General features: G+C 61.2%; 40 protein-coding genes (1 of these 40 running past the window's edge). 10 read left to right on the top strand and 30 right to left on the bottom strand.

The features are described from left to right. Positions 1-12 precede the first annotated feature (12 nt). The gene (locus C8D04_RS18510; protein WP_116005913.1) at positions 13-1641 is read right to left on the bottom strand and encodes an iron ABC transporter permease; all 1629 of its coding nucleotides are present in this window, start codon (positions 1639-1641) and stop codon (positions 13-15) included. A 119-nt stretch (positions 1642-1760) separates the two neighbouring features. On the opposite strand from C8D04_RS18510, the gene C8D04_RS18505 reads away from it, so the two are divergent. Next, complete coding sequence (locus C8D04_RS18505; RefSeq protein WP_116003025.1) at positions 1761-2834, top strand: ABC transporter ATP-binding protein; 1074 nt, start codon at positions 1761-1763, stop codon at positions 2832-2834. A gap of 77 nt (positions 2835-2911) precedes the next feature. On the opposite strand, the gene C8D04_RS18500 is transcribed toward C8D04_RS18505, so the two are convergent. The 7 genes from C8D04_RS18500 to C8D04_RS18470 all read right to left on the bottom strand — a co-directional run bounded on the left by C8D04_RS18500 (position 2912) and on the right by C8D04_RS18470 (position 9090). Beyond that, a complete protein-coding gene (locus tag C8D04_RS18500; RefSeq protein ID WP_116003024.1) occupies positions 2912-4144 on the bottom strand; it encodes a Yip1 family protein in 1233 nt (410 codons plus the stop codon). A gap of 180 nt (positions 4145-4324) precedes the next feature. Beyond that, positions 4325-5062, bottom strand: coding sequence for a lysophospholipid acyltransferase family protein (locus C8D04_RS18495; RefSeq protein WP_116003023.1), 738 nt, complete (start codon positions 5060-5062; stop codon positions 4325-4327). Between the two features lie 35 nt (positions 5063-5097). Further along, on the bottom strand, positions 5098-6393 hold the full coding sequence (locus C8D04_RS18490; RefSeq protein WP_116003022.1) for a dihydroorotase: 1296 nt from the start codon (positions 6391-6393) through the stop codon (positions 5098-5100). A gap of 188 nt (positions 6394-6581) precedes the next feature. Continuing rightward, on the bottom strand, positions 6582-7544 hold the full coding sequence (locus C8D04_RS18485) for an aspartate carbamoyltransferase catalytic subunit (RefSeq protein ID WP_116003021.1): 963 nt from the start codon (positions 7542-7544) through the stop codon (positions 6582-6584). Between the two features lie 3 nt (positions 7545-7547). Continuing rightward, the gene (gene pyrR, locus C8D04_RS18480) at positions 7548-8069 is read right to left on the bottom strand and encodes a bifunctional pyr operon transcriptional regulator/uracil phosphoribosyltransferase PyrR (protein ID WP_116003020.1); all 522 of its coding nucleotides are present in this window, start codon (positions 8067-8069) and stop codon (positions 7548-7550) included. Then, the gene (gene ruvX / locus C8D04_RS18475; RefSeq protein WP_116003019.1) at positions 8066-8494 is read right to left on the bottom strand and encodes a Holliday junction resolvase RuvX; all 429 of its coding nucleotides are present in this window, start codon (positions 8492-8494) and stop codon (positions 8066-8068) included. Before ruvX ends, pyrR begins: the two co-directional genes overlap by 4 nt. Continuing rightward, a complete protein-coding gene (locus C8D04_RS18470; RefSeq protein ID WP_116003018.1) occupies positions 8491-9090 on the bottom strand; it encodes a YqgE/AlgH family protein in 600 nt (199 codons plus the stop codon). The genes ruvX and C8D04_RS18470 overlap by 4 nt, the downstream gene beginning before the upstream one ends. A 20-nt stretch (positions 9091-9110) precedes the next feature. Here C8D04_RS18470 and C8D04_RS18465 point away from each other — a divergent pair, with 20 nt between their 5' ends. Then, the gene (locus C8D04_RS18465; protein ID WP_116003017.1) at positions 9111-10577 is read left to right on the top strand and encodes a deoxyribodipyrimidine photo-lyase; all 1467 of its coding nucleotides are present in this window, start codon (positions 9111-9113) and stop codon (positions 10575-10577) included. On the opposite strand, the gene C8D04_RS18460 is transcribed toward C8D04_RS18465, so the two are convergent. From C8D04_RS18460 to C8D04_RS18430, 7 genes are read right to left on the bottom strand one after another with little or no spacing between them, the layout of a single operon-like run. After that, entirely contained in the window at positions 10564-11730 is a 1167-nt protein-coding gene (locus tag C8D04_RS18460) for a PilT/PilU family type 4a pilus ATPase (RefSeq protein WP_233521062.1), read from the bottom strand. The two genes, C8D04_RS18465 and C8D04_RS18460, sit on opposite strands and share 14 nt — an antisense overlap. A gap of 50 nt (positions 11731-11780) precedes the next feature. Then, positions 11781-17753, bottom strand: a complete 5973-nt coding sequence (locus C8D04_RS18455) for an Hpt domain-containing protein (RefSeq protein ID WP_116003015.1) — start codon at positions 17751-17753, stop codon at positions 11781-11783. 44 nt (positions 17754-17797) lie between these two features. Beyond that, positions 17798-20068 (bottom strand): methyl-accepting chemotaxis protein, encoded by a 2271-nt coding sequence (locus tag C8D04_RS18450; protein WP_116003014.1) that lies wholly within the window; start codon positions 20066-20068, stop codon positions 17798-17800. A gap of 21 nt (positions 20069-20089) precedes the next feature. Then, positions 20090-20617, bottom strand: a complete 528-nt coding sequence (locus tag C8D04_RS18445; RefSeq protein ID WP_116003013.1) for a chemotaxis protein CheW — start codon at positions 20615-20617, stop codon at positions 20090-20092. A 16-nt stretch (positions 20618-20633) separates the two neighbouring features. Then, positions 20634-20999, bottom strand: coding sequence for a response regulator (locus C8D04_RS18440; protein ID WP_116003012.1), 366 nt, complete (start codon positions 20997-20999; stop codon positions 20634-20636). After that, positions 20999-21397, bottom strand: coding sequence for a response regulator (locus tag C8D04_RS18435; protein ID WP_116003011.1), 399 nt, complete (start codon positions 21395-21397; stop codon positions 20999-21001). The genes C8D04_RS18440 and C8D04_RS18435 overlap by 1 nt, the downstream gene beginning before the upstream one ends. 51 nt (positions 21398-21448) lie before the next feature. Then, on the bottom strand, positions 21449-21601 hold the full coding sequence (locus C8D04_RS18430; RefSeq protein WP_116003010.1) for a rubredoxin: 153 nt from the start codon (positions 21599-21601) through the stop codon (positions 21449-21451). A 115-nt stretch (positions 21602-21716) separates the two neighbouring features. On the opposite strand from C8D04_RS18430, the gene C8D04_RS18425 reads away from it, so the two are divergent. From C8D04_RS18425 to C8D04_RS18415, 3 genes are all read left to right on the top strand, one after another. After that, a complete protein-coding gene (locus C8D04_RS18425; protein ID WP_116003009.1) occupies positions 21717-22661 on the top strand; it encodes a bifunctional hydroxymethylpyrimidine kinase/phosphomethylpyrimidine kinase in 945 nt (314 codons plus the stop codon). Continuing rightward, a complete protein-coding gene (gene hemL, locus C8D04_RS18420; protein ID WP_116003008.1) occupies positions 22645-23958 on the top strand; it encodes a glutamate-1-semialdehyde 2,1-aminomutase in 1314 nt (437 codons plus the stop codon). Before C8D04_RS18425 ends, hemL begins: the two co-directional genes overlap by 17 nt. A gap of 85 nt (positions 23959-24043) precedes the next feature. Next, positions 24044-24916 (top strand): acyltransferase, encoded by an 873-nt coding sequence (locus C8D04_RS18415; protein WP_116003007.1) that lies wholly within the window; start codon positions 24044-24046, stop codon positions 24914-24916. 62 nt (positions 24917-24978) lie between these two features. On the opposite strand, the gene purH is transcribed toward C8D04_RS18415, so the two are convergent. The 4 genes from purH to C8D04_RS18395 form a co-directional block, all read right to left on the bottom strand. Next, a complete protein-coding gene (gene purH / locus C8D04_RS18410; RefSeq protein WP_116003006.1) occupies positions 24979-26580 on the bottom strand; it encodes a bifunctional phosphoribosylaminoimidazolecarboxamide formyltransferase/IMP cyclohydrolase in 1602 nt (533 codons plus the stop codon). Positions 26581-26671: 91 nt separating this feature from the next. Beyond that, positions 26672-26905, bottom strand: coding sequence for a Fis family transcriptional regulator (locus tag C8D04_RS18405; RefSeq protein ID WP_116003005.1), 234 nt, complete (start codon positions 26903-26905; stop codon positions 26672-26674). Continuing rightward, the gene (dusB, locus tag C8D04_RS18400; protein ID WP_116003004.1) at positions 26902-27948 is read right to left on the bottom strand and encodes a tRNA dihydrouridine synthase DusB; all 1047 of its coding nucleotides are present in this window, start codon (positions 27946-27948) and stop codon (positions 26902-26904) included. The genes C8D04_RS18405 and dusB overlap by 4 nt, the downstream gene beginning before the upstream one ends. A 121-nt stretch (positions 27949-28069) precedes the next feature. Then, positions 28070-28624, bottom strand: coding sequence for a D-Ala-D-Ala dipeptidase (locus C8D04_RS18395; RefSeq protein ID WP_116003003.1), 555 nt, complete (start codon positions 28622-28624; stop codon positions 28070-28072). 163 nt (positions 28625-28787) lie between these two features. Here C8D04_RS18395 and C8D04_RS18390 point away from each other — a divergent pair, with 163 nt between their 5' ends. Continuing rightward, positions 28788-29258: a YqaA family protein gene (locus C8D04_RS18390; RefSeq protein WP_199563029.1), complete on the top strand. Its 471-nt coding sequence runs from the start codon at positions 28788-28790 to the stop codon at positions 29256-29258. Here C8D04_RS18390 and C8D04_RS18385 read toward each other — a convergent pair. The 5 genes from C8D04_RS18385 to C8D04_RS18365 all read right to left on the bottom strand — a co-directional run bounded on the left by C8D04_RS18385 (position 29209) and on the right by C8D04_RS18365 (position 35990). Continuing rightward, positions 29209-30837 (bottom strand): bifunctional aminoglycoside phosphotransferase/ATP-binding protein, encoded by a 1629-nt coding sequence (locus tag C8D04_RS18385; protein WP_116003001.1) that lies wholly within the window; start codon positions 30835-30837, stop codon positions 29209-29211. The genes C8D04_RS18390 and C8D04_RS18385 overlap by 50 nt on opposite strands. 301 nt (positions 30838-31138) lie before the next feature. After that, positions 31139-32377: a diguanylate cyclase gene (locus C8D04_RS18380; protein WP_243405770.1), complete on the bottom strand. Its 1239-nt coding sequence runs from the start codon at positions 32375-32377 to the stop codon at positions 31139-31141. A gap of 411 nt (positions 32378-32788) precedes the next feature. After that, complete coding sequence (gene rarD, locus C8D04_RS18375; RefSeq protein ID WP_116002999.1) at positions 32789-33664, bottom strand: EamA family transporter RarD; 876 nt, start codon at positions 33662-33664, stop codon at positions 32789-32791. Between the two features lie 289 nt (positions 33665-33953). Continuing rightward, positions 33954-34949, bottom strand: a complete 996-nt coding sequence (locus C8D04_RS18370; RefSeq protein WP_133243660.1) for a hypothetical protein — start codon at positions 34947-34949, stop codon at positions 33954-33956. A 129-nt stretch (positions 34950-35078) separates the two neighbouring features. Next, a complete protein-coding gene (locus C8D04_RS18365; RefSeq protein ID WP_347708428.1) occupies positions 35079-35990 on the bottom strand; it encodes a hypothetical protein in 912 nt (303 codons plus the stop codon). 283 nt (positions 35991-36273) lie between these two features. On the opposite strand from C8D04_RS18365, the gene C8D04_RS18360 reads away from it, so the two are divergent. After that, on the top strand, positions 36274-37428 hold the full coding sequence (locus tag C8D04_RS18360) for a hypothetical protein (protein WP_133243659.1): 1155 nt from the start codon (positions 36274-36276) through the stop codon (positions 37426-37428). A gap of 58 nt (positions 37429-37486) precedes the next feature. Here C8D04_RS18360 and C8D04_RS18355 read toward each other — a convergent pair whose 3' ends face one another. The 6 genes from C8D04_RS18355 to C8D04_RS18325 form a co-directional block, all read right to left on the bottom strand. Further along, on the bottom strand, positions 37487-37732 hold the full coding sequence (locus C8D04_RS18355) for a hypothetical protein (protein ID WP_133243658.1): 246 nt from the start codon (positions 37730-37732) through the stop codon (positions 37487-37489). A gap of 465 nt (positions 37733-38197) precedes the next feature. Next, on the bottom strand, positions 38198-38731 hold the full coding sequence (locus C8D04_RS18345; RefSeq protein ID WP_133243657.1) for a hypothetical protein: 534 nt from the start codon (positions 38729-38731) through the stop codon (positions 38198-38200). Beyond that, positions 38728-39003: a helix-turn-helix transcriptional regulator gene (locus C8D04_RS18340; RefSeq protein WP_116002993.1), complete on the bottom strand. Its 276-nt coding sequence runs from the start codon at positions 39001-39003 to the stop codon at positions 38728-38730. The genes C8D04_RS18345 and C8D04_RS18340 overlap by 4 nt, the downstream gene beginning before the upstream one ends. Before the next feature lie 76 nt (positions 39004-39079). Then, positions 39080-40351 (bottom strand): tyrosine-type recombinase/integrase, encoded by a 1272-nt coding sequence (locus C8D04_RS18335; RefSeq protein WP_233521058.1) that lies wholly within the window; start codon positions 40349-40351, stop codon positions 39080-39082. A gap of 170 nt (positions 40352-40521) precedes the next feature. Next, on the bottom strand, positions 40522-41616 hold the full coding sequence (gene ychF, locus C8D04_RS18330) for a redox-regulated ATPase YchF (protein WP_116002991.1): 1095 nt from the start codon (positions 41614-41616) through the stop codon (positions 40522-40524). A gap of 89 nt (positions 41617-41705) precedes the next feature. Next, positions 41706-42587, bottom strand: coding sequence for an MOSC N-terminal beta barrel domain-containing protein (locus C8D04_RS18325; RefSeq protein WP_116002990.1), 882 nt, complete (start codon positions 42585-42587; stop codon positions 41706-41708). Between the two features lie 77 nt (positions 42588-42664). On the opposite strand from C8D04_RS18325, the gene C8D04_RS18320 reads away from it, so the two are divergent. The 3 genes from C8D04_RS18320 to C8D04_RS18310 form a co-directional block, all read left to right on the top strand. Continuing rightward, positions 42665-43792 carry an FAD-dependent monooxygenase gene (locus C8D04_RS18320; protein WP_116002989.1) on the top strand — a complete coding sequence of 376 codons (1128 nt, stop codon included), beginning with the start codon at positions 42665-42667 and terminating at the stop codon, positions 43790-43792. A gap of 61 nt (positions 43793-43853) precedes the next feature. Continuing rightward, positions 43854-44570, top strand: a complete 717-nt coding sequence (locus C8D04_RS18315) for a DsbC family protein (protein WP_116002988.1) — start codon at positions 43854-43856, stop codon at positions 44568-44570. Between the two features lie 21 nt (positions 44571-44591). After that, positions 44592-44947, top strand: partial view of a M61 family metallopeptidase gene (locus tag C8D04_RS18310; protein ID WP_116002987.1) — the beginning only. Its footprint extends 1462 nt past the window's final position; 356 of the gene's 1818 nt are visible here — the first part of the coding sequence; it begins with the start codon at positions 44592-44594; the stop codon falls past the right edge of the window.

Here is a 44947-nt window from a genome sequence, read left to right as displayed (position 1 = left end):
TTCAGGACCCATTCAATCCCGGCCGCGCAGCGTCCGGCTGAGCAGAATGACCGGAACCAAGCCCACCAGCACCAGCGCCAGCGAGGGCAAGGCCGCCTCGCCCAAGCGTTCGTCACGGGCCAATTGATAGGCCACCACAGCCAGCGTGTCGCTGTTGAAGGGGCGCAGCACCATGGTGGCAGGCAACTCTTTCATCACATCCACAAAAACCAGCAGGGCCGCTGCGGCAGTCGAGCGACGCAACAGGGGCCAGTGGACACCGACCAGAAGGCGGCCACTGCGCGCGCCCAGCATGCGCGCCGAATCATCCAGACTGCCCGGGATACGGGCATAGCCGCTTTGCACCGACTGCAGCGCCACTGCGCAAAACCGCACCAGGTAGGCCCAGACAATGCCCACCGCGGTGGTGGTCACCAGCGCCCCCACCCCCCAGCCCGGAACCAACTCTTGCAACCAACCCACAGGCAGTAACAGGCCCACCACAATGACGGCACCCGGCACCGCATAACCCACACTGGCAAGCCGCACCACACCGCGCGTCAATACATCAGGACGGCGGCGTACCGCAAAGGCCAGCGCCAGCGCCACCAGCACAGCCAGCCCGGCGGTCATTCCCCCCAGGCGGACACTGTTCCAGGCCCATTCCAGAAAACGCTCCCAGGGCAACACCGACCAATCGGATGCCAAAGGGCGCAGCATAAAACCCACGGGCGCCACAAAGCCCATGAGCACCGGCACCGTGCATACCGCCCAGGCCAACCAGCGGCGCACGCCGTGCAGGGGCACTGGCAAAGCTTCGGTCGCGGCCGCATGACCCGGACCCGCCGCCGAAAAGCGCATGCGCCGCTGGGCTCGGTGCTCCAGCCACAAAAGCCCCATGACCAACGCCAGCAGCATGGTGGACAGTTGTGCTGCCGCCGTGCGGTTGTCCATGGACAACCATGCCTTGAGGATGCCGGTCGTAAAGGTCTGTATGCCGAAGTAGCTGGTGACGCCAAAATCGGCCAGTGTTTCCATCAGCACGAGCGCCACACCGGCTGCAACGGCCGGGCGGGCCAGGGGCAGCGCAATAGTGGCAATGCGGCGTGAGAGCGGCGCACCGAGCAGTCGCGCGGCTTCCATCAGGTGGGCAGCGCGTTCACCCAGCGCCGTGCGTGCGAGCAGGTACACGTAAGGGTAGAGCGCAAAAATAAACACCCAGATAGCGCCCCACAGACTGCGGACCTCCGGCAGCAGGCGGCCTTCCAACCCAAACGCCGCACGCAGTCCCACCTGGAGCGGGCCGCTGAACTGCAGGAAATCGGTATACGCATAGGCCGTGACATAAGCCGGCATGGCCAGGGGCAGCAGCAGCAGCCATTCGAGCATGCGCCGCCCTGGAAAATCAAACAGGGTCACGACTGCCGCTGCGGCCGTTCCCACGAACGCAGCCCCCAGCCCCACCCACAGGGCGAGCCAGAGCGTGGTCCAAACATAGCCCGGCAGCACTGTGGCCGCCATCTCGCGCAAGATAGCCCCTGCGGGAGCCTGCGCCACCCCCCAGGGCAACCATGCCCCCAACAGCGCCAGCACGGGAAGCGACAGCAGACCGACAAGCAACAGCAGCGGAAGGGTGCGCAGGACAGCGAGGAAACGTGGCAAGGTGAGCGACTCGGAGAGCAAGGATGGAAATACAGTAGCCACTGGCCCCGCTATCGGGCGCCACTAATACAAATGCGAATTCTAAGCATTTCGCCAACGCCCCCGCCTACAATGAATCCATGTTTCTAGAGGTCTCCCAACTTGAAGTGCGCTACGCCGGCCAGCCGCAGGCCGCAGTGCAAGACGTTTCACTGGGGCTGAGCACGGGCCAGATCGGCGTGCTGATTGGCCCTTCGGGCTGCGGAAAAACCACGCTGCTTCGCGCCGTGGCCGGCCTGGAGCCCGTGGCGGCGGGAAGAATCCGCCTGGGCGAGCAGATTGTCGGAAGCCCTGGACGCAGCTTGCCCCCTGAGCAACGCCGCATTGGCATGGTGTTCCAGGACTATGCCCTGTTCCCGCACTTGAACGTAGGGCAAAACGTGGCTTTTGGCATCCACAGCCTGCCGCGCGGCGCACAGACTGCGCGGGTGACCGAGGTGCTGCAGCTCGTCGGGCTGGAGGGCAGCGAAAAGCGCTTTCCGCACGAACTCTCGGGTGGCCAGCAGCAGCGCGTGGCACTGGCCCGTGCGCTGGCGCCGCGCCCTCAGCTCATGCTGCTGGACGAACCTTTTTCCAATCTCGATGTGGATTTGCGCGAGCGCCTGGCCCATGAAGTGCGCGGCATCCTGAAAGCCGCAGGCGCCACGGCGCTGTTCGTCACGCACGACCAGCTTGAAGCCTTTGCCATTGGTGACGTGATTGGTGTCATGCACCAGGGCCACCTGCACCAGTGGGACGATGCCTACACCCTCTATCACCGCCCAGCCACGCGCTTTGTGGCTGACTTCATTGGCCACGGCGTGTTTGCACCCGCCACCTTGGTGCAGCAAGGCAGTGCCGTCGTGGTGCGCACGCCACTGGGCGATCTGGCCAACCTGACCGAATGTCCCCTGCCTTCCAGCTACCCGGCGGGCGAATGCGACGTGCTGCTGCGCGCCGATGACATCGTGCACGACGACGCGGCGCCAGTGCAGGCCCAGATCGTGCGCAAGTCATTCCGAGGATCCGAGTTCCTGTACACCCTGCGCCTGCACAACGGCCAGGCTCTGCTGGCCCATGTGCCCAGCCACCATGACCATGCCCTGGGCGAATGGATCGGCATTCGCGCCCAAGTGGACCATGTGGTGACTTTTGAGCGGACGCCTGCGATTTAGGTAAAAAAGGCCTCTAGCGCTTTACCATCAAGCGCTGATAGCTCAGTTTATTATAGCAATCCTCGTCCATGCCTCGATCAGGGCTTGGCCTTGCGCTGCAGCCCCTCCAGGGCTGCAACGTTCACCTCGGACAGCAGGGAGCGCACCGCGCGCATGTCCATGTTGTCACCCTCGATGCTGACCAGGATGCCGTTCTTCAGCACCATCTTGAACTCTGCCTGGCTGCCGTCCTTGCGGTAGCTCTGGTGCAGGGTACGGCCACCTTCCTGCCAGGTCTTCTCGGCATGCTCGCGGTCTTCTTTTTCGCCCTGTGCCATGCCCATGGCCAGGATAGCCATCTGGCCCATACCGCCCAGGTCGGTGATTTCCAGGCGCGCCTCCTTGTCGCCATTGCTGAATTGCGCGCTGGCCTGGCTGGTAGGCAAGCCCAAGGCAGCACCATCCTGCACGTCAAAGCCTGTTCGGGCCATGTCCCCCAGTTGTTCAGGCAGCGCCGCCTTGAGGGATTGCGCGGCCACCGCCTGCCCGCCGCCCATCATGCCAGCGGCAGCCGCCACCGCCTGGCCCGTGGCTGTAGCAATGGCGTTGGGGTCATTGCTTTTCTGTGCCTTTTCCATCTGGCGAGCGGCCTCTTCCATCTTCTTGCTCGCCGCCTCCAGCCCGGCGGTGTTGATGCTGACCTTGCCGCCCGGTGTGGTCACCGAGATCGCAGAATCGTCTGCGCTGCCCATGAGCATGCCGCCCCGGGGCATGAACATGTTGCTGACAAGCCCCATGACCACCCCCATCACGATGGCAGCCACCAGCACCACGGCGGTGTACGCCAGTGACTTCTCTGGCGGATTTTTCATCAGAATAGGCAGCCCGCAATAGATCAGGTAGATCGAATACAGCGCGGCCAGCAAACTGAGCATGGCCAGCGCCGGCAGCAGACTGAAGAGGCCTCCCAGCATGGCAGCCGTGCTGGCGTAAACGGCCAGTTTGAGCGCCTGCATCTGGTCTTTCTGACCACCAAAGGTCGGAGCCAGGGCATTGACAATGAGCGCCAGCACAAACACGCCCACCAGGCTCAGCACGTAAGACACCACCATGCTGGCCAGGCCCGATAGGAATGGAACACGGATGGAAACCCCAAAGGCCCCCATGCCGATGATGGACATGCCAATGAAACCGCAGACCGCCGGAATGGCCGCCAGCACCATGAGGTAGCGGGTGTACAGGCCTGCTACATCCGCCTGCTCGCCCTCGATGGTGGCCCAGGTGTCCTTGGGTTGAAGAAGAATGCTTTTGACGCGCTGTACCAGATCCATGGTGTCCTCCCTGCAGTGTGAAGGGCCAGGCTGCATAGGCACCGGCCCGAAAGATCCGGACGATACGGGAATTGCGTGTCCAAAAGACCAACATTCCATACCAAAAGCGCCCGATACGTGGAATATGCACGCTTTTCAAGACAGATGCCAGCTCGAAAGGCATTTTTGACACACTAACGGTCAACCGCGCCGCAGGCTGTCCACGGTGTGGTGCAAGTGCAGCGCCCAGGTACGCCGATCACGCTCCAGTGCATATTCAAGGACCCCAAAATGCACGATGGCCTCGATCGGCGGCGCGCACAGCGTGCGCCAGATGGAGCCCACCAGGGTTTCATCACCAACAAAGCTGGGCGCAAAACTGGTGGAGCCCGTGGCCTTGTCGACAAACCGCAGGCCTACGGGTTGCACCGGCGCCTGGGCTGCCACGGCAGCCTGCAGCAAGTTGGCATGAAAGGGCAGCATGGTGCGCCCATCGCCGGTCGTGCCTTCAGGAAACACCGCCAACACTTCACCCTGCGCCAGCGCCTGCTGCATGGACTGCACCACGCGCAAGGCATCGCGGGGAGAACTGCGCTCAATGTAGAGCGTGCCCGCTGCCGTGGCCAGCGTACCAACCAGCGGCCAGTCCTGCACGTCCGACTTGGAGACAAACCTGCAATAGCGTGCCGCATGCAACACCGGAATATCCAGCCACGACAGGTGGTTGGACACCAGCAAAACCGGGCCGACCAGCGCAGGAGCCCCGCGAATCGAGAGCGAAACGCCCGCATGGGCTAGCAGCGCCAGCGACCAGGCCTGCACCCGGGCCTGCTGCTGCGCGGGTGACAGCGCCGGAAAGCGCAGCGCTACGACCCACAGACCCTGGGCGACATGGAACAGCAGACGCAGCAAACGCCCGCAGGCCTTGAAGTGCTTCACAAAAACCTGGCCTGGCTTAAAGCGCGCTCACTGTCTCAGCTTCGTTCAAACGCAATCTGCCCAGCCACCAACGTGCAGCGCACCCGCCCCGGCAGCTCGTAGCCCGAAAACGGCGTGTGTTTGCCCTGGCTGCGCAGGGCCTCGGCCTGCACAATCCAATGGTCCTTCGGATCGAAGATGCAGACATCCCCCACCCCCCCCTCCACCAACTGGCCCACGCTGGCCTGCAGGGTTCCCAGGGCACTGCCCAACACGCGGGCGGGCTCGCTGGTCACTACGGCCAGAGCACGCGCCAGGGGCGCGCCACTGTCCTGCGACCATTTGAGTGCCAGGCTCAGCAGCAGCTCCAGTCCGGTAGCGCCGGGTTCGGCTTCGGCAAAAGGCAGTGTCTTGGCGTCTTCGTCGACCGGGTTATGGTCTGAGACCAGTGCGTCGATGGTGCCGTCGCGCAGGCCCGCCTGCAGGGCATCGCGATCGCGCTGCTGGCGCAGCGGCGGCGTCAGCCGCGCCCGGCTGTCAAAAAAGCCGATGTCCGTGTCCGTCAGATAGAGCGAGTTGATGCTGACGTCGCACGTCACATTCAAACCCTCGGCGCGGGCCTGGCGTACCAGCGCCACCCCTTCAGCGCTGGACAGACGGCACAAATGCACATGCGCCTGGGTCGCCCGGAGCAGCTCAAAAATGGTATGCAGCGCAATTGTCTCGGCCGCCACTGGCACGCCCGACAGGCCCAACCGCGTGGCCAGCGAGCCACTGGCCGCTACGCCCTTGCCCAGATGCAGCTCCTGTGGGCGCAGCCAGACGGTGTAGCCAAAGGTGGCCGCATACTGCAATGCGCGCTGCAGGACCTGCGTGCTGGCCAAGGGCACCTCGGCCTGGCCAAAACCCACACAGCCGGACTCAGTGAGCTCGGCCATTTCCGTCAGCACCTCGCCCGCCAGCCCGCGCGTAAGGGCGCCCAGCGGAAACAGGCGCGTCTGGTGCAGTTTTTCGGCGCGGAACTTGAGCATCTCCACCAGCCCCGGCTCGTCGAGCACGGGGTCGGTATCGGGCGGGCACACCAGGCTGGTCACACCGCCGGCCACTGCAGCCGCCATTTCGGATTCGAGCATGCCTTCGTGCTCATACCCTGGCTCGCGCAGACGGGCCGCCAGGTCCACCAGCCCGGGCAGCACGATGCAACCTGTGGCGTCAATGCTGCGCTGGGGCGCAAAATCGGGCGGCACGCGGTTCACGCCCACGATACGGCCTGCCGCGATGGCGATGTCACAGGTCTGGTCAAGGCCCGAGGCGGGGTCGATCACACGGCCGTTCTGGATCAGTATCTTCATGATTTCAAGCCAAATTGCTGCTAGCGCTTACTGGACAAGCGCAAACAGCTATCAAATAAATAGCAGTCTGCATTACATCAACAGACACCCGCGCCGCAGCAGACCCACGCCAGTGCCCCCGTGGAACCGGCTTTGCCGGGCCACTGGGGGCGTCCCCCTTGGGGGAAGACGCGAAGCGATTCAGGGGGTTAAGCCTCATTCCCGGCCACGATCGACATGACCGCCATGCGCACCGCAATGCCAAAGGTGACCTGCGGCAGGATCACGGCCTGCGGGCCATCCACCACGGCAGAGTCAATCTCTACGCCCCGGTTGATGGGACCGGGATGCATGACGATGGCGTCCGGCTTGGCCAGCCGCAGTTTCTCGGGCGTGAGGCCAAAGCTCTTGAAATACTCCTGGCTCGACGGCAGCAGTGCGCCGCTCATGCGCTCGTTCTGCAGGCGCAGCGTGATGACCACGTCGGCATCCTTGATGCCTTCTTCGAGCGTATGGCACACACGCACTCCCATCTCGGCCATATTGGACGGCACCAGGGTACGCGGCCCCACCACGCGCACCTCGGCGCAGCCCAGCGTGGTCAGGCCGTGGATGTCGGACCGCGCCACGCGCGAGTGCAGCACATCGCCCACGATGGCGACGGTCAGGCTGGAGAAATCCTTCTTGTAGTGCCGGATGGTGTACATGTCCAGCAGCCCCTGCGTGGGGTGGGCGTGGCGCCCGTCGCCCGCGTTGATGACGTGCACATGGGGCGCGACATGCTGCGCAATCAGGTAGGGTGCGCCCGATTCGCTGTGCCGCACGACGAACAGGTCGGCCGCCATGGCCGACAAGTTGGCGATGGTGTCGAGCAGCGACTCGCCCTTGCTGGCCGAGCTGCGCGCGATATCGAGGTTGAACACGTCAGCCGACAGGCGTTTGGCCGCGATCTCGAACGTGGTGCGCGTGCGTGTGCTGTTCTCGAAAAACAGGTTGAACACGCTCTTGCCACGCAAGAGCGGCACCTTCTTGACCTCACGGTCGTTCACGCTCACGAAGTTGGCGGCGGTATCGAGGATGTGCGTGACGATGTCGCGCGGCAGGCCCTCGATAGACAGCAGGTGGATCAGCTCGCCATTGCGATTGAGTTGGGGGTTGCGCTGGTGCAGCACGGCTCAGGCCTCTTTGATCTGGAAGTGAAATTGACCACCCTCGTTGCGGGCCAGCGCCAGCGATTGGGTGCCAGGCAAAGCGACGCGGGCGGCGGCAAAATCGGCCTGCACGGGCAGTTCGCGCCCACCCCGGTCCACCAGTACGGCCAGGCGCACGCGGGCCGGGCGACCGTAGTCGTACAGCTCGTTGAGTACGGCGCGCACGGTGCGGCCGGTGTAGAGCACATCATCGAGCACCAAAATATCTGCGCCATTGACATCGAAAGGCAGCGTCGTCTGGGCGCTGGCGGCCAACCCACGCTGCGCAAAATCATCGCGGTGCATGGAGGACGACAGCACACCGGCCTCCCCATCGAGGCCCAGGTCCTTCTGCAACCGCTCGGCCAGCCAGGCGCCGCCCGAGGCAATACCCGCCAGACGGGTGGTCGGCTCGCGCAGCGTACGCACGCCGCGCAACAACTCGCGGTACAGGGCCTCGGCGTCAAGCACCAGGCTACCCGGGGTGCCAGAGGGAGATGGGGTCATGGAAGGCTCCTCAGGAACTGTTCAAGAATGATGCAGGCCGACGCCGCATCGGCATCGCGCGCACCGTCCGCCAAGGCCTCGGTGGTGCTGTAACGCTCATCCACCTCATAGACCGGCAACCGGAAGCGGCCATGCAGTTGCCGGGCAAAACGCTGTGCACGGCGCGTGTTTTCGTGGCTGGCACCATCGGGGTGGTAGGGCACGCCCACCACCAGCGCGTCGGGCTGCCATTCGGCAATGCGCTCGGCCGCGCCCACAAAGCGCGCGTCGCCCTCGGCACGGATGGTGGTCTGCGGGCTGGCGGTGCGCAACATCCGATTGCCAACCGCCACGCCCGTGCGCTTGAGGCCAAAGTCAAAGGCGAGAAAGGTCTGCAGATGGATGGGAACCTCTGGTGTTGCAACCGGCGGCGCAGCGTCGCTCATGCGTGGCCCGCCCCGGGCGACAGGCGCCACGCCTCCAGCCCCAGCAGTCCCAGGGCGCTGTCGTAGCGTTGCTCTACCGGAGTATCGAAAATCACCGACAAATCGGCACCCACCGTCAGCCAGCTGTTCTCAGCCAGTTCGGATTCGAGTTGCCCCTCACCCCAGGCCGAGTAGCCCAGTGTGACCAAAACCCGCCGCGGCCCCGCCCCGGTGGACAGTGCTTCCAGCACATCTTTGGAGGTCGTCATCTCCAGCCCCCCCGGAATCACCATGGTCGATGCGTACGCTGATTCTTCGGGAATGTCGCCGGTGCCATGCAAGGATTCGTGCAGCACAAAGCCGCGCTCGGTCTGCACCGGACCGCCCAGAAACACGGGCGCATTGGTCAGGTCGTTGCGGCCCAGAGACAGGTCGACTTTGTCGAACAGGCCTTTAAGGTTGATATCGGTAGGTTTGTTGATGATGAGCCCCAGGGCTCCGCGCTCGCTGTGCTCGCACAGGTAGACCACGCTGCGTGCGAAAGACGCATCCTCCATCCCGGGCATTGCGATGAGGAAATGGTGCGTCAGGTTCATGGGCGCAGAATGGGCAGACATAGACTGATTTTACGGTGAACATGCCCGCCAGATACCGCACAGGGCTGGTTTGGTTCCGGCGCGACCTGCGCACTGCAGACCAAGCCGCTCTCTACCATGCCTTGCGCCAATGCGCCCAGGTGCATTGCGTTTTCGTCTTTGACCGTTCCATTCTCGACGCCCTGCCCCGCATTGATCTTCGGGTGGACTTCATTCGCAGCGCTGTTGAAGGGCTTGATGAAGATCTGCGGGCACTGAACGGGCGCCCGGACGGCGGCTTGATCGTGCGCCACGGGAGCGCAGAAGACGAAATTCCGTCGCTGGCCGCTGCGCTGGACGTGCAGGCCGTTTTTGCCAACCACGATGACGAACCCCAGGCACTGGCGAGAGATAGCCAGGTGCGCACGGCGCTGGCGGCTTCGCGCAAGGCTTTTCACACCAGCAAGGACCACACGGTTTTCGAACGCAGCGAAGTGCTGACCCAGGGCGGTACACCCTACAGCGTGTTTACGCCTTACAAAAACGCTTGGCTGCGCAAGATCAATGCGTTTTATCTGAGCGCCTACCCGGTCGAACGCCATGCGCAGGCCCTGGCACCCCGCCCGCCATGGGCCTGCAGCCCTGTCCCATCGTTGCAGGAACTGGGGTTTTCATGCGCGCCGCGCCTGCCCATCCGGCTGGCCACCGGTAGCCGAGGTGCGCAGCTTCTGCTCGATGAGTTCCTCGCCCGCATAGAGCACTATGACAGCACGCGCGACTTTCCCGCGATCAAGGGTCCCAGCTACCTCGGGCCCCACCTGCGTTTTGGCACCATTTCCATCCGCACACTGGCGCGCACCGCCCATGCGCTGGCACAGTCGGGCAGCCCGGGCGCCAGCACCTGGCTCAACGAACTGATCTGGCGGGATTTTTACTTCCAGGTCCTGCACCACCACCCGCACGTAGCGCAGCGCAGCTTCAAGCCCGCGTACGACGCGATCGCCTGGGAGAATGGCCCGCACGCTGCCGACTTATTCGACGCGTGGTGTACGGGGCGCACAGGCTATCCGCTGGTCGATGCAGCAATGGCGCAGATCAACCAGACTGGCTACATGCACAACCGCCTGCGCATGGTGACGGCCAGTTTTTTGTGTAAACACCTGGGGCTGGACTGGCGCTGGGGAGAGCGTTACTTTGCAGAAAAGCTCAACGACTTCGATCTCGCCGCCAACAACGGTGGCTGGCAGTGGGCCAGTTCCAGCGGATGTGATGCGCAACCTTATTTTCGGATCTTCAACCCGGTGCTCCAGAGCCGCAAGTTCGATCCGCAAGGCCGCTTCATCCGCCGCTACCTTCCGGCATTGTCAGATCTGCCCACTGCGGCGCTGCACGCGCCTTGGCTTGCACCTATCGGCACCTTGCAGGCTGCGGGTATCGAGCTGGGGCGCGACTACCCAGCCCCGATCGTGGACCACGATGCGGCGCGCCAACGGACCCTGCTTCGCTATGGAGTCGTCAAGGAAGGATAGGCAGTGGCGGGGCCGCATCATCGTCGGCATTGGGAGCCATGTGCATGCCTTCCACACTCAGGGAAGCACCGGCGGCCAGCCGCATGCGCAAGGCCATGTCCGTCTTGTTGTCTGCATGGGCCACAGCCTCTGCCTGTGCAATTTCCCCACGCTCGAATAATTGGAAAATGGACTGGTCAAAAGTGCACATACCCACTTCCCCGGTGCGCTCGATGGCTCCCCGCAACCCTTCGATTTGCCCTTTCTGGATCAGCTCCGAAACATAGTGCGTCAGCAGCATCACCTCGACCGCAGGAACTTGGCGCTTGTGCGTTCCCACAATAAGGCGCTGGGCAACCACCGCTTTGAGATTGAGTGACAAATCCATGCGCAGTTGGCCATGTGCTTCTTCAGGGAAGAAATTCAAAATCCGCTGCACCGCCTGGCTGGCATTGTTGGCGTGCAGAGTGGAGATGCACAGGTGACCTGATTCGGCGTAATGCAGGGCATGCTGCATGCTGGTGCGATCGCGGATTTCGCCAATCATGATGACATCCGGCGCCTCGCGCATGGCATGGCGCAGTGCCTCGTCATAAGACAGGGTGTCGATTCCAACTTCACGCTGGGTCATCAGAGACTTCTTGTGGGCGTGCAAGTATTCGATGGGGTCTTCAATGGTCAGGATGTGGCCTGCCGTGTGCGCGTTGCGGTAATCCAGCAACGATGCCAGGGTGGTCGTCTTCCCCGAACCGGCGGCGCCCACCGCCAACACCAACCCGCCTTTGAGAAATGCCAACTGCTTGAGCACCGCTGGCAACCCGAGGGCGTCGAGTGACAGGATCGTAGGGGACACATAGCGCACCACCATTCCCACCTGCCCGCGCTGACGGTGCACATTGATCCGGAATCGATCTGCGTTGCCCGTTTGGTACGCCAGATCACATTCCATGCACGACTCAAAAGCAGTGACCTGGGCTGCATCCATGACCGAATAGGCCATGTCGCGCACATCATGGGCCTCCACAGCAGTGGAACCCAAGGTGACAAAGCCCCCTTGCCGCTTGAGGGTGGGAGGAGCCCCTGCTATCAGAAAGAGATCGGATGCGCCTGCACGCACCATTTGCTGCAAACACGAAAGCAGCCGGGGGTCGCCGGAATGTTTCAGATCATCCACTTTCGGCGTCTCCCGGTTGCATTTCCGGCCCTGCTGTCAGCGCTGGGCGGTCAGGCAGTCACCGCATCGGCAGCCAACTTGGCGTAATGCTGTATGAGACTCAGCAACTCGTCATCCGAATATGGCTTGCCCAGGTAATGGTTCACGCCCAACTCCATGGCATGTTCACGGTGCTTCTGTGCGATACGCGACGTGATCATGATGATGGGAAGGTCGCGCAGCGCAGCATCGGCCCGGATGTTGCGCGCGAGGTCGAAACCATCCATGCGTGGCATTTCGATATCCGACAGAACCACCGTGGGTCGCTCTTCCTGCAGCCGCTCCAGTGCCTGCAGACCGTCTGCCGCCAAGGACACACGGTAGCCTTCGCGCTGCAACAGGCGCTGCGTGACGCGCCGTACCGTGATCGAATCGTCCACTACCAGCACCAATGGCACCTGCCCCGATGCAGGAGGCACGGCCGCGACTGGTATCCCCGCGCCAACATCCGACGATATTGTCACAGGTGCCTGCGAAGCACTGCTTGCGCGCACCTGCTCGCCATACACCGTGGACAGCGCCACCGGGTTGTAGATCAGCACGACAGCCCCCGAAGCGAGCACGGACATGCCCGCCAAGCCAGGGAGCCTGGACAACTGCGGCCCCAGGTTCTTCACCACGACTTCACGGTTGCCGAGCACTTCGTCCACATGCATGGCGATGCGTTGCGATGCACTGCGCAGCACCACTACAGGCCGGGTCTTGCCCGCAGCTGCGTCATGGCTGCGCGGCGAAGCCTGCAGCAAGGCGCCAGACCAATAGAAAGGCAGGCTCTCGCCAGCCACCTCGAAGGTTCCGGTCCGGTACGCTGCTTCCAATTCAGTCACTGGCACCCGGCGCACAATTTCCACAATGTTCGCGGGCACGCCCACAGCCAAATCGCCGGCACGCAACATCACCACCTGCGTTACCGCCGTGGTCAACGGAAGCACCATGCGGAATGCCGCACCCTTACCGGCCTCGGTCGTGGTTTCGATCCGTCCACCCAGGGCGTTCACTTCGGCCCGCACCACGTCCATGCCAATGCCCCGGCCGGAAAGCCCAGTCACTTCGGATGCGGTGGAGAAGCCCGGCGTGAAGATCAGATTGGCAGCATCGGTGTCGCTCAGTTCTGTGTCCGCGCTGATCAGCCCTTGAGACAATGCTTTTGCCCGGATTCCCGACAAATTCAGCCCGGCACCGTCGTCTCGGAACGCAACCGAAACGTCGTTCCCTTCGTGGCGCAAATCGACCGAGATCGTCCCGGAAGCGGGCTTGCCTTGGGCAAGCCGCTGCTCCGGTGTTTCGATGCCATGGGCCACACAGTTGCGCAACAGGTGCTCAAACGCTGGCGTCATACGGTCAAGAACGCCCCGGTCCATTTCAATCGACCCCCCCGTGATGTCGAGCTTGATCTGCTTGCCGGTTTCCTTGGACGACTGCCGCACCACGGCATAGAGCCGCTCTGCAATACCTTCGAACTCGACCATGCGGGTACGCAGCAGGTCGCGCTGCAATTCACGCGCTTGCCGTCCCTGTGCAATCAGGTCGTCCTCGGTGCCTTCCACTGTACGCTGCAGATTGCGCTGGATCGTGGCCACGTCGTTGACCGATTCCGCCATCATGCGGGTCAGCTCCTGCACCCGCGTGAAACGGTCGAACTCCAGCGGATCGAAACCGGCCGCAGATTCCTTGGACAACGCCAGTCGCGACTGCATCTGGGATTCAGACTGAACCTCGATATCGCGCAATTGCTGGCGCAAACGCTCCAGGTTGCCCGTGAGATCGGCCATCGAACCCTTGAGCTGACCCAGCCGCGCTTCCATGCGGGAGCGGGTGATCATGACCTCGCCGGCCTGGTTGACCAGTCGATCCAGCAGCTGTGCACGCACCCGCACCGAATGTCCGGCCGTGGCGCGCACGGGGGCCAGTTCGAGCGGTCCCTGGGGCCGCGCCACCACCGGACGCCGCGGCTGCTCGGCCTGCGGTGCCTCGCTTGCCGGTACCGCCTCGGGTTTGACCGGCGTGACCGCTACTGCTTCGGCAGGAGCCTGGTCACTGATGGCTCGCAGCGCATTGAAGTTCGCCTGCAAACCGTCAAAGCTACCCAGCAAGGGATCGATATCCGCAGACTGCACCGTTTCCACATCCAGCTGCTCAATAGCGGATTCGAGGCGGTGGGAGAGTTCTCCCAAACGCATGGCGCCCGCCAACCGCGCACTGCCCTTGAGGGTATGCAAGGCACGCAGCACCTCGGTACGCGCACCCAGGTTGTCTGGCCGCGAGGCCCATTGGCGCAAGGCACCGCCCAAAACCGGCAACAGTTCTGCGGCTTCTTCTTCGAAGATCGGGAAGAGGTCCGGATCAATGACGTCGATCGCATCGATATCGTCGTCGATATCCGCGGGCGCAACAAAAACGGGGTCTGCTGCTTCAGCGGCGCCACCAGCCTGTTCGCGCAAGGGAACGGAGAGGGCCGGCGCCACATAACCACGTATCACCTCGGGCTCGACAGTCTCGGCGGATGGCGACACCAATGTCTCGGACTCCGGTGCCGGGACGGATGGCTCCAAGAGTGCGGCGCGCGCATTTTCTTCCCGCCATGCTTCCATCGCCTGCTCGGCATCTTCGATGGGGGGCGACTGCGTACTCACAACCTCGGTTTGGAGGATCCGCTGCAATTCATCCAATATTTGCGGATTGGTCTCCTTGAGGAAACCGGCCGCAAACTGGTGCAAAAGGCGTCGCATGTCTTCCGCTGCATCCAGGAATGCGCGGGCATCTTCGGGTTCGCCTTTGGACTGCAACTGCACATGCTCCAAGGCATGCTCGAGCAATCGGGCGGTATCGGACAATGCAGAAAAACCCACCGTGGCGGAACTACCGGCGAGCGAGTGCGCAAGCGCCACCGCCATGTCGGGCAGTCGCTCGTGCAACTCCATCGACCATTCCTGGAGCGATGTCACAAGTCTGCGCGACCACTCATCTGCCTCGTTCAGGTAGACGTTGTAGAGCGGAATGCTGATGCGCAAATCGCCAATGACTTTAACGTTGTCATCCTGGGCCGGCTCGGAAACTACTGCTACGGGCTCTGGAACGACCTCAGGCTCCAGAGACGGCTCGTCGTGCGCCGCTTCAGCGGGAAGCAAGGCGCTTTCAAGGTCTGTCGCCAGGGCTGGCGCAGCTTCCAGCATGGGAAGCTCCAGACTGTCGTCTGCCAGACGCACCTCTTGCACGACTGGAGCGGTCAGATCAAGCGGAAAATCGACATCCGTCTGCGGTGCGGCCTCTGGCACCACAGGCTCTTGCGTGGCCATGGCGGAAGAAAACTCGGAAAAATCGATGTCTTCTGCCAGAGGAATCTCTGTGGTGGGCTCCGGGGACACCGCTTCTTGCGCCAACCCTACAGACTGGGTTGCGGAGAACTCGAAGGAAGGGAAATCATCCGCCAAAATCTGCTCATCTGGCGCTGCTTCGGACACCGCCTCCTGGACCATCGGCACCGCTGCTGCAGTGTGCGATTCACCAGGAAGCTGCAGAGGCAGTTCGGTACCCTCCAAGCGCATGGCGTCTGCGACGCTGGCAAACATCTGGACCTGCCATGCACCAGCGGTACCCGCAGCGATATCATCGGCCCAGCGACCAAAACCGTTCAAGGCCTGGTTGGCCAAATTCAGCAGCGACGGCTGCATGGGTTTTTGCTCAGCCAGCCAGGCATTGAGCAGCTGCTCCATGGACCAGGCTGCTTCACCAAAATCATTCAAACCTACCATGCGCGAGCTGCCCTTGAGCGTATGGAACGCCCTGCGCAGCGTCGTCTGCTCGCTGAGATTGCCGGGTTCTGCCTCTAGAAGCTGCACCGCAGCCAAGCCGTTCCCGACCACTTCGCGCGCTTCTTCCAGGAAGATGTCCAGGAGCTCATCTTCCACCTCGGTGACCACGGAGATCACCGGCAAAGGTGGCATGACAGGCGCAGTTTCAGCTGCAGGCGCTGAGATTTCTTGTGCTACCAGGGAGTCAGACTCCAGGGACACGGATTCTTCTTCAATCAGCGGCGCAGGCTCAAGCTGTACAGCCTCCACGGCCTCCGGCACCGCTGGCAGCGCCACAGCGGGAGGAACATGGGCGTAGTGTGATTCGCGCGGTACGACCTCGGGCAACGGCACAGGGGCGCGTTCCTCGATTTTGTGCTCCACGTCCTCTGGGCTGTCCGCCTGGTCGGTCACTCGGGCGCGGGTACGTCCCATCAAAATGCGCAACTCACCCAGTTCTTCGTCATACACAAAGAGCTTGCGTGCCATGGCACGCTGGTAGCTCAGCATATCGATGAGGAACCCCAAGGCTCCCAGGCTATTGCCCAGTTTCTCGAAAGTTTGTTTGCGTTCCTCTTCCGAACCGACATCATTCACCAGCAAACGCTCGACGGATTCGCGCATGCGCAGCACGGCCAACGAAGCCTGGTCCAGGCCAAGCACCGAAAGTACGCCGCGCATCTGAGCCAAGCGCCCCGGCACGGAGGTCAAAGGCGTCACATCTTCCGGGTTGCGGAAAAACTGATCCATGGCACGCTCGGCCTCGCCCAGCGTTGTGCGCAGTTCGCCCACCACACTGCCCATGGTCTGGTTGTCACTGACGCGCCGGTACAGCTCCTCCATCCAGGGCTCCAGCGGATCCGGTTCACCGCCCGCCGTGACATGGTCCAGCCGGTCTGCGAGCCGCGTGGCACGGGCTACCATTTGCTCTTCTGCGGTATCCGTTTCCTCCAGAGCGGCCTGGAGATACAACACGGATGTCGCCACTTCCATGGCCAACGCGGCCGAAGGAGGCTCGCCAGCCCGGGTGGTCGATTCCACCGCCCGGGTCAGCGCTTGTGCCAGGCTTTCGCTGTTGCGGTGCAGTTTGCGCAGGGAGTCACACACCAAGCTGAATTGGTCTGCCGCGGGCTTGAGCTTGTTGCGATCGCCGCCTGCCAGTGCGGACCAGGTTTCTGCGACGGCCGAAATGCGCTTGCGCGCCTGCGCCAGAACAGCAGGATCGAACCGACCAAATCGGCGCGATTCGTAGTCCACTGGCGGAGCACGGTCTAAGTCGAATGCCTTGCGCACCGCACGCAGATAGGGAACCTTATCGTTCTCGGACGGCTGCGCTTGCGAACAAAAAAACAGCAGATCCTGCACCAGCCTGTCCGCAATACCCGAGTCGCCTCGGGCCAGCGTGGCGTACTGCATGAGAATGCGCGAGGCCACCCGTTTGGCATAGACATCGGCCGCGAACAAACCACGGCCAAAGGCCTCGAAATACCCTGCGCAAATTTTCCAGAAAGCACGGGACTGGCGATCAGTCTGGGTTGCGACAAATCCGAGCGCGATATCACGCAAGTCATGGGCCGCATCAAAGTCGGCATCCTTCACGATGCGCAGAACGGCCTGGTCAAGACGCGCGCGCGCCGCCGGCCCATAGGCCAGCGGTTCAGCCGTAACTTCGACATCGGGTTCGCGGAAGCGCCGCTCGACGGGCCATAGATCGGCCGGATGAACGCGGTCAGCGCCCGTCAATGCCTGCACATCACGGTACTGGGGGAACAAGGCCACTGACGAGACAAGCTTGCCTGCCAGCACGCTTTCCAAATATTCGCTCAATGCAAAACTGGCCCGCTCCAGCGCGCCTGCAGCGTCGTCGGTGCACAGCTCAGGGCGTTGCACGAACTTCTGAACCGCGGTTTCCATGGCCCGGAGCACCAGCGCCGGTGATGCCATACCAACCATTTCAAGTGCGCCGCTGGCTTGGTGCAATTGTTGGCGCGCAATGCGCAAGGTGGCTACGTCCAGCGTAGCAAGATCCGATTCACGCGCCAGATCGGCATCGTGCACGAAGCGGCGCAGCGCCTTGACGGCACCGTCCAGGGACTTGCGCAATTCCTCGAGCACCCATGCCAATGGTCCAAGGTCCTGTTCGCCAGAACCTCCCTCGGCATGTGGTGCGTTGACGGCATCAGTAGATGACATGGATTCGTTCCCGGCTGCACAGAGCCCGTTTGTTGTTCGGTACGTCAGGCAATCTTGAACCGGGCCACAGACTGGCGAAGTTCCTCGGCCATCGTGGAGAGTTCGCGCACCTGCTGCGCCGTAGCACGCGTACCTTCACCGGTCTGCTCGGTCACCGCAAAAATGTGCTGGATGTTTTCTGCCACCTCGTTAGCCAACGTGGCTTCACGCGACGTGGAAGACGAGATCTGCTCGATCAGCTCCGCAAGGCGACGCGACACGCGGTCAATTTCCGTCAGTGCGGTACCTGCGCTGTCCGACAGACGCGCCCCCTCCACCACACCTTGCGTGGAGCGTTCCATAGCGGCCACGGCATCTTGTGTGTCGGTCTGAATGGCCTTCACCAGCGCCGAAATCTGGCGCGTGGCGTCTGCGGAGCGCTCAGCCAGTCGCTGCACTTCTTCGGCCACCACAGAGAAGCCCCGGCCAGCTTCACCAGCGGAAGCCGCCTGAATGGCGGCGTTCAGCGCCAGCACGTTCGTCTGCTCCGTAATGTCGGAAATCAGTTCGGTGATTTCACCAATCTCTTGCGAAGATTCGCCCAGGCGCTTGATGCGCTTGGATGTGTCCTGGATCTGGTCGCGGATGGAGTTCATACCGCCGATGGCGTTTTGCACAGCTTGCAAACCCGAATCTGCAGCCTGCAGCGACTGGCGCGCCACCGTGGCAGACTCTTCCGCCTGGGTAGACACCTCGTTGATTCGGGAAGCCATGTCGAGCACGGAGCGACCCGTTTCACGAATTTCCCGCAGCTGTTCGGTCGATGCGGCCAGCAGCTCAGTGGAGGTGTTGTCCACCATGGCGGTGGTTTGAGCCACCCGGGTTACCGTGTTCTGCACGCTGCCTACCAGTTGGCGCAATTCTTCCACCGTGTAGTTCACCGAGTCAGCGATAGCACCCGTAATGTCTTCGGTCACCGTGGCTTCCTGCGTCAGATCGCCTTCAGCAACCGATTGCAGTTCGTTCATCAAACGCAAAATGGCGGCCTGGTTGGCGTCGTTGACGCGCTTGGCTTCCTGTTCCTGGCGCTGTGCGTCCTTTTGCTGGGCCTCGGCTTCGAGCTGGCGGCTGCGGCTGTCAAGCAGTTGCACACGCGAAATACCGACACCGCACAACAGCACGAAAATACCGGCCAACACCAGCGCCGCCAATTGGCCTGCACCGATACCCGTCTGCGCCGAGAGTTTGTTTTGCAGCCCTTCGAGCTGGCGGCGCAGCGGCTCGCTGTCGCCCAGAATGGCCGTCTGTGCCTCACGCGCCGAAACCAAACCCTGCAGGTTGCCCAGAATTGCGCTCGCCTGGTTACGGGTGTCTTCGTAGACCTTGATCAAAGCAGCGAGCTGCTCCCGGGTTTGGGCATCCTTGGTGGCGGTCAGGCGCAACTCAGGGCTGCCATCCAGCAGACCTTGTGCAATTTCCTTGAACGAGTTCAAGTCCTTGCCCAGCAGGAACACCGCCTCAGGGCTCACACCTTCTGCGGTCTGGAACTCGTTGGCCGACTTACCGATACGCTGTGTCAACATCACCAACTGGCCTGCAGCGGAAATCTCTGCGGCGGGAGCGTTTTGCTGCAGCTTGAGCGAAGACACGGTTTCTGCGATTTCCAACAGATCCGAGGACTGGCGGTTGATCGTGCGCAGGGCATCGCCCACTTGCGTCAGGATTTTTTGCTGCCCCATCACGACGCTTGCATTTTTCTCTGCGCGCTCCATCAATGGCGTCACTGCGTCCAGGTCTGTCTTGAACGACTCGCCCAGGGCCTGCACGTTCAGCTCTGAATCACCCGCATTCAGTGCCCGCACGTTACGCGCCAGCACGCCCGAACTCTCGACCACGTCCGGGAAAGCCTGCGGGCTCCCGACCAAGGCCTGCGACACCGACTTGGCCAGGCGCTGCGACTGCATGAGCGATTGACCAGTGGCGGTCAGCTGCTGGGCAGAGCGGTCTGCCTGCTGCAGCACCCAGGTAGCAATCAAAGCCAACACCGCCACGCCCACGGCAAGAAGAATCAGCAACCGCCGCTGGTGCGCAGCGGCACTGGCTTCGCCCAGCAGAGGCAGCGAGATCAGGTCAGCATCATCTTCCGACCGCACCGGACTGGCTGCTGCAGAAGCATAACCATCCGGATCACCCTGCACACTATTCAAACCATCCGCCGAATAGTTTTGCAGCTCATCGAGGGACAGCGCGTCCTGATCCGCGGCCAGGCCATTGCCAGCTTCCTGGCTGACAGGCTTGCGATTGAACAGATTACCAACTTGTTTGACGACAGACATGGGGCAGCCTTACAGAAGAACTCAAGCACTGATGCTCAAAAATGCGGTGTGTTGAGACAGGGCCTGCAAATTGAGCTCCTGCCAGCGCTTACCGTCGGAATCGATATAGGTCGTACCAAAAAAAACTGGAGCATCCTCGGCCGGCGACTCGGAAGAAACAAAGGCGTCCGTGCCGCGCAGCCCCGCCAGTCGATCGACCAGCAAAGCGGCATTCACCTCCAGTGCGGCATTGAATGCCAGCAGACTGGTCTCGGACAGCGCCTGATCGGTGCGCATCGGCGCATCGCCCATCAAGCCAGCCAGATCCACCACGCCCGTGAGGCCACCGCGCAGGTTGGCTACCCCCATAAACCATTTCTGGGTGTATGGCACATGCTGCACCACAGTCCACGGAAAAATTTCGCCTGCATGCCCGAGAGGCAAAAGGTAATATTTCCCGGCGGACTCTACGGCCAGCCAGGAAGAAACCGACAAACCCTCCGTCCTTGCCGCTTGCAGACGGCTGGCGAGACGTACCTGGAGCTCTCTAAGTGCTTCGCGATTGGCCATAGAAGATGCCGGACCTTCAGTTCAAAGCATCAATCTTGGCTTGCAGCTCCGCTGCATCGACCGGCTTGGTGATGTAGCCACGCGCGCCCTGGCGCATGCCCCATACACGATCGGTCTCCTGGTTCTTGCTGGTGCACATGATGATCGGCACGTCGGCATAGAGCGGGTCACGCGAAATGGCGCGGGTCAGCTGAAAGCCATTCTGGCCTGGCATCACCACATCCATGAGAATCAGATCGGGTTTTTCTTCCGCCAAGCGGCGAAAGGCTTCTTCGGCATTTTCAGCCGTTCGCACCTGCATGCCTTTTTTCTGCAGCAGGTCCGTCAGGAACATCAATTCAGTCTTGGAATCATCCACGACCAGTACTTTCTGAATAGCCATTACATCGCTCCTTGATCAGGATTGCCAAATTGCTGCACAGCCTGCAACAGTTGGTCTTTGGTAAAAGGTTTGGTGAGATATTCCTGGCACCCCACCATGCGCCCACGCGCCTTGTCAAAAACGCCGTCCTTGGAGGAAAGCATCACCACCGGCGTATCGGCGAAACGGGCATTGCGCTTGATGATAGCTACCGTCTGATAGCCATCGAGCTTGGGCATGAGGATGTCACAGAAGATCAGCTGCGGATGGTAATCGTTGACCTTGGCCAGCGCATCAAATCCATCGTCCGCCAATAAAACCTCATGTCCGCCCTGTTTTAGGAAAATTTCCGCGCTGCGTCGGATGGTGTTGCTGTCATCCACGACGAGAACTTTGAAAGATGCGCCGGTTGTAGTCAATTGTCACTGCTCCCGATGGGAAAAATAAACAACGCAGTCATAGGCTGCGTTTCAGATCTGGACCATCTCGAAAACACTCTTGCCTGCGCCACATTCGGGGCAGGTCCAATCGGCAGGAACCTGATCCCATGGCGTACCGGGTGGAATGCCGTACTCCGGTGAACCCCGGGCCTCGTCATAGATCCAACCACAAAGCAAACACATCCAAGTCAATGAGTCGGTCACAGCTTAAGGGGCCTTCACATAGAATGCAACGATTGTATCCAGACACCTGTGCTGGTTGCCGCTTTTGCGCCACCCCACACACCGCAACGGGCCCATGCCACTCCAGCCGCCTTCCCCCCTCCCTGATGACGGCCTGCCCCCCAGCGCCGAGTCCCAGGCCAACCCGGCCTGCGTGATGGTGTTCAATGCCAGCGACCCAAGCGGAGCCGGTGGTTTGACGGCCGACATCACTACGGTGGCATCGGTGGGCGGGCACCCGGTGGCTGTCGTCACGGGGGCCTACATACGTGATACCGCTGAGGTTTTCGACCATTTCTCCATGGACGACGAGGCTGTCACCGACCAGGCACGGGCAGCACTGGAAGATCTACCGGTGCAGGTAATCAAAGTAGGGTTTGTGGGAGGGCCCGAAAACATCAGCGCCATTGCCGAGTTGACGGCGGACTACCCCGACCTGCCCGTAGTCAGCTACATGCCCAACCTTTCCTGGTGGCAGGATGACCTGATTGACCAGTACCTGGATGCCTTTCGCGAGCTTTTGCTGCCGCAAACCACCGTGTTGGTTGGAAACCACAGCACCTTGTGGCGCTGGCTCCTTCCCGATTGGAGCAGCGACAAAAATCCGGGCCCGCGCGACATCGCTGCGGCAGCCGCCGAGATGGGCGCGCCCTACACACTGGTGACAGGCATCCCCCTGCCCGAGCAGTTCATTGAAAACGCCCTGGCATCGCCCGAGACCGTGCTTTCTTCGAGCCGGTTCGAGCTTTTCGACGCCACCTTTGCCGGCGCAGGCGACACCTTGTCGGCGGCGCTGGCCGCCCTGCTGGCTTGCGGCACGGACCTCACCGAGGCCTGCAACGAAGCCCTGGCCTATCTCGACCATTGCCTGGACGGAGGTTTTCGTCCCGGCATGGGCCATGTCATCCCCGACCGCATGTTCTGGGCCGAGCCCGACGACAGCGACGATGACACCCCCGACCCCACCGAACCACCCAGCCTTGAAGGCTTCGGGCTTCCTCCCCATGACATCAAACACTGACCTCAACCTTCCCCTCTTCGAACGCGCCAAAGCCGTAATTCCCGGCGGCGTGAACTCTCCCGTGCGCGCGTTCAAGGCCGTAGGCGGCACGCCACGCTTCGTCAAGCGCGCCCAGGGCGCGTACTTCTGGGACGCGAACGACCAGCGTTTCATTGACTACATCGGCTCCTGGGGCCCCATGATCCTGGGCCACGGCCACCCGGCCGTGCTCGAAGCCGTGCAAAAGGCAGCGCTTGAAGGCTTCTCGTTTGGCGCGCCGACCGAGCGCGAGGTGGAACTGGCCGAGGAAATCCTCAGCCTGGTGCCCTCAATGGAGATGGTGCGCCTTGTCAGCTCGGGCACCGAGGCCGGCATGAGTGCCATCCGCCTGGCGCGCGGCGCCACGGGCCGCAGCAAGTTCATCAAGTTCGAGGGCTGCTACCACGGGCACGCCGATGCGCTGCTGGTCAAGGCAGGCTCGGGCCTGGCCACGTTTGGCAATGCCACCAGCGCGGGTGTGCCCGCCGAGGTGGTGCAGCACACCTTGGTACTCGAATACAACAACGTAGCACAGCTCGAAGAAGCGTTTGCCCTGCACGGCAAGGAGCTGGCCTGCGTGATGATCGAGCCCATCGCGGGCAACATGAACCTGGTGCGTGCCAGCGTGCCTTTCATGCGCCGCTGCCGCGAACTGTGCACCGAGTACGGCGCCTTGCTGGTGCTCGATGAGGTGATGACGGGCTTTCGCGTGGCGCTGGGCAGCGCGCAAAGCGTGTACGCCAAGAGCATTCCCGGTTTCAAACCGGACATCACCGTGCTGGGCAAGGTGATTGGCGGTGGCATGCCGCTGGCCGCCTTTGGTGGCCCGCGCGCCATCATGGAACACCTCGCACCGCTGGGTGCGGTGTACCAGGCCGGTACGTTGTCGGGCAACCCGGTGGCCACCGCCTGTGGCCTGGCGACGCTGCGCGAAATCCGCAAACCCGGTTTCTTCGACGCGCTGTCCGCCTCGACGCACTCGCTGGTCACCGGCCTAAAAGCCGCTGCCGCCGCCGAGGGCGTTCCGTTCAGCGCTGACTGTGAAGGCGGCATGTTCGGTTTCTTCCTGCTGCCCGAGCTGCCACAAAACTACGCCCAGGTGCTCAGGACCGACAACGCACGCTTCAACACCCTGTTCCACGGCCTGCTCGACCGGGGCGTATACATTGCGCCGGCGCTGTATGAAGCCGGTTTTGTGAGCGGGGCGCACACAGCCAGCGACATCGAGACCACCGTGGCGGCCGCCCGCGAAGTGTTCAAAACACTATCAAAAATATAGCTTTCTGCGCTTACTGGATAAGCGTTAGAAGCCAAAAATACTTCAAGTTTATAGTTCTGTCTTCGCAACCCCCACTGCCCTGCCCATGCTCGCTGCGTTGAAGTTCCTGTTTGCCACGCTGATCCTGGTGATCAACACCCTGGTGCTGTGCAGCTCGATGATCCCGTTCGCCCTGGCCAAGCTCATCCTGCCGGTCACGGCGGTGCGCCATGTGTGCGACCGCGCTCTGATGGGCATCGCAGCACTGTGGATGGACATCAACACCTTCTGGCTGGACACCGTCAACCCGGTTCGCTGGGATGTCACAGGCATTGAAGGGCTTGACCCCCAAGGCTGGTTCCTGGTCGCCAGCAACCACCAGACCTGGGTGGACATCCTGGTGTTGCAGCGCGTCTTCAACCGCCGCATCCCCATGCTCAAGTTCTTTACCAAGAAAGAACTGATTTATGTGCCCGTGATCGGCCTGGCCTGGTGGGCGCTCGACTTTCCCTTCATGCAGCGCAAAGGCGGCGCCAGCGCCCGGGCCGACCTCGCCGCAGGGCGCAAGGCCTGTGAAAAATTCCGCCTGGTACCCACCTCGGTGATGAGTTTTGTCGAAGGCACGCGCTTCACCCCAGCCAAGCACGCACAGCAAAAATCGCCCTACCGCCACCTGCTCAAACCCAAAGTGGGCAGCCTGAGCATGGCGCTGGAAACCCTGGGCGATGCCTTTACCGGTTATCTCGACGTCACTATCGTCTACCCCCAGGGCGCCCCCACATTCACCGACGCCCTCTGCGGCCGTATCCCCGAGGTGGTGGTGCGCGCCCAACTGCGCAGCATTCCCCCCCAGGCATTGCCGGCCAACGGTGAACCAGCACCGCGCGCACCCGTACAAGCCTGGATCAATGAACTGTGGCAGGCCAAGGATGAGGAAATCACGCAGATTCTGGCCAGCAAGAAAGCCACGGGCGCTTAAAGAGTCCTGCCCGACAACAAAAAAGCGGCCGAGGCCGCTTTTTTGTTGTCGGCCCCAATGGCTCAATGCCTGAAGTGACGCACGCCCGAAAACACCATGGAGACACCGCGCTCATCGGCGGCATCAATCACTTCCTGGTCGCGCATGCTGCCCCCGGGCTGGATGACGCAGCTGGCACCGGCGTCCACCACCACGTCCAGGCCATCGCGGAAGGGGAAGAAGGCATCGCTCGCCACCACGGTACCCACCAGGCTCAGGTTGGCATGCTGCGCCTTGATGCTGGCGATACGCGCCGAGTCGAGGCGGCTCATCTGACCGGCGCCCACGCCCATGGTCATACCGCCCTTGCAAAAAATGATGGCATTGCTCTTGACGTACTTGGCCACCTTCCAGGCGAACAGCAGGTCTTCCATTTCGCTCAGCGTGGGCTGCTTTTTCGTCACCACACGCAGATCCATGAGCGAAAGCTCATGGTTGTCGGCCGTCTGCAGCAGCAGGCCCGAGCCAATGCGCTTGGCATCCATGGCATTGCGGCCGCGCTCCCAAGAAGTCGTGCCACCGTGCTTGGGCAAGGCGATCTTGAGCAAACGCACATTGGCCTTCGATTTGAAAATTTCCAGTGCCTCGGCAGTGAAATCCGGCGCCATCAGCACTTCGACGAATTGCTTGCTGATCTGCGCAGCAGCTGCCCCGTCCACCGCGCGGTTGAAGGCGATGATGCCGCCAAACGCGCTGGTGGGGTCGGTCTGAAAGGCCTTGGCATAGGCCGACGCTGCATCCAGCGCCACCGCCACGCCGCAGGGGTTGGCGTGTTTGACGATCACGCAGGCGGCGGCTTCAAAGCTCTTGACGCACTCCCACGCCGCATCGGCGTCGGCAATGTTGTTGTAGGAAAGTTCCTTGCCCTGCAGTTGCACGCCCGTGACGAGCGAGCCGGGCGCCGGGTACAAGTCGCGGTACAGCGCGGCCTGCTGGTGGCTGTTTTCACCGTAGCGCAGGTCCTGCACCTTGGTGAAGATGCCATTGCTTTGGCCAGGGAACATCGCGCGCTGCGGCACATAAGTTTCCGACAGTTTTTCTTCTTCGAACGTGACGGAAGACAGATAGTCGCTGATGGCACCGTCGTACTGCGCAATGCGGTTGAACGCAGCGACGGACAGCGCAAAACGCAGCTTGTCGGACAGCTTTCCGTTCGCTTTCAGCTCCTCCAGCACGGCGGGGTATTGCGAGGCGTCGGTCAGTACGCCCACGTCCTTCCAGTTCTTGGCGGCGCTGCGCACCATGGCAGGGCCGCCGATGTCGATGTTCTCGATGGCATCCGCCAGCGTGCAACCCGCCTTGGCCACGGTCGATTCAAACGGGTAGAGGTTGACCACCAACAGGTCAATGGTGTCGATGCCGTGTGCCTTCAGGGCTGCCATGTGTTCTGGCAGTTCGCGGCGGGCCAGCAGGCCGCCGTGCACCTTGGGGTGCAGCGTCTTGACGCGGCCGTCCAGCATTTCAGGAAACTGGGTGACTTCGGCCACCTCGGTCACGGGCAGGCCTTCTTTGGCCAGTAGCTGGGCTGTGCCGCCGGTAGACAGCAGCCGGATGCCCAGGGCGTGCAGGGCTTTGGCAAAGTCGACGATGCCGGTCTTGTCGGAGACGGAGAGGAGTGCGTTCATGGCAATGGTGCGGTAGTTTGAATAAAAACAGGCTCTAGCGCTTATCAAACAAGCGCAAGTAGCTACAAATTAAATAGCAATCAACAGATGCTCAAAGCAGCTTGTGCAGCGCCAGTTTCTTGCGCAGGGTGTTGCGGTTCAGGCCCAGCCATTCGGCGGCGCGCGACTGGTTGTGGGATGCTTCTTCCATCACCACCTCCAGCAGCGGCTTTTCCACCACGCGCACTAGCATGTCGTACATGCCGTCAGGGGTCTCGCCGCCCAGGTCGCGAAAGTAGCCCTGCAGGCTCTCCCGCACGCATTCTTCAATATGTTTCTTGCTCATGCAGCCATTCCCTCTTGTTCTTGTGGGTTCGCGTCCACACCGGTGGCGTGCGGCAGCCGGTCCATCTGTTGCCCCAGGGCATCCAGGTAGTCGGCCACAGCCTGCCACTGCGTGGCGCAGTCTTCTGTCGTATTGATTTGTTGGCGCAAGGCCTCGCCGCCCGGCAGCGCGCGCAGGTACCAGGCAATGTGCTTGCGCGCACTGCGCACCCCGGTTTGCTCGCCGTACAGGCTGTAGTGGTCGTGCAGGTGGTCCAGCAACAGGCGGCGCACCTCGGCCACCAGCGGCGGGGCCAGGTGTTCGCCCGTGGCCAGAAAGTGGCCCACCTCGCGAAAAATCCAGGGGCGGCCCTGGGCGGCACGGCCGATCATGAGGGCGTCGGCCCCCGTAGCGGCCAGCACGTCGCGTGCCTTCTCGGGCGTGGCGATGTCGCCATTGGCGACCACCGGAACCTGCACTGCCGCCTTCACAGCGGCAATGGTGTCGTATTCGGCAAAACCTTTGTAGCCCTGCTCGCGCGTGCGGCCGTGCACCGTCAGCATCTGGATGCCCACGCCTTCAAACTGCCGGGCCAGCGCCACGGCATTCTTGTGCTGCTGGCACCAGCCCGTGCGCATCTTGAGCGTGACCGGCACGTTGAAAGGCGCGCAGGCCTGCACCACGGCGGCGGCAATCTGCACGGCCAGTGCTTCGTTCTGCATCAGGGCGGAGCCCGCCCACTTGTTGCAGACCTTCTTGGCCGGGCAGCCCATGTTGATGTCGATGATCTGCGCGCCGCGCTCTATGTTGTAGACCGCGGCCTCGGCCATCATGGGTGCATCGGTGCCGGCGATCTGCACGGCAATCGGCCCCGGCTCCCCGGCGTGGTTGGCGCGGCGCGAGGTCTTGAGGGTGTTCCACAAATCCTTGCGCGAGGTAACCATCTCGCTCACCGCGTAACCCGCACCGAGCTGCTTGCACAACTGCCGAAACGGCCGGTCCGTGACGCCCGCCATCGGGGCCACGAACAAACGGTTCGCCAAAGGAATGTGGCCGATGTACATGAGGGTTTCGGGGCGCCGCAATTGCTGAAAAAGGAGGCAGGATTGTACCTGCTCAAAATTTCAGCAACTGAAATGGCGAACCACCCACAACCCTTTGTTCTCCCTGCCGCCGCGCGCCGCCTCAGCGTGCGGCGAAATCCTTGCCTGCCTTTGCCGGTGGCAGGGTGCCCTGCTGCACAAACAGCCACCACGCATCGGCTGAATTCTCAAACCGGTATTGCGCCATGAGCGTCCTCAGCCACTGGCGGTTGTGCTGCACATCGGGTGCAAAACCGTCCGCACCACCCGACGCGCCCGCCAGAACCACGCCGGATGGTGTGCCCATGTCGACATCTTCTCCGTCTGCAAGCGGCCCGCGCACGGTCTGGCGGGCTTTCATGCCGTCCATCACCCGCACCCGCACAATCCAGCCACCACTGCGGGCTTCGCAGCAGGCATCCAGGGCCAGGCCCTGGACCTGCAGATCTTGCGCGATGTGTGCCAAAGCCGCGGGCGCGGTCGGCACATCGGCACAGTGTGGCGCACCGATGTGCGTGTGCAGCACCACCGCATGGGTGTTGTGCGCCCATGCCGAAAACACGAGTGCTGCGGCCATCAACCACCAGTGCGTGTTGCCGATGCCCGAGGCAGAGCGAGAGAGCTGCTCATAGGGGTGCCGTGTTGAAGCGATGGCCATGGGATTCCTCCGGGTTGCTTTCCGTCTGGGTTGCGGTAGATCCACGATACAAAAGCAACCCGTGCCACGGCATGCGTGCATGGCGCACCATGCTGTAGGACAACGCCACCAGGCCGCCAAACCAGCGTGCAGGGCCCCTACACTGGCTGGCATGGAAACCTGGATGCATCTGCTACTCGAATGGCTGGCCCTGCCCCAGTTCGGCCTGGGCACGGTTTTTGTGGTGTCCTTTGTGTCGGCCACGCTGCTGCCGCTGGGGTCTGAACCGGCGGTGTTCGGGCTCATCAAACTCAACCCAGACCTGTTCTGGCCCGCCGTCATGGTGGCGACCTTGGGCAACACGCTGGGGGGCGGCGTCAGTTGGTGGATAGGGCTGGCAGCCCACAAAGCCGTGGACCGCGCCCGTGGCTACCACAAGGATGCACGCGCCATCGCCTGGTTGCGGCGCTTCGGGGCCAAGGCCTGCCTGATGAGTTGGCTGCCCGTGGTGGGCGACCCGCTGTGCGCCGTGGCCGGCTGGCTCCAACTGCCGTTCTGGCCCTGCCTGGCCTACATGGCTGTAGGAAAATTTTTGCGCTACCTGGTCATGACAACGGTGTTGCTGCACATGATGCCAGGCCAGGTGGCTCTGTAACCTCTTCGCGCGGCAACAAGACATCCCAGTCCACAGGCCGCGTGGTATCCACATGCACGGTCCGTGCTTCCTCTTGCGCCGACAACGGCCGTGCAGCCGCCCACTGAGATTCCAGCACCTCCAGCCCCGCCTCGGAGGCATCGCCTCCCGCCTGCTGGCGCGCCTGCACCCGCGCACGCAGCACGTCCAGCGGCGCTTCGAACGACAGAATGCGGCACGGCGCCTGCAGGGCATCGGCCAGGGCGATAAAGCGTGCCCGCAGGGCGGCGTTCAGAAAAGTGGAATCGACCAGCACGGTGTATTCGGCTCCCAGCGCAGTACGGGCCACCTGCGCCAGCCGGTCATGGGTGCGCTGCGAAGCCTCGCGGGTATAGATGCCGCCCGACACCACCGCGCTCGACGCATGGGCGAGCAGACCAAACAGGCGCTTGCGCTCCACATCGGCACGTACACGCACCACGCCGCGCTGCTCGATCAACCCCTGTGATTGCGTGCTCTTACCCGCCCCCGAGAACCCATGGGCCAGCCACAACGCGGCAGGCTGAGGCTGGATGCTGCGCGCCGCCAGTTCCAGGTAGCGCTGGCGCTCCAGCGCACTGGCAGCCCGCGCCGCCCCATCCGCCTGTGCCCTGCGCATGCCCGCGACCCGGGCGCGCACCAGGGCGCGGTAGACGCAGTAGTAGCGCAGCACGCGCAAGCCATCGTAGTCGCCGGTGTGTTCCAACCAGGCATTGAGAAAACGCCACGCCAAATCAGAGCGGCCCCGCGCCTCCAGGTCCATCACGAGAAAAGCAATATCGGCCACGCAGTCGATCCAGCGCAGCGCCGGATTGAACTCGATGGCATCGAACAACTGCGGCCCGGCGTCGGTCAGCACCAGGTTGGCAAGGTGCAGATCGCCATGGCACTCGCGCACCCGGCCCGCATGCAAGCGCGCATCGAACACAGGCGCCAGAGCGGCCCCTTGCGCGGCGCACCACTGCGCCAACCGTGGCAACGGGGAGGGCTGCGCACAGTCACCGGCTTCCTCCTGGCTCTGCAAGGCCTGCAGACAGTCGTGCACCGGGCTGCACACGGCGCGTGCGTCGCCAAAGCCCTGCCCTGGCTGCGCCACGGCAGCCCCGCTCTGGAACTGCGACACGTGGCGCGCCAGAGCGTCGATGTGCGCGGGCTGCAAGCGCTGCTGCTCCAGCACATGGCTGAGCAGCATGTCTTGCGCAAACCGGCGCATGCGCACCGCGGGCTCGGCCCCAGCAGGGGCCTGATCGGCAGGCAATACACGCAGCGCGCCGTGCTGCTGCTGCACTGCCACCAGCCCAAGGTACAGGTCGGGGGCCGTGCGGCGGTTGATGCGCAACTCTTCCAGACAGGCAGCACGGCGCAGTGCGGTGGTACTGAAGTCCAGAAAATCGAGCTTCAGCGGTTTCTTGAACTTGTAGACAAAATCGCCCGCCAGCAGCAGCCAGGAGATATGGGTCTCGATGCACTCCACGGCCTCTGCGGCATGGCCAAACGCCTGCGGTTGGCTCTGCAGTTGGCGCACCAAGGCTTCGGCCGCATCAAAACTGCCCGTCAACATGGCCGGCTCGCCCGCAGAAGAATACGCACTCCATCGTCCAGCCCCGGAAGAGGTAGACCACCACCCCCTGCGCCCGATGGTTCCGGGGAACGGGTGTCATGGAGAGGGACGGCATGGGAAGCAGCGGCAGGCGCCGGGAAAGACAACAGCATGGTCTTCGAGTGTGCCCGCTGCTTGACCAGTGTCAACCGCCCCGATCAAGAAGCCGAAAGAGGATCGCGCCTCTCTGGGCAGCACTGCATTTGCTATCAAAAATAGAGCTTCAAGCGCTTACCAGTAAAGCGCCAGAATCGAAAAACACTCAAACTCTCGAGACCAACCGCTGACCGTGTCGCACGGCAGTGATCACCGAGCCTTCGTCGTCCTGGGCGTCGGGGTCTTCGCCCAGCAGCTCCACAGTGACGGACGGATCGCCCTTGGCCACTGGCTCTTCGACGACCACCTGGTTGCGTCCGCCTTCCTTGGCCATGTACATGGCGGTATCGGAGCGCGAGAAGAACTCCAGCACCGACTCGCCCGGGATGTACTGCGTAACGCCAATGGACACCGACACCCGGCACTTGAGCAGGCCCGTCCAGGGGTGCGCCTCGACCTGCGCACGGATGCGCTCGCAGGTGTTGAGCGCGGGCAGCAGCGAAGTGGCCGGGAAGATGAGCAAAAACTCCTCGCCCCCGTAGCGGCCAAAAATATCACCAGCCCGCACATTTTCCTGCGCCACGCGGGCAAAACTGCGCAATACCTCATCACCACCCAGGTGCCCCAGTTCGTCGTTGATGCGCTTGAAATGGTCCAGGTCGACCACGGCCAGGCACAGGGGAATGCCGGTTTCATCGGCCAGTTGCTTCTGCTCCTCCAGCGCCGCGACGATGTAGCGGCGGTTAAAACACCCCAGCAGCGTGTCGCGCTGCGCATCTTCCTGGATGTTCTTGATCTTGCGGCTGGCCCGGTGCAGGATGCGCTGCAGCATCTGCACCTTGCCCACCAGGTAGATAAAGCTGGGCAGCGACACGGCCAGTGCCACGAAATGCATCACTTCGAGCCGCAGCAATGCATCGTTCTGCTGCGCCGTGTAATGCAACGCAATCACCACCGCATAACCCGACAGCAGGGCCCATGCCACCAGAAACGCCGTGTTGCGCGGAATGCGGTACATGCCATAAGCCATGGTCACAAAACTGAATGGCGCCAGCAAGATCTGCGTGGCCGGTTCCAGGTACACAACCAGCAACATGCATGCCAGGGCGCACACCACAATGGGGAGTTTGAGCCGCTTCTCCTGCGCCCGCATGTGCAGGCCCGACTTGAAGGCACCCAGGAACACCAGCGAGAGACCAACGATCAGGCCCGACAGCACATACAGCGTGCGCGACTGCACCATGTCCAACGCATGAAAAACCACCGCGGCCGCCAGATACAGGCCGACCAGCGACAGGGCGATCAGCCATTTCTGTGCATTGGTTCGCCGCCCGCCCGCCATGCCCGCATCGGCCCTGCGGCGCGCGTCCTGCAAGACCACGGCCGACGAATCGTCGAAGTCCATGCTCGCATCGGTGAATGGAAAGGCCTCTGACGCAGAGAACTGCGGTTTCCCGCTTTTAAAAATCATGGTCAAAAGTGAGGCTGCAGCCATGGCACATGGAGTGGAGAGAACACCGTCGGTTGTAAGAAGGAAGAAGGTCGTACCGGAAACGGTAGCGCGGCCCGCTGTATACACTATTTGTTACATCGCGACCCAAAAACCGCTCACCGGAGAATGGTATCCGTACCGAAAAGGCGCTTTGTGTGCCGCGCCCCCACCAAACCACTGCGCAAACACCCTGCAATCAAACCCTTGTCAGAACGCTCTGCGAAGCGTCTGCCCACGCTGGACACGGCATCATAAGGAGAACCGCCCCCATCCCTCCCCGTATTTACCAGTAGCCACGCAACGCACGGACCGCGGGCTGATGCATCACAAGGCCGGACGTGCGCGGGCCCACCAGCCTTCCAGCGAGTACACCAGCAAAGCCGCCCAGATCAGCATGAAACCGGCCAGACGGGACAGCTCGAACGGCTCATGGAACAGCCATACACCCAGTGCAAACTGCAGGCTGGGCGACAAATACTGCAGGATGCCCATCGTGGCCAGGGGAATCCGCCGTGCGCCCGCGGCAAACAGCAGCAGGGGAATGGCGGTGATCGGCCCGGCAAGAACCAGCCAACCCAAGGCGGCAGAACTCCCCTGCACCAGCACCCCCTGGCCCTGCCAGGCCCAAACGCCCAGGCCGATGGCGGCCAGCGGGGCCAGCAGCACAGTCTCCAGAGCCAGCCCTTCCAGCGCCCCCAGCACGGCCACCTTGCGCAGCAGGCCATAAAAACCAAAAGTCAGTGCCAATACCAGCGCGATCCAGGGCAAGCGGCCCGCCTGCACCGTCAGCCACAGCACCCCGGCGGCGGCCACCGCCACCGCCAGCCACTGGCCCGGACGCGGGCGCTCGCGCAAAAAGAAGAATCCCAAGGCCACGCTGACCAGCGGCAGAATGAAATAACCCAGGCTGGCATCCACCACATGACCGTTGTTCACTGCCCAGACATAGGTCAGCCAGTTGGCCGACAGCAACAGCGCCGAGACCGCAAAGGCCCCCAGCACCCGCGGCTGGCGCAACACCGCACGGGCCCAGGCCCATTGCCGGCGCACCGCCAGTACGCACAGCACGAACACCAGCGACCACAGGGTGCGGTGCAACACCACTTCCAGCGCTGGCACGTCGGTCAGTTGCCGGAAATACAGCGGGAACAGTCCCCAGGACAGGTAGGCCAGCGTGGCGTAAACGATGCCAGGATTCATGTACGGCAGTCAGTGGGGCGCATCCGCCGCAGAAAAAAAGACCGCCATGGCATACCTGCAAAGCAGCAGGCCATGACGGCCAGGCCCCAAAGGCCTCAGACGTTGAACAGGAATTGTTGCTGTAAGGGCATGATTTGATTGGTTATCGTCTCTGCTCTACTCACTTGGTGCCCCCTGCCATGCCCCCAAATCCATCGGATACGGGTGAACATTGGCGAACACAGGGGCTCCCTGCTTCGGTTCAGTCTAGCTGAAGTTGACCTCCTTGATTCCTATTCGATCTTGGCGGTCAGTTGTTAAGCAGGGCCACATTCCACTTGGATCGGAACTGGTCTACCGCTACCGTTGCAGCCCCTTCCAGCCAGAAGACCTGTACAGCGCCCTCGGGGCTACGGAGATAGCAAGCAGGCATCGTTTTAAGCTGGCGAACGTTGCCCTTGTCCATCGCGAAGACCTCCGATTCTGCGTACTTCGCGGCTCCGAAATCAATGCCGTGCTTGCGACCAAGTTCAACAGCCAGTTGGCGGTTCTGGCTGGTGCAAGCAACGTCAGGAGCCACCGTCAGAAGCGTCCAAATCTTCTTGCCGTCTTCAGTGCGAAGCTGCTCGGTTTGATCTTTATTGGTGACGGGCTCCAGGCTATGGCCCTTCTCCTTGAAGGGGTCGATCTCACTTCCGGAATAGGCAATTTGGGGCGTATGAACTTTGCCGTCTTCCGGAGGCTTGAACATGTTGAGCACCTTCTGGCGATTGGCCTCCCCAACGGATATTTTCTCAGCAGGCGCGCCCTTCGATTCGTTTTCAAGGATGCTCTGCTCCAGCCGGTCTGCAATGCTGGTTCGGGTGAAGTATGAGAGATCTAGGCGGGTCCGCTGCGCGTTGTCCCCTTCGATGGTGAACACCACTTCTTCCGATGAGGCCAAGATGGCATAGCAACCTTGGTGCGGCTTCCCGGAGTCATCCTTGAAAGACAACGCCTTGATGATGTCAGGATTGAGTGCCGACTCGTCTGCGATGTCTTTCTTAATCGAGGCCCGTTCGCAAGGCCCATCCAGCAGGGTCATGACGTTGCCTGCATCCGCATACTGATAAAGGGCCTTCGGCTCTTGCGGGCTGGCCGTGGTCTGAACAGGAACCGCTTGTACTTCAGCCTTGGAGGGCTCTGGCACGTCTGTCAATTTATGATAAACGAGCACGCCCACATTGGAGATGATGAAGCCCGCCAGGAAGATTCCAGCGATCCAGTTTCCTATTTTTTTGACTTTGGCTTTTTCTTCAGGGGTCATGTTGAGGTTACGCAAATGGTGTTGAAGCATGCGCACAAACGTCGCATGCATAGGGTCAAAAATGCCGTGCACTGTCCAACCTGAATCAGGTTATCCCAGAACAGGTTTGGATGCATCTACGGCCAAGCGCTATCCAAAAATAACTTCTTCGATTTTGCTGAAATCGAGGTATCGCCCGTGCAGAGCTTGGGCCGTCTCTTCATCTCCGATGGCCTTGTATGCGGCCAGACAAGCCTCCAAGGTCACCGCCTGGAAACCTGACACAGCAGGGTCAGGACTGATGCACTCTCGTTGATAAAGCTTGGCTGCGCTATCGCAATGGTGGTTCTGCTTGGGGTAAATCAGGATGAATCGGCCCGACTCACAAAGCCCATTGCCCACCATAGCGCGACTGAGCATGTGCTCCCGCCATAGCTGCTGAATCGGATTGCCTCTGAGCGACGCGGATTCCGGCTCCCGATAAATGCCCACAGCTCGGGACAGTTCGTCATAGCGTGGGCGCAGTGTTGCCAGGGGCTCGGCCATGGCCTCGGAATACTTCACTTCGATGGCAACAAAGCCTTGCTTACCCTCGGGGGTACGGCAGGTCACGAACACGTCAAAGGCTGTGTTGTCCGCAGTGAAGGATGCATCCCCTCGCCCTGGTGAATGCTCGAAGTAGATGCCCTCCACTTCTGCAACGTAGTCAGGAAAAAGGTGCCGAAAGAACTGGTTGCCCTTCTCAGGATTGAGCTTCAAATCGCCGAACAGGTTGAAGCACAGGGGCTGGCTGGACAGCATGTTGGTCCATAGGCGCTCCTGCTCAATGACTGCACCAATCTCCCGGTAAACGGACTCGCGGAAAGCCAGCTTGGCGATGGCTGGGGAAAGGAAGTTTGCCCCCTGCTTGGCACAACTGGCTTCGATGCGGCTACCCAGCTTGCGGGGCTCCCCATTGGCTGGGGTGTGGGTACCCATGGGAATGCCCTGCTCTGTTCGCCACAAAGCCTGCAAGAGCCTTGTGGTGGCCTTGAACCGGGTGTCTCCCGGTTCATGAACCATGTGCGCCTGGAGGATGTCTGGGGGAACTAGCGGAAGTCGGTCTTGATACATGTTTGTCCTTGGATGGCGTGAGGGGGATCCCTCTTGCTCAGATTCCAAGAACAGGCCTAGTTGTTTAGGCCTGCCTGCGGTCATCGTCCGGCAGCGCGCAGCGGTCCCAAATCCAAGTTCGCAGTCCAGACTCTCAACTTCAAGAAATTTTTTGCGAAATCTCGTCCATCTCGTCGAATCTTTTCGTTCTAAACGTTATATGTGCCTCGATCAACTGCCAATGGAGGCGTACATGCATGACGACTATCAATCCGACAACAGCAATGAAGGGGAGTACGAGGCACGGACTCGGCTGGAACGTGGCGACGGTGGCTATCGACCTGATGAGAATTTCCCGCGTGGGCTGGGATCATCAGATGCCGCGAAAATCTTCTACGCGGTCCACGGAGATAGCAAAGAACTGCACGACCGTGCTCTTATGCAGGAATTTCTACGCACCTCCCTCTATCTTGACGCTCGCGTGCACCAAATCAAACGCTATTCGCCAAGGAAGAAATCTGTGTACGCTGCCGAAAATATACGCATGTCTCAGATTACCGAGATATCAATTGATGACCCGTACGCCAATCCAAGGGATATCTCAAGAGATGAGTTCATTGATCAATATAGCGCCGTAGCGTTTGCCAACCATAAAGGCTTCACTCTTAACGTGCATTTGACAATCTCCTGGGAACTGCTGGGAGTTATGCCAAAGCGTCAGTCTAGAGAGAAGATAGAGATCCACGACAGTTTTTTACATCCCTTGAGAGACTGGATGAAAAAGAGAAGTCAGCCCTTCTTTTGGATATACTCAAACGAGCGCTCAAAGGCCGTAGGTTTTCATACCCACTATCTGATACACGTCCCAGAACATCTGGCAACAGAGTTCAATGAATATATCACAAAACGATTAAATAAAATCAATAAACTTCCGTCGTTTAACGAAAAATCTTTTGACATCAAATTTGACAAAAGGATGGACCTATTCAAACAATGGTTACGTTTTCAATATCTCTGCAAAGGCGTTAGCCGCTACGCCAGGATTTCTCACAAGAACAGCGTTGACAAAGTCTACCTTGAGGATTTGGTTAAATTCGGATATGAAAATCCGGGGGATCTACGGGAGATGCGCAGAATTGCACATTCAGCCAATCTGAATAAAGACGCGCGGGACAGTCACAGATTCAAGTCACTGATGGAAAAAGGTGAGCTTGATGTCATCCAACTTTACCCGCAGGGGAAAGTTACGCCAGACACCAACAGAGAAGCAGCGTCAACTAGGTCCGCAAAGCCCCTTAACCCATTTCTGCGCTTTGAGACACTGGGCGAGAACACAGAAGAATCGCAGATCTTCAGCTTTCTACATGAAAAATATCCAATTAAATCAATGACTTACGGAGCAACCTAGAGGCAGAAATGCCCTAGCGCAATTTCGGTGGAAATTGGCCACGCATGGTGGCCAATCTTTAGCGCCGCCTCCGTATCCCAAGTTCCTCCATCACAGAGCACAACCCAATAATTCCTTTAACAGGTCTCTTTTGAAGCTCTCCATCAACAGTAATTGTCCCGGTCGAAGGCCAGAAGTTTATAGCACCTATCTTCAGCTGAGATGGCGGGATATACCTATAGCGAATACCATATTCATCCAACCAATTTGCCATTTCCTTGATTGCGATCTGAATATCCTCACTTTTTTCAATCACTAGTTTCATACCTTCTTTCCTTTCCTTAAATTCAGCCACATCCATAGCTGCACAAAACTATGGACAGAACCCGAAATCCATAGATAGAGAATGCAGCAGATAGCCTCAGAGGGGGGGTACTTTATGTAGCGTTCGGAAAGAAAAAAAACTAGTTTTTGATGAAAACTTGCAAAAAAAAGCCGGTCTGCAGACCGGCTTTTTTTCTTGTGACTGACTCTTCAGCGGCTAGGCAATGTTGACAACCATCTCCTTGCTTCGTTCATTGGAATCAGCGTCCTACGTCCAACTTTTCGGGCGGAAAGCCGACCGGCCTTCATCTCTGCGTATGCGAATGTCCGTCCAATACTTGCCCAGCGACAGAAATCTCGAACAGTAAACAATCCTCCGAAATATCCTGACAAATCTTGCGCATTCATAGCTTCCTCATAAGTGATTAATACACCACATATATGCAACGACTGCCCTAACACTATATCAACGGACTACGCTAATCCAGCCCTTCTCAGATTGAATCATCTTGAACTCCGCTTGGATTGTCACGCCATCGCCTTTTTTCAGATCCTGCCCAACAAGTCTTGCCCCATCAGGTGAAGCTTGCCACGCACCATTCATATATTCCCAAATAGCCGCATCAGGGCAACTCTTCTCCCAAAAAGCAGACTTTCTTTCTGCGATCTTCTGAGTCAACTCATAACGCTCTTTGTTCTTCTTGACTCCTTCATGGTAGTCAAGATTACTGAAATCCACTTTTGGGAGTTCAGCCCCCCAAAAATCCTCTTTCGCGAAATCACTAGTAAATTCGACTCTGTACTCGATGGCCATGAGATAAAAATCGCCGCGATCAGCACCATTGATCTTTTTTACATCTACAGGCCGAACAATCTTGCAAGGCAACCAGAACTCCTCCAACCCCTTTGTCACGTCTTTTGCTTCGGGGACAGAAGGTTTCAGGCAACCCAAGAGCGCCACTGAAAGACAGCCCATCACCCCCCATTTAGTCAAACTCACTTAATATCTCCTCGGTAAAATACACTTTCCAATTTATCCAGCAAAGGTTTTTGACTCATCAGTTCCGCGAATAGCTGTACGGGGTCAACGCCCAAGGCATTAGCGACGGCAATCAATTCGATGATGTCTAGACGTCGCTCGCCACGTTCATATTTCGATACATAGCTCTGAGGTTTACCCAACTTTGCAGCCACCTCGGCCTGAGTAATACCCTTGGCTTCCCGCAGTTCAACTAATCTAGTTCGCAAAACGCTGTAATGGGGCGTATGCATAGGGTTTGACATTTGAACGACTATCCAACCCAAAATGGGTTATCCCAAAACCGGTTAACCCGAATTGGGTTTAAACTCATTGCCCAGTCGCCCGGCAAGCCTTCATCCGAGCCTCGTCCAGCAGGTCCGCCCATCGCTGCATCATGGTGGCCCGGTCCTTGAAGTAGTCCGCGTGGTTGTAGGTACGGCGCACAACGTTCGGCTCGTCGTGGGCTAGCTGACGTTCGATCCAGTCCGGGGAAAAGCCCATTTCGTTGAGCCGCGTGCTACCTGTGGTGCGCGTGGCATGCGGGCTGAACTTGCCTGCCCAGCCCAAGGCCTTCAGCATCTGCCTGAACGATGCCGTCACCATTGGTTTTCTCCTGTCGTCCCGGTGGGGGAAGACATGACATCGATTCCCCGTGAGCGTGGACAGGCTGCGCAGCAATGCGACGGCTTGGGTCGGCAATGGAATCAAGTGCTCCTTGCGCTTTTTCATCCTCTGCGCCGGGATGCGCCATAACGCTTGATCCAAGTCGAACTCGCACCATTCGGCCTCGATCACCTCGGATGGGCGGGCCAGAGTCAGCCACATGAGGAAGAATGCGGCCTGGATTTGGTAGTAGCCGCCGTGACCTTCCACCGCGTTCAGCAGTGCTCCCACTTCCTCGAAAGATAAAGGCCGCTTGTGCTGGGTCTTGTTGGCAGGCAAGGCCTTGCGGACTGGGTAGACCGGATCAACCTTGGCTCTGAGTGTGGAGACAGCAAACTCGAAGATGGCAGACATGGTGCGCTTCGCCTCGCACATCACACTATTGCCGTTGTTTGCGTCCGCACGTCTCAAGATATCGAGCACATGCGCGGGTTCCACTTGGCTAACAGGTAACGCCCCTACATGGGGGAAAACAACGCGCTCCAGCATGTTCAACCGGCGTGACTTGGTGACGTCCTGCCAGTCCCGCAGCCTCACCCACTCGCGGGCAATGATGTCGAAGGTATTGGAGTGCTCCAACCCCAGCTTGATGCGATCCAGGCGCTTTTGCTGTGCTGGATGTTTGCCCTGCTCCACCAACTTGCGAGCAGCCTCCATAGCCTCTCTCGCTTCACGAAGGGGCAGCTTCGGATAGCTCCCGAGGGCTACGCGGTTCTCTTTGCCAAGAAGGCGGTACTTCCAACGCCAGTGCTTGGCTCCATTGGGCTTGACTTCCAGATAAAGCCCGTTGCCTGCAAAGAGTTTGTAAGGCTTGCTGGTGGGCTTGGCAGCGCGAAGGGCTGCATCACTGATGCCGCGCCGGGCCGGACTTTTGGGGGCATGGGGAGCGGCTGCATCGCCAGCATCCATGCGGGTTTCGAGGTGGTTTGGGGGCATGATTTCTCCTGGGGAGGGGGCAAGCACCCTGCGTGCCCCCAGTCATGCCCCCATATAAGGAAAATGCCCCCGAACGCTCTAGTTCACTGGCGAACAAATTCCCTATATTTTTCAGTAGGTTAGCCAACACCTGCGAACGTTGGCGAACCCTGAAAAACAACTCTTCCTGTTTAGACGTTGAACAGGAAGTTCAGCACATCGCCATCGCGCACGATGTATTCCTTGCCTTCAGCGCGCATCTTGCCTGCATCTTTGGAGCCCTGCTCGCCCTTGTAGTGAATGAAATCATCGAAAGCGATGGTCTGGGCGCGGATGAAGCCCCGCTCGAAGTCGCCATGGATCACGCCAGCGGCTTGCGGCGCAGTGTCGCCCACGTGGATAGTCCAGGCACGCACTTCCTTCACCCCGGCAGTGAAATAGGTCTGCAGCCCCAGCAGCTTGTAACCAGCGCGGATCAGGCGGTTCAGGCCCGGCTCGTCCTGCCCCATCTCGGCCAGGAACATGTCGCGGTCTTCATCGCTCATTTCGGCCATTTCGGCCTCCATCTTGGCGCAAATGGCGACCACAGGGGCATTCTGCGCAGCCGCGTACTCCTTCAGGCGTTCCAGCAGCGGGTTGTTTTCGAAGCCATCTTCGCTCACATTGCCCACGAACATCGCGGGCTTGGCCGTGATGAGGCAGAACGGCTTGAGCAGGGGCAGGTCCTCCTTGCTGACCGGCACACTGCGCGCAGGCAGCCCCTGGTCGAGCGCTGCCTGGATGGGGGTAAGCAAAGCGACGATCTTGGCGGCTTCCTTGTCGTTACCGCTCTTGGCGGCCTTGCTGTAGCGGTTGAGCGCTTTCTCTACCGTGCTCAGGTCGGCCAGGCACAGCTCGGTCTGGATGACTTCGATATCGGAGATTGGGTCCACGCGGCCCGCCACGTGGATCACGTTGTCGTCCTCGAAGCAGCGCACCACATTGACGATGGCGTCCGTCTCGCGGATATGGGCCAGAAACTGGTTGCCCAGGCCTTCGCCCTTGCTGGCACCGGCCACTAGGCCGGCGATGTCCACAAACTCGACGATGGCCGGCACGATGCGCTCGGGCGTGATGATTTCGGCCAGTTGCTGCAGGCGCGGATCAGGCACCTCGACCACGCCGGTGTTGGGCTCGATGGTGCAGAAGGGATAGTTCTCGGCGGCGATGCCGGCCTTGGTCAGCGCGTTGAAGAGGGTGGACTTGCCGACGTTGGGCAGGCCCACGATGCCGCATTGGAGGCTCATGGCAGGGCTTTCAGGTGTTCTGGGGACAAACCGTTGATTTTAAGCCGCGCAAACAAAGACCACCCGATAGACTTCAGCGATGGCCCGTTTCAGTCAAAGCACAGGTCGGCCGCAACGGCCTGCCCCACGCGCAGCACCTGGCCGGCTCCCTGGCACACGATGGCGTTCATGCCAAAAGTGACAGCGCCACCCAGCCGCCTGTCCTGGCGGTAGCTGCGCAGCATGTCGCCCACGGCGGGGCTGCTCTCAGCCGTGGCCGGGTCGATATTGGGAATGGGGCAGCGCGCACAGGGCTTGACCGGCTGCAGCTGCACTTGGGCAGCGCCGACGTCAATGCGCAGCAGCTCCAGACGGTCTTCATCGTGCGCCTGCACGCCGTCGATGACCACATTGGGCCGAAAGCGTTCCATGCCCACCGCGGGCTGGCCTGCGGCTTGCAGGCGTGTGTTGAGTTCCTGCAGCGAGGCCGTGCTGGTCAGCAGAAGGGGAAAACCGTCGCTGAACTGGTTGGGCACCGCGCGCCCGCTGGTCCAGTCGGTGCTGGACAGGCGCCGCTGCGCCGGATCGAAGCGCACCAGGCGGCAGGGTTGGCCCAAAAAGGCGGTCAACCAGCGGGCGGCTTCGTCGCCCATGTCCCAGGCCGGCACGGTGTCTTTCCAGACCACCACCGGGGTGTGCGGCGGGGCCACATCGGTTGCCAGGGGCACGCGCAATTCACCCAGACCGGGAGCCTGCAACAGCAGCGCCCCTTGGTCGCGCGCAATGCGGGGCCGGATCAGCGCCATGCGGGGCACGGCGCGCTGTGTGAGAAACGCGCCCTGTTCATCCACCAGCATCCAGGCGCGGTCGAACTCCAGGCCGGTTTCGGTCAGCAGGGCCTCATGCACCTCGATGCCCGCGCAGGACTTGACGGGATAGATGAAAAGGCGCGCCACGGCGCCCGAGAGATCAGCGTTGCTATTGAAGGCCACGGCAGGGGGTTTCCATCGCACACAGGGACAAAGCCTGCAAGCATAACCCTCAGGGGCGGGCCTCCTACAATGCCCGGATGGCGCAATCCTTTGACATCTGTATCCGTGGCGCGGGCGTAGTCGGCCGCACCCTGGCACTGCTACTGGCCCGCGAGCGGCTGAACGTGGCCCTCGTCGCCAACACCGCACCGGCACCAGAGGCAGCCGATGTGCGGGCCTATGCCTTGAACGCGGCCTCGCGCGCGCTGCTGGAATCGCTGCGCAGCTGGCCCGACGCCGTGCACGCCACGCCGGTCACGCACATGCGGGTGCGGGGTGACCAGGAGGGCGAGGTGCACTTTGACGCCGCGGCCCAGGGCGTACCGGCCCTGGCCTGGATTGTCGATGTGCCCGCGCTGGAGGCCCGCCTGCAGGACGCCGTGCGCTTTCAGCCGCAGGTGGAACTGGTGCAGGCCCCCGTGCCGGCCGCGCTCACCGTGGTGTGCGAGGGCCGTGCCAGCCGCACCCGCAGCGAACTGGGCGCCGAGTTCGACATCACGCCCTACCCCCAGCACGCCATTGCCGCGCGCATGGCTTGCGAAAAACCGCACGGCCAGGTGGCCCGGCAATGGTTTTCGCCGGACGGCAGCATCCTCGCCTTTCTGCCCCTGGAGGGCGAAGGCGGCAGCACCGTGGCGGTCGTCTGGTCTGTAGCGCCGCCGCTGGCTGCCGAACTGCTGGCCCTGGAGGCCGATACCTTTGCGCAGCGTATGCAGGCGGCCAGCCAAGATGCGCTGGGCGCCTTGACGCTGGCCAGCGAGCGCGCCACCTGGCCGCTGCAGCAGGCCCAGGCGCGCCACTGGTGCGGCACCCTGCCGACCAACCCTGCAGCCGCGTGGGTGCTGGCGGGCGACGCCGCACACAACGTACACCCGCTGACGGGCCAGGGCCTCAACCTGGGCCTGGGCGACGCCCAAGCGCTGGCCCAGGTGCTAGGCGGGCGCGATGCCTGGCGCAGCGTGTCTGACCTGCGCCTGCTGCGCCGCTACGAGCGCCAGCGCAAGACGGCCCTGGCGCCCATGGGCCTGGCCACCGATGGGTTGCACCAGCTTTTTTCACGCCCGCAGGGCCCTTGGCAGATGCTACGCAACTGGGGCATGAAAGGCTTTGACCACAGCGGCCCTCTGAAAGACTGGATGGCCCACCAGGCCATGGGAACGCGCTGAAGGCAATGCACTCCAACGGCGCAACACCCTTACGCCGCCCCTTGAACCTTTGAATAAAACCATGCAACTGATCCCCTCCCTGCTCGCCGCCGCCGCACTGACCCTGGGTTTTTCCGCCACCGCCCAGGAAGCCGCCATCCGCAAGACACTGGCCGAGCGTATTCCGCAAATGGAAAAGATCGACGAGGTACAGCCTACGGCCATGTCGGGCCTGTACGAAGTGCGCATCGGTACGGACATTTTCTACACCGACGCCAAGGGCAACTACCTGATCCAGGGGGAGCTGATCGATACCCGGGCGCGCCGCAACCTGACGGAAGACCGCATCAACAAGCTCTCGGCGGTGGATTTTGCAGCGCTGCCGTTCAAGGACGCCTTCACCATCGTGCGCGGTGACGGCAAGCGCAAGGTGGCGGTGTTTGAAGACCCCAACTGCGGCTACTGCAAGCGCTTCGAGCGCGACATGCAGAACGTGGACAACGTCACCGTCTACCTGTTCCTCTACCCCATCCTCAGTCCCGACTCGGCCGAGAAATCGCGCAACATCTGGTGTGCCAAAGACCGTACGACCGCGTGGGAGGACTACATGGTGCGCGACAAGACCCCGGCCGCCGCCACCTGCGACACCAGCGCACTGCAACGCAATCTGGCTTTCGGTAAAAAATACAAAATTACGGGCACGCCCACGCTGATTTTTGCCGATGGCAGCCGCGTGCCCGGCGCCATCCCGGCCAAGGACGTCGAAAAACGCCTGGGCGAGTCCGCCGCCAGCAACTGACACCCCGCGCCCGCACCGCCCATGGCCAACGCACGCTCCACCGCCGCTGCTGCGGTGCACTACCGCATCGAAGCGCCCGACCCACACCAGCACCTTTTCCACGTCACGCTGACCGTGGCCCGCCCTGCAGCGCAGCAGGAACTGGCGCTGCCTGTCTGGATACCGGGAAGCTACCTGGTGCGCGAATTCTCCAAAAATCTGCAGAACCTGCAGGCCCGCCAGGGCAGGCAGGCGCTGGCGCTGCAGCAACTGGACAAGCACCGCTGGATGGCGACGTGCCAGCCCGGCAAGCCGCTGGTGCTGCACTACGAGGTGTATGCCTGCGACGCCTCGGTACGCACCGCCTGGCTGGACGCTGCGCGCGGCTTCTTCAATGC

Origin of the sequence: Simplicispira sp. 125 (assembly GCF_003096555.1) — a bacterium.
Classification (GTDB): Bacteria; Pseudomonadota; Gammaproteobacteria; order Burkholderiales; family Burkholderiaceae_C; genus Simplicispira.
This window is presented reverse-complemented; position numbering and strand designations above follow the sequence as displayed.

Coding starts and splice junctions, on each gene's coding strand:
- C8D04_RS18360 (WP_133243659.1), top strand. CDS start 36,274: ATGCATGACGACTATCAATCCGACAACAGCAATGAAGGGGAGTACGAG.
- C8D04_RS18415 (WP_116003007.1), top strand. CDS start 24,044: ATGCTCGCTGCGTTGAAGTTCCTGTTTGCCACGCTGATCCTGGTGATC.
- C8D04_RS18405 (WP_116003005.1), bottom strand. CDS start 26,905: ATGAGCAAGAAACATATTGAAGAATGCGTGCGGGAGAGCCTGCAGGGC.
- C8D04_RS18335 (WP_233521058.1), bottom strand. CDS start 40,351: ATGCCCCCAAACCACCTCGAAACCCGCATGGATGCTGGCGATGCAGCC.
- C8D04_RS18430 (WP_116003010.1), bottom strand. CDS start 21,601: ATGTGTTTGCTTTGTGGTTGGATCTATGACGAGGCCCGGGGTTCACCG.
- pyrR (WP_116003020.1), bottom strand. CDS start 8,069: ATGACCCCATCTCCCTCTGGCACCCCGGGTAGCCTGGTGCTTGACGCC.
- C8D04_RS18470 (WP_116003018.1), bottom strand. CDS start 9,090: ATGTCTGCCCATTCTGCGCCCATGAACCTGACGCACCATTTCCTCATC.
- hemL (WP_116003008.1), top strand. CDS start 22,645: ATGACATCAAACACTGACCTCAACCTTCCCCTCTTCGAACGCGCCAAA.
- C8D04_RS18390 (WP_199563029.1), top strand. CDS start 28,788: ATGCATCTGCTACTCGAATGGCTGGCCCTGCCCCAGTTCGGCCTGGGC.
- C8D04_RS18340 (WP_116002993.1), bottom strand. CDS start 39,003: ATGCATACGCCCCATTACAGCGTTTTGCGAACTAGATTAGTTGAACTG.
- C8D04_RS18355 (WP_133243658.1), bottom strand. CDS start 37,732: ATGAAACTAGTGATTGAAAAAAGTGAGGATATTCAGATCGCAATCAAG.
- C8D04_RS18365 (WP_347708428.1), bottom strand. CDS start 35,990: ATGGTTCATGAACCGGGAGACACCCGGTTCAAGGCCACCACAAGGCTC.
- ychF (WP_116002991.1), bottom strand. CDS start 41,616: ATGAGCCTCCAATGCGGCATCGTGGGCCTGCCCAACGTCGGCAAGTCC.
- C8D04_RS18445 (WP_116003013.1), bottom strand. CDS start 20,617: ATGGCCAATCGCGAAGCACTTAGAGAGCTCCAGGTACGTCTCGCCAGC.
- C8D04_RS18320 (WP_116002989.1), top strand. CDS start 42,665: ATGGCGCAATCCTTTGACATCTGTATCCGTGGCGCGGGCGTAGTCGGC.
- C8D04_RS18380 (WP_243405770.1), bottom strand. CDS start 32,377: ATGGACTTCGACGATTCGTCGGCCGTGGTCTTGCAGGACGCGCGCCGC.
- C8D04_RS18505 (WP_116003025.1), top strand. CDS start 1,761: ATGTTTCTAGAGGTCTCCCAACTTGAAGTGCGCTACGCCGGCCAGCCG.
- C8D04_RS18440 (WP_116003012.1), bottom strand. CDS start 20,999: ATGGCTATTCAGAAAGTACTGGTCGTGGATGATTCCAAGACTGAATTG.
- C8D04_RS18500 (WP_116003024.1), bottom strand. CDS start 4,144: ATGGATCTGGTACAGCGCGTCAAAAGCATTCTTCTTCAACCCAAGGAC.
- C8D04_RS18395 (WP_116003003.1), bottom strand. CDS start 28,624: ATGGCCATCGCTTCAACACGGCACCCCTATGAGCAGCTCTCTCGCTCT.
- dusB (WP_116003004.1), bottom strand. CDS start 27,948: ATGTACATCGGCCACATTCCTTTGGCGAACCGTTTGTTCGTGGCCCCG.
- ruvX (WP_116003019.1), bottom strand. CDS start 8,494: ATGAGCGACGCTGCGCCGCCGGTTGCAACACCAGAGGTTCCCATCCAT.
- rarD (WP_116002999.1), bottom strand. CDS start 33,664: ATGAATCCTGGCATCGTTTACGCCACGCTGGCCTACCTGTCCTGGGGA.
- C8D04_RS18450 (WP_116003014.1), bottom strand. CDS start 20,068: ATGTCTGTCGTCAAACAAGTTGGTAATCTGTTCAATCGCAAGCCTGTC.
- purH (WP_116003006.1), bottom strand. CDS start 26,580: ATGAACGCACTCCTCTCCGTCTCCGACAAGACCGGCATCGTCGACTTT.
- C8D04_RS18465 (WP_116003017.1), top strand. CDS start 9,111: ATGCCCGCCAGATACCGCACAGGGCTGGTTTGGTTCCGGCGCGACCTG.
- C8D04_RS18455 (WP_116003015.1), bottom strand. CDS start 17,753: ATGTCATCTACTGATGCCGTCAACGCACCACATGCCGAGGGAGGTTCT.
- C8D04_RS18315 (WP_116002988.1), top strand. CDS start 43,854: ATGCAACTGATCCCCTCCCTGCTCGCCGCCGCCGCACTGACCCTGGGT.
- C8D04_RS18425 (WP_116003009.1), top strand. CDS start 21,717: ATGCCACTCCAGCCGCCTTCCCCCCTCCCTGATGACGGCCTGCCCCCC.
- C8D04_RS18370 (WP_133243660.1), bottom strand. CDS start 34,949: ATGACCCCTGAAGAAAAAGCCAAAGTCAAAAAAATAGGAAACTGGATC.
- C8D04_RS18490 (WP_116003022.1), bottom strand. CDS start 6,393: ATGAAGATACTGATCCAGAACGGCCGTGTGATCGACCCCGCCTCGGGC.
- C8D04_RS18385 (WP_116003001.1), bottom strand. CDS start 30,837: ATGTTGACGGGCAGTTTTGATGCGGCCGAAGCCTTGGTGCGCCAACTG.